We start from the raw sequence: 56754 nt of genomic DNA on the forward strand, positions 1-56754 counted from the left end.
AAGAACTATTCGGTATTAGCTCCGATTTCTCGGAGTTATCCCAATCCTTGGGGCAGGTTCCTTACGTGTTACTCACCCGTCCGCCGCTCATTCCCTTCACTTCCCTCCGAAGAGTTCCGTGAGCTTCCTGCGCTCGACTTGCATGTATTAGGCACGCCGCCAGCGTTCGTCCTGAGCCAGGATCAAACTCTCCATAAAGTGTTTGACTTGCTCGTTGTGTGACCGAAGTCACGTTGACGAAGCTTGCGCTTCATTCATTGTTTGTATCCGAAGATACGTTTTTTGCCTCATCGTTCAGTTTTCAAAGTTCGTCATCGTTTGTTTTGAAAAATGGTGGGCCTAAGTGGACTCGAACCACCGACCTCACGCTTATCAGGCGTGCGCTCTAACCAGCTGAGCTATAGGCCCGTCAAAAGCAAACAAAATATGGTGCACCCTGAGAGATTCGAACTCCCGACCCCTTGATTCGTAGTCAAGTACTCTATCCAGCTGAGCTAAGGGTGCGCTATGGTGCGGTCGAGAGGACTTGAACCTCCACAGTGTTGCCACCACTAGGCCCTCAACCTAGCGCGTCTACCATTCCGCCACGACCGCAAATATAAAGTTTAAAATTAAAATGGTGTGTCATGCAGGATTCGAACCTGCGACCCTCTGATTAAAAGTCAGATGCTCTACCAACTGAGCTAATGACACGAAAAACTGGGCTGGAAGGGATCGAACCTTCGCATGCTGGAATCAAAATCCAGTGCCTTACCACTTGGCCACAGCCCAAAAATGGCGGTCCTGACGGGATTCGAACCCGCGATCTCCTGCGTGACAGGCAGGCATGTTAACCGCTACACCACAGGACCACATTTTTGTGAAACTAAGTATGAAATTAAAAATGGTGGAGGATGACGGGATCGAACCGCCGACCCTCTGCTTGTAAGGCAGATGCTCTCCCAGCTGAGCTAATCCTCCAAAATGGTGACCCGTACGGGAATCGAACCCGTGATACCGCCGTGAAAGGGCGGTGTCTTAACCGCTTGACCAACGGGCCATTCAAAAACTGATAACTATTCTCAAGTAACAAATTCACATAAGAGGTCTGGCGGAGATGGAGGGATTCGAACCCTCGCACCAGTTTCCCGGCCTACACCCTTAGCAGGGGCGCCCCTTATAGCCACTTGGGTACATCTCCAAAGATAATGGCTCCGCAAGTAGGATTTGAACCTACGACCTACCGGTTAACAGCCGGTTGCTCTACCACTGAGCTATTGCGGAACGTGACGTTCGCTTCAGAACACTTTTCTATATTAGCAACTTTCTTTCTCTTCGTCAATGCTTTTTTAAAAAAGTTTTTAGTGACGAGAAGTTGTTTAGTTGCTGTCGTTTTGACGACTTCTATAATTTATCATGCTCCGAAATGAACGTCAACTACTTTTGTAAAAAATCTTTCCACGACATTGTCCGCAACGGTATCGTTCCGGATTCATCTTTCTTTTCCTTCTATATAACGTCCCACATTTCTCGCATTCATACAGGTGATTCTTTTTTTCATTTTCTTTTAAACGGGGACTGTATCGTAACCCGCCGTACCGCTGTAGCCACTCTTTAAAGTCATGATCTTGATGGCGATGACCCTTTCCGAGCAGATGCAAATGATAGTGGCACAACTCATGAATGACGATGCCACGAAAGATTTTGTGATCCACAAGATAGCTCCGATTAAAATCCAGATGGTGATCCGTCAGAAAATAACGTCCGCCTGTCGTCCGTAATCGCTCATTAAAAACCGCTTTATGCCGAAACGGTAAAGCAAACACGTCGAGCGAAAGCTGCTCGACGTATTGCTGTAATTGTTCATTCGTCATGACGGACTGACCATCGTCAGACCGATGCGTCCGCGTTCCGGTTCGACACTCGTCACCCATACGGTCACGATGTCTCCCACCGCGATGACGTCCAGCGGGTGTTTGACCCGTTTTTTACTGAGCTTCGAGATGTGAACAAGTCCACTCTCTTTCACGCCGATGTCGACGAAGGCACCAAAGTCGAGTACGTTTCGAACTGTTCCTTGGAACTCCATGCCGACTTGGATCATATCGAGTGACAAGACGTCTTGACGGAGCAACGGTTTATCGAGCGCTTCCCGGGGATCCCGCTCCGGACGTTGCAAGGCTTCGATGATATCACGTAAAGTCGGTTCCCCCACCCCAAGCAATTGCGCCGTCTCGGTTACAGACAACTCATCCAGCTTCGAGCGTAATGCTTCTGTCCCGACCGTTTGTAACGATAAGCCCAATTGCTTGAACAACGCTTCGACCGTCTTGTACTGCTCCGGGTGAATCGGTGTCCGGTCCAGCGGATGACTGCCTTCCGGAATCCGTAAGAATCCGGCTGCCTGTTCGTACGCTTTTGCTCCCAGGCGCGGAACCTTCAGCAGTTCCTTCCGTGATTCGAAAGCCCCCAGTTCCGAGCGACGTTCGACGATTTTCTTCGCCGTCGCTTTCGTAATGCCGGCAACATAACCGAGTAATGACTCGGAAGCCGTGTTGACGTCGACTCCGACTTGGTTGACGACCGTCTCGACAACAAAGTCGAGTGTCTCTTTCAGCTTCGTCTGCGTGACATCATGTTGGTACTGCCCGACACCAACGGATTGCGGATCGACTTTTACCAATTCCGCCAACGGATCCTGCAAACGTCGTGCAATCGAAATTGCTGAGCGTTGCTCGACTTGCAAATCCGGAAATTCACTGCGCGCGATTTCCGACGCGGAGTAAATGCTTGCACCCGCCTCGTCGACGATCGTAAAGGCAATCTGCTCATGTCCTTTGATCCAATCGGCAACAAACGATTCCGTCTCACGGGAAGCTGTCCCGTTTCCGATTGCAATCAGTTCGATCCCGTACCGTTTCACGAGATTCGTTAAGACTTGGCGTGCTTCCTGCGCTTTATGTTCCGACATCGTCAGGTAGACGACACCAACTTCTTTCATTTCACCGGTCGGATCAATGACGGCCCACTTGCAACCGGTTCGGTATGCAGGATCGAGACCAAGCATGACTTTCCCTTTCATCGGAGGCTGCATATACAGTTGGCGTAAGTTTTTCCCGAATACTTCAATCGCTTGATTTTCCGCCTTTTCCGTCAACTCATTCCGTAGTTCACGTTCGATTGCCGGGAACACTGATTTCTTGTAGCCCGTTTGAACGGCTTCCTCGACCAAGCGGCGTTTTTGTTCCGCCAACCGGTTAAATGGCCGGAGCAGATACGGAAGAATTTGCTGTTCCTCCAACACAATCTTCACCGAAACGATTTTCAGGGCTTCGGCACGATTGATGGCCAGAATCCGGTGCGGCACGATTTGACGGATCCGTTCACTATATTCGTAATACTGGGCAAACACACGTTTCTCATCAACGGCGTCCTTCTTGATTTTCGTGACGATATCAGCAAACCGATACGCCGTCTTCCGGATATGCTCCCGGACACTTGCTTGTTCGCCCCATTCTTCCGCGATGATGGCCTGTGCCCCGGCAATCGCTTCGCCTTCCCCATGCGCCGCGACATATTGTTTGAATTGGTCCTCATCGTATGCTTTGGGCGAACGCAGAAAGTCAGCGAACGGCGTCAATCCAGCTTCCCGTGCGATTTCTGCTTTTGTTCTCCGTTTTGGACGAAACGGTAAGTACAAGTCTTCAATCTGCTGTAATGTCGTCGCTTCACGCAACGCTTGATTCAATTCTGCTGTCATGACACCTTGTTCTTCGATTTTCCGGAGAACATCTTCTCGTTTTGATTCCAGTTGTGTGATGCTTTTATGGCGGTCGAGGATCGCCTTGATTTCGACCTCATCGAGTTCCCCCGTTTGTTCTTTTCGATACCTGGCGATAAACGGAATCGTTCCTCCGTCTTCCGTCAGCTGTAAAACGGCTTTGACTTGTGCTAGTCGTAAATTCAATTCTGTTGCGATTCTCTTTTCCATCTTCCTCACCTCGTTTTCATTATACCGAAGAATCGACAGGACACAAAAAAAGACTGATGCAGCGCATCAGTCTTTTGAAAATACTTCGTTTGGTTCTACTTTGATTGCTTCGCGTAGCTTTTGAAGCGCGCGGCGCTGAAGACGGGAGACATGCATCTGTGAAATACCGAGTAATTCCCCAGTTTCCTTTTGACTCATGTTCCGGTAATACGCACATTCCAAAATCGAACGTTCCCGATCCGTCAAAACAGCAAAGGCTTTTTCAAGAATCAGCTTTTGGTCAACGGAGTCATAGCCGTTCTCTTGATTGCCGACGAGGTCAAGCAACGTGACTGTACTGCCTTCTTGATCGGCTTCGATCGAACTGTCGACAGAAAGGGCTTGATAACTTTTCCCCATCTCAAGTGTCTCGAGAACTTCCTCTTCCGATACTTCCAGACGAGCTGCAATTTCATCAATGCGTGGTGAACGTTGCAGTTCTGTCGTCAATTCTTCGACGGCTTTTTTGATTTTCGGTCCCAGTTCCTTGATTCGACGCGGCACGTGAACGCTCCACGTCTTATCACGGATGAAACGTTTGATTTCTCCGATGATTGTCGGAACAGCAAACGATTCGAAACTCCGGCCAAACTCTTTATCAAAACGGCGGAGTGCAGCAAGCAATCCGATCATCCCGACTTGAACAAGGTCATCATGGATCGGGCGACCACGCGAGAATTTACGGGCGAGTGCCTCGACGAGGTCTGAATAACGTGCAAGTAATGCCGCATGAACTTCCTCATCTTGGTCATCTTGTTGGTATAGGTCAATTAGTCGAAGGACTTCGTCATCACTGTGATGGCGTTGTTGAGACTTTGCTGGCACTTTGACCCACCTCATCTCTATTCATATATTTTGTCATATGGACAGTGACGCCGTTTGCTTTCTCGATCGTGACTTGATCCATGAGTGCTTCAATCATTAAGATCCCTAGTCCCCCCTCATGCAGAGAGTCTAAGTCGTGTGAATCGGTGATCGGTTCACTTTGGCGTTTGACGCTGTCTTTATCAAATGTCACACCGTTATCTTTGACGATGATTTCAAGACGATCATCCGGGTAGACATTGCATGTCAACGCCATCGATCCATCCTGTTCACCTTCATACGCATGCTGAACCGCGTTGGCACAGGCTTCCGAAACAGCGATTTTAATGTCTTCGATGTCATCGTATGTGTAACCCATTCGGTTCGCGACGCCTGAAACCGTCAAACGGGCGATGGCAACATATTCCGGTTTTGCCGGAAGTGTCATTTCAAGTTGTTCGTTTTTCATTGCGTTCCACCTCGTACACCACTATCAATTGTAATGATGCTAGAAAGACCCGTAATTTCAAACAAACGACGAATGCGTTCAGACACACCGACGAGTGTAAACGATGTTCCGTTTTTCTTTGAAGCTTTTAAGGCGCCGACAAACACGCCAAGACCTGTTGAATCCATATAATGAATCTCATCTAAATGAACGACGACATCATTTGCTTCAACGGCTGGTACGAGTTCTTGACGAAGTTTCGGTGCTGTATACGTATCAATCTCTCCTGCGATATAGAGATGCGTCTGACCATCTAGTTGCTCTGTTTTAATTGTTAAATCCATCTTCAAGTTCCTCCTCAAGGAAAATCTGCTATGTGTTCTCTCTATCTATATAGTTTGAATAATATGGGATAACCCTTCTTAAAGAAAAGGTCACTCTGATGTAATTCCCGCATTCAAACATCTTTAAACCAAAATTTAAAAAAATGTTCAAAAAAAGTCGTATACAGATGTATCGACTCTTCTCGCTGTTATATGTAAGTGCCTAGAAATCAATCAAGCCTAGGCTGATCGCGACGGCACTATTTACTTTCATCATCGTGTCAGGATCTAGGTGCGTGACTTTATCCGTTAGACGGCGTTTGTCGATTGTACGGACCTGCTCAAGTAGGATGACCGAATCACGTTCTAATCCGTGTCGCTCTCGATATACTTCCACATGGGTCGGTAGTTTGGCTTTGTCGATCTGTGCCGTGATCGCAGCCACGATTACAGTTGGGCTGAATCGGTTACCAATATCATTTTGTAGGACAAGGACAGGACGAACGCCTCCTTGTTCCGATCCGACCACAGGTGACAAATTTGCATAAAACACGTCGCCACGTTTGACTATCAAAGCTTACACCCCGCTTACTTGACGTAGGAGCGAGAACTCCGCCTCCGTTTCAATCTGGAACATTTCGCCAACGATTGATAAATTGATCGCTGCCATTTCTTCGTAACCACGTTTCAATTCCTCACGTAGCTGACGTTTGCGTTCTTCGGTCGTATGGTTCGACTTCATCCCAATCGTCTCCTTCGCTACATTTCGCTCAACAAATTGCTTTTCCCGTTGTTGGACCAAGATAATGGCACCTCCAGATTCACTGAAACCTTAACGAACGACTCACTTTCTACTTCAATATATCAGTCAAATTCAGAAAATACAATCAAAATTCAAACAAATAACATTTTTTTGCCATCATATTGATGTCATTTCAAAAACTAAATCCGCGGAACACGCTTCGAAAACTGACAAAGGACTTCATAATTGATCGTCCCCAACCAGTGAGCAGCCTCGTCAATCGGTGCACCTGCTCCAATCAACGTCACTTCCGTTCCGACCGGGTATTCTTCCGGCAACCGGATCATCAGGCGATCCATACAGACACGGCCGACGATTTCACAGGGATATCCATTGACGATCAACGAGTACCCTTGAAATTTACGTGACCACCCGTCGGCGTATCCGATCGGGACCGTTCCGATCCATTCATCCGTCGGTGCCGTATAGGTCGCTCCGTAGCTGATCGTTTGCCCCGGTTCAACTTGCTTCACTTGCAGAAGACGGCTTTTTAATGAGAAAGCCGGTTTTAAGAACTCATAGTAAGCACTCATTTCGTCAGACGGCAACGCTCCATATAACGCAATGCCGACACGGACGATGTTGTATGGCGCTTGACCCGCCAGTCGAATCGCGCCGGCTGAATTGGCAGCATGAATGTAACGGATACCCGGCACACGCTCGACGAATTGCAGGAAGCGGGTTTGCTGTTGGTCAAACAAACGGCTCGTCAATTCGTCTGCGGTCGCGAAATGCGTATAAATCCCTTCAAGTTCCAGCAAATCAGAATCCAGTTCAGCAAGCAGTTCGTCCAGTTCCTGAAGCGTCTGTAAGCCGAGCCGCCCCATTCCGCTGTCGACTTTGATATGGATGCGTAAATGATCGATTTCAGTCAGATGTCGTTTGGCTTCCCGCAGCCAGTCGGCTGAAAAGACAGGCACTGCGACATCATAGTTTGAGGCGACGGGCGCATGTTCAGGAAGCAAGGCTTCGAGCATGAGAATCGGCGCCTGAATCCCCGCTTCCCGTAATTCGATGGCCTCTTCCAGTAAAGCGACGGCAATCATGTCCGCCCCGTTCGCCAAAGCGATTTCCGCCACCGTCACGGCACCATGCCCGTATCCGTCCGCCTTGACGACAGCCATCATCGACTGGTCACCGAGGCGCGTCTTGATTTCACGCACGTTATGCGCGATGGCTTCCCGGTCAATTTCTATCCACGTTGGTCGATACATCTGAACTCCTCTTTTCTAGTAAGACTTGTGCAGCCGCATATTGATCGGAATGGGTGATCGAGAGATGAATGATGCCCTCAAACGGTCCCGTCATGACCGGACGGCCGGATGCTTCATTCAACACTTCGAGATCGAGCCATGATACGTCAGATCCGATCCCGGTTCCGAGGGCCTTGACGAATGCTTCTTTCGCGGCGAATCGTCCCGCCAAATATTCGAGGCTCCGGACGCCGGACAACGTTTCAAACCGTTCCTGCTCCCGTTTGGTCAAAACCCGTTGTACAATCCGCGGCTGACGTAACAGTGTCTGTTGCATCCGTTCGAGCTCAACCAGATCCAGTCCTATTCCAAAAATCATTTCTGACGCCTCCACAGTTCTATTCTTCGCTGTCTTCATATAGAATGAAGGGGAAGCGAGGTGTTGTCATGTTTAGTCGAACGGAAAACCTACAAACGTTCACACGTTCTTATCCGGTCGTTTCGTTGTTCATTTTAATCCAAGTCGCTCTGTTTGTCATCGAACAGTTGAATGCCTTTTTCAACTTGGGCTTCTCACCGCTCAATTATGGTTCAGCCATCAATCTGTTCATCGCCAACGGTGAATGGTGGCGGGTCGTCACAGCAACGTTCCTGCACTATGACTTCTGGCATATTGCCTTCAACACGTTTGCCTTGGTCATCTTCGCCCCTGCCTTGGAGCGGATGATCGGTCATGCGAAATTCGCATCGTTTTATCTTCTCGTCGGTACGCTCGCCAACGTCTTGACGTACTTCACGAAAATCAACGAACCCTTTTATGGTCAAGCCGGGGCGTCCGGAGCGATTTTAGGATTGCTCGGATTTTATGTCTATCTCGGTCGTTTTAAACGGACAGTGATCTCAGCGGATGACGCACGCCTTGTCTACATCTTCAGTGCCATCACCGCCATCTTCACGTTGCTCGGATCAAACGTATCCGTATTTGGTCACCTGTATGGATTCGTCCTCGGATTCCTTGCCGGTTTCGTATTTGGAAAAAGTGCCACTCCGTTCACGCGTCCGTTTAATGTCGGCAAGCGGTCGGCAGCAAGCGGTCGGGTCGTCTATACGAGCGGTTCGGGTCAGACGGGACGCATCATCTTTTATGTCATCGTCGCCTTCGCCGTCTTCGGTCTGCTTGCACGTTTCATTTAATAGACTTAATACGCCTCTACAAAAAAAGCGAGCTGCCCTGATCTCCGTTAGTCGGAATTCAGGGCAGCTCGTTCTTTTTTCATTTCTTATTTCCGTAACGATTCCGCCAAGTCTTTTACATCATCAATCAGATTGTGGATCGTTTCTTGGTTGTCCGTGTACAGCGCACGAAGCTCTTCAAAACGTCCTTTTGGATCTTGTTTGACGGCAGAAAGTTGTGTCCCGGCTCCACCAAACGCCCGTTTGACTGCGGCGAGTTGTGTTTGACGCGTGTCTTTATGAAGCATCGATAACGTTGCTCCGATCAGCGCTCCGCCGACTGTTGCTGCTAAAAAGTAATTCTTCTTCATCTGTTATTCCCCCTAGACTGGTCTTAATGTAACTTAAAGCGGTTGTAAAAGCTGGTACCGTTTCATGACTGGAGAAGGCGCAAACGACTTCCCTGCTTCTTCAGCATACTGGTCGACCGTCAGTCGTTCAACTGATTTCGCATATCGTGTCGCATCCCCGTCATTGCCGAACTGAATCAGCAACACCAAATCGTCTCCACGCTCGACGCGGGCAATCCGGACAGCCTGAAAGCTGTCATATTCAGCGCCAAGGACTTTCGGATTCGACATGACCTGATGGACGAACAAGTCGCCGCTGTTTCGATCGGCCGGAACCGACCAATAGAACAAGCTGCCTTGTTCTTGAAAATTACCGCGCGTCTCAAGCAATGTATAGGTGTTTCCACTTTGGAAAGGTGATTTCCCATCTGTCTCGATAAACAACAGGGCTTCTCCGCTTCCGCTTGCCGCACGAATGTGTGGATCACGCGCACGAATTTGATCAACAAAACTACCGCTACCGAATGTGATGGAAAGTTTAGATGGCATCACAGGCCTCCGCGAGTTCGAAGTCTTTGCCGGTCAGACCGCCTGCATCATGTGTCGTAACCGCCAGCGTAACTTTTTTATAATCGATGATGATGCGGGGGTGATGATTCAGGTGCTCAGCAACCGAACCTACCTCCTGTACAAAATCCAGTGCTGCCGGAAACGAATCCAATGTATAGACACGGACGATTTCGTCATCGACCACGCGCCATTCAGACAATCCTTCCAGGCGTTCTTCCACTTCATACTCATTCAACCTTTTCATGCCATATTCCTCCTCCACAATTATTTTCGTCCTATACCTTATACCCTACTTTTACGCTTTCTTATACCTCCCCCCTCCGATTTCTTCCTTTTGTCTTCCGGCGCAGATAGAGTACAATGTGAAAGAGAACACTATCTTCCATACAGAAAGGGGCAGACGCTCATGCGCGCGCTTATTGTCATCGATTATACGTTCGACTTCGTCGCTGACGAAGGGAAATTGACGTGCGGGAAACCCGGCCAAGCCATCGAAGGTCGCATCGCCTCGTTAATGGACGAGTTTTCGTCCGCAGACTACGTCGTCATCGCAAACGACATCCATGAAGAAGGAGATACCTTCCATCCGGAAACGTTACTCTTCCCGCCGCATAACATCCGTGGCACCCACGGCCGGGATCTGTTTGGGCAAGTCGCCGAAATGGCACGGGTCGCGGATCATGTCATCGACAAAACACGTTACAGCGCCTTTGCCGGAACGGATCTGGATTTACGCCTGCGGGAACGTGGAGTTCGTGAAGTTCACCTCGTCGGTGTCTGCACGGACATCTGTGTGTTGCATACAGCCGTCGACGCCTACAATCTAGGATATAAAATCGTGGTCCATGCGGATGCGGTCGCGAGTTTTAATGCGGTCGGACACGACTGGGCTCTTACACATTTCAAACAATCGCTCGGCGCAGACGTCGTCGGCGAATAAGAAGGGATCTGTCTTCATGTTACAACGTAACCTTGCACTTCATACTGACCTCTATCTTCCGCGATGGATGTACATTTATTGGCAGGAAGGGCGTCACAATGAACGTGCTGTTTTTGATGTCTACTACCGGACGAATCCGTTTGAAGGCGGATATGTCGTCTTTGCCGGACTCGAAAACATCATCGAGTACGTCCAGACGCTTCATTTCACGGAAGAAGACATCACGTACCTTCAAAAGATGATCGGTTTCCCGGACGAGTTCAAAGATGAGCTTCGGAACTTCAAGTTCACGGGATCGATCTCAAGCGTCAAGGAAGGCGAAATCGTTTTTCCGAATGAACCGCTCCTTCGCATCGAAGCACGGATTTTCGAAGCCAAGCTGCTGCAGACCGCCATCCTCAACATCGCGAACCATGAATCACTCATCGCGACGAAATATGCCCGGATCCGCCAATCGGCACCGGGTGCGAAGTTCTTAGAAGCTGGAGCACGCCGGGCACAAGGTATTGACGCCGCCTACTTCGGCACACGCGCGTCTTACCTGGCCGGCTTTGACGTGACAAGCCTCGCCTCTGCAGGACGTGACTTCGGAATCCCTTCAGGCGGGACGATGGAGCATGCCGACATCCAGTTCCACGATGACGAATTGACTGCATTCCGGACATTCGCCGCTTATTATCCGGATCAGGCGACACTGCTCGTCGATACGTATGATACGCTCAAAAGCGGTTTACCAAATGCAATCATCGTCGCGAAAGAGCTCGCGGCAAAAGGACATAAATTACGCGGGATCCGGATTGACTCCGGTGACTTGTCTTATCTGTCGAAACGAGCTCGGACAATGCTTGACGAAGCCGGTTTCCCGGAAGTCGACATCGTCTTGTCGGGTGATTTGGACGAGTATGTCATCCAGGATTTACGGATTCAAGGAGCACAGGCGAACACATTCCTCGTCGGTACACGCGGCATCACTGCGTACGAACAACCGGCACTGGGAATGGTCTATAAGTTGGTCGCCCGTGAAGTAAACGGGGAACTTGCTCCTGTCATCAAGGTCTCTTCCTCGAAAGCGAAGACGACGACACCACACATCAAGGAAGTGTACCGGATCGTCGACCGGGTGACGAACAAGTTTAAAGGGGACTACATCACTTTGATGGACGAGGATCCGACCGATCTTGATTCCGTTGATTTGATTGATGTCCGGGACCCGTCATTCCGGAACCGGATCGAAAACTTCAACGTCGAGCGTCTCCTGACACCGATCTTCACGGAAGGCGACATGATTTATACCGTCCCGACGATTGAAGAGAGCCGTCATTTCCACGAACAGCAGATCGGCCGTCTGTGGGAAGAGTATAAACGCCTCCGCCTGCCGGAAGTCTATGCCATCACCTTCAGCGACCGCCTCTGGAAGTTGAAGCTCGATATGATTCGCGACACACGTACAGCAAGCGGTATTAAATAAAAAAAACAGCCCACTTCAACTGAAGTGGGCTGTTTCGTTTGGTGTCGGTGTCATTTGGGCTGTCGCTTGTTCCATTTGTTGACGAAAGTACCACGCGAAACCAAGCGCACCTCCGATGAAGACGATATACGTAATCCGTTGACCAAACTCCGCCAAGGAATCGGCATAAAAAATACTAATCAAGTGGTCGCTTCCACTGATGAGAAGCAGACAGGCAATCAGGAGCGCTATGCGGTAAGCAAGCGTCGGACGATCGGTTGGCTCAGCATGCCAATACATAATGATATGATGGGCAAGTAAAATGATTCCAATGATTCCTAATACTCCTATAAGTGCTTGCGGCATAATGAACGGTCCTCCTGTTTCTGATTTCTAATTTCATTTAAACATAGTTCACCTGAAAATCCTCGTTAAAACTTTCCCATCATCTGTATGGTCACGGTATACTGGAGAAAATCTGCGTACATTCATGCAAGGAGGAGTTTTCGTGAAAACCTTTAAACTGTGCACACTGCGTATCTTGATGGACGAGTCCGGCCGGGATACAACGATTCCGGTCACGATCAAAGACGGATTGACAGTCAGTACCGATCAGACGGCCCAGTGGGTGGCTGAAATCGTCGTCTTAAAACATGATCAACCGATCATCGATGAACTGTTCGCAAAAAATCTGCGGGCCTTGATTGAAATCACAATCTCACGACCGGATAACGATCCGGCTGCCATGATCGTCACACCACTCGAGTGTACACCGTTAAACGAAGGCACCTCTTATTTATTCACCGGAAAAATGGTGATGATGAAAAATGACTTATCCGAATCGATCTTACGCGAAGTCGTCGAAGATCATTTCACAGGGGAAGCATTGATTCAGGAGTATAAAGACCGCCGTTCCAAACGTGGTGCCCATATCACGAGTATCGCCAAGGAAACGTTTAAACAGTACTTACAAGAAAATCCGAAAATCAGTTAAGGACGTTTCGTCCAGTCCAGGATGTGATCGGCAACATTGATCCGGTCGATTTCATACCGGTCGGAAAAACGAATATAGTTGGCACACGCATTTTTAAGCGGTGTCCGGTAACTGAATGTGTCATCAATCGAGGATAAAGCGGCTTTGATCGTGTGTGAGTGACAGACGATCAACAGACGTTTTCCTCGATGTTTTTGTGTCAACTCTTCGACAGCTGCGAAGACACGGGACTGAATTTCCTGTTCGGTCTCAAGACCCGGGACACGGTCAGTATCATTGGCTTGGACAGCTTCATAAATTCCGGCGATCGGCTTGCCCGATGCAAAACCAAATTCGCGTTCGACCAACCGGTCATCCGTTTCCGTCAGCTCGAGTCCTACGGCACGGCCGATGATTTCCGCCGTTTCGACCGCCCGGGACAACGGACTGGAAATCAAGACATCCCATTTCTCCTGTGCGAGATACGTCGCACTCAAGCCGGCTTGCCACCGCCCTGTTTCGTTCAGCGGGATATCTTCCCGCCCCTGAATCCGTTCGTTTAAATTCCAATCGGTCTGACCGTGGCGCACTAAACAAATTTCTGTCATCTCATTCGTCTCCTTCAAAAAGAAATATGACTGATTGTATCATGTTTCTTTACTTAGTGAAGAGTCTCACGAGGTGGCAGGACTAGGACTTGGCAACTGAAGGCTTCAATCCGGTCGAGCAACCGTTCAATTTTGAGCGGGTTTTCCGTCTGCGCAAAACTGGCCAATGAATGGGTTCCGTTCGGAAACGAAAACAACCGGACATCGGCCCCGACATCGGCTCCTTTTTCAATGAAATGCAGCGCCTGCGTAAAGGGAACAATCGGATCTTTTTTTCCGTGCAACAGCATGATCGGCGGTGAATCGGCGGTCAAATGAGTTGCGGGTGAGACACGCGTCATGAGTGCACGCCATTCTTCCCGTCCTCCTCCATAAAATTTGATGTGGGCAATCCAGGTCTGGATGAACTTGAATAATAAGAAGTTCGTTGGTGGATACAAGGCGATGACGCCGCTGATCAGCGGGAGTTGCTCCGCTTTCTGATCACCGATGAACTCCATCGGCGCCAAGGCGGTCGTCAACATCAACGCTGCACCGGCCGAATCCCCCCAAAGGACCATTCGTCCCCGTGCAATCCGCAGATTATCTGCTTCCTGATTTAAAAAACAAAGGGCGTCGCGTACGTCTTCCAAATTATCCGGGAAGTAACTGCCGTCTTCAAACAACCGGTAATCGATACTGCAAACAGCGATGCCAAGCTCTAAAAAACGTTCCACGATCGGTGTAAAACAAAAGAGATCATCACGGCTTCCTCTGACAAACGCTCCACCATGTGCATAAATGGCCACCGGAAACGGTCCTTCACCGACCGGATAGTACAGATCCAGTTTAAGCTCCTTCTCGCCGACCGTTTTATACAAAACGGTCCTTGGAGCCAGTTGGGTTTCCGCAAGCGGAAGCGCCGGTTCCGTCCACCGTAAAAGAGCACCGTAATTGTTCCAGATGCTCGCACCGGCAGCAGCCGTCGTCAAAAGCGCAGCCCCTCCCATCAACCATGCTGTTTCCCGTCTCACCTCATCACCTCCGGGCATACTCACGATTTTTAATCTTATTAGTCTTTTACCCCATTTTTTTAGAAGTCGAACTTCTTCCCGCTCTTGTACTTGACGCTTTGTTTTGGATTCGTTATAGTGAAAAGGTTCAAATCGGAATAATTACGTTTTAATACTTCTTGGAGGTTTTACACATATGAAAAAGTTAATTCCCGCTTTAACGGTCGCGTTCGCGAGCGCCACTTTCCTCGCTGCCTGCGGATCATCTGATTCAGGTTCGAATCAAGATGCCGCCGACCAAAAACTCAACGTCTATACATCAACGTTCGCCACAGCGGCGATCGCCAAAGAAATCGGCGGCGCTGATGTCGATGTGAAGATGATCGTTCCTCCCGGTGCCGATCCCCATTCGTATGAGCCGACCTCTAAACAACTGACAGAAATCGCACAAGGTGATCTGTTCCTCTTGACCGGAACGACGCTTGAGCCGTATTCAGAAAAAATCAAAGCCAGTCTCAAAGGAAACGATGTCCGGTTCATCGAGACAAGTAAAGGCATCGATTTGCTTGAAGCGAGTGCCACGGTACACGTTCATGGAGAGGCAGACGCACACGACGAAGAACATGCTCATGAAGACGAGCACGAAGAAGATGAGCACGCAGAAGAAGGACACGATCATGGCAAGTACGATCCGCACGTCTGGCTTGATCCGAACAATGCGAAAATGATGGCCCAATCGATTTCGACGGCGCTGGCAAAAGAAGTACCGGACAAAAAAGCGACGTTCGAAAAAAATCTGGCTGAATTTGATACGCAGGCAGATGAGCTCGATCAAAACTTACAGCAAGCTGTTGCTGACGGCTCCAAAAAAGAACTGCTCGTGACACATGCCGCTTATGGGTATTTAGCAGAACGCTACGGATTTTCTCAACTGCCGATCGCCGGCATCTCACCGTCTGACGAGCCTTCGCAAAAAGAACTGGCTGCCCTCGTCAAAGAAGCCAAGCTGCACGATTTGAAATATATTGCGTTTGAAGAGACGGTTTCCCCAAAAGTCGCCCGGGTCATCCAACAAGAAATCGGAGCTGAAGCGATCACGATTCATAACTTGGAATCCGTCACAAAAGAACAACAAGACGCTTCTTATTTTGACTTGATGAATGAAAATGTCACGACACTCAAAAAAGCACTGCAGTGAAGTAGTGTTGACATGCATTAAAAGATACGTTACGGTAGAAAACGTATTTCAGACAATTAAATGACTTCTTTTTATCGCGAGAGACGGAGGGACTGGCCCAATGATGTTTCGGCAGCGGACGATTGAATCGTACTGTGCCAAATCCAGCAAGCTACGGCTTGAGAGATAAGAAGAGCGTCTTTTTCAGTAAAGACCTCCTTCTTTCTTGCGAAGGAGTCTTTTTTTGTATATGCAGAAATGGAGTGATTTTATGAACGAGACGATTACACCAAACAAATGGGCCCTTCTACCATTACTTGTCTTTTTGGTCCTCTTTATCGGTGCCGGCATCTTTTATGACGACTTTTATAAGTTCCCGATTCTGATTGCCGCATTGATTGCCTTGATTTTTGCTGCCGTGACGACCAAAGGCAGTATCAATCAAACCGTGGAACGGATTGCGACGGGTGCCGGAAATCCGGACATCATGATCATGGTCTTTATTTTCTTACTCGCCGGTGCGTTTTCCGGAACAGCGGATGCGATCGGCGCCATCGAAGCGACCGTCAACGCTTCGCTGACATTTTTACCGCCGTCTCTCTTAATGAGCGGATTGTTCATCATCGCTGCCTTCATCTCGATGGCAATGGGGACTTCGACCGGTACGATTGCGGCGCTCGCCCCGATCGCACTTGGTATTCATGAAGCGACCGGTGTCAATGTCGCCATCGCGGCTGCCGCCGTCGTTGGGGGCGCGATGTTCGGGGACAACTTGTCGTTTATCTCCGATACGACGATTGCAGCGGTCCGCACGCAAAAAACCAATATGCGTGATAAATTCCGAACGAACTTCCTGATTGTGCTTCCGGCAGCAATTTTGACCGTCATCATTTTGGCATTCGTTTCAGGTACCGGAGATGTCGTCGACGCAAAGGCCTTCGAGTTTTATAAACTGATTCCGTATCTGTCCGTCATCGTCTTGGCCCTGTTCGGTGTCAACGTCATCCTCGTCTTGATCGGCGGAACCGCCTTGACAGGAATCATCGGTATGCTCGACGGCAGCTTCGGTTTAAGTGGATTCGTGCTGTCGATGTCCGAAGGATTAATGGGCATGGCTGAAATTTCGATTTTGACATTACTGATGGGTGGTCTTGTCAGTCTGATCACCTTTAACGGCGGTATCGCCTACCTGAAAGAAACATTGACTCGAAAAATCACGCAACGCCGCGGCGCAGAGTTCAGCATGGCTGCGCTTGTCGGAGCGACAAACCTCGCGACGGCAAACAATACGATTTCGATTCTCGTGGCTGGACCACTCGCAGCGGAGATTGCGGATACGTATGACATCGACCGGAAGAAGTCAGCCAGCATTCTCGACATCTTCTCGTGTGGGGTTCAAGGAATCATCCCATACGGCGCCCAGTTGCTGATTGCGGCGGAGTTGACGAAAACGGCTTCTCCGGAACTGATTCCGTATCTGTTTTATCCATTTTTATTATTCGTGTGCGGATCCCTTGCGATTCTTTTCGGATTCCCGCGCCGGAAAAACACTGCTGTCCGCAAAGAAAATATTTCGTAAAACAAACAAGTCCGGCCGCCTGCAGCGCGACCGGACTTGTTTTTGATTATTTTTTCTTCTGTTCTTGACGGTTAAGAATGAAATACGCGATGGCTGGAAGCGGGAACTGAACAAGCCCTGCGCCACCCCATACCCACGGGTTACGCCCGGTTTTACGGGCGCCAAGGAACAGGAAGGCCGCTTGAGCGCCTAACAGCGTCGCCAGTCCGGCCCACACTCCTTTTGGTACGTTTTTAACGGATCGTGCCATGATTTTACACCTCACTTCATGTATGGATATACCCACTTTGTTCGCTCTCTAACAGCTTACCTCCTGCTTTGAGCGTCTAAACAGACGTGATTCTGAGTTCATGCTAAACTAAACGAGCAATTCCATATTCTAGTTTCATTGAAGGAGGAGTATATACATGCAATACGCAAAACTTTCAAATGGTGTCACGATTCCACAGATCGGATTCGGAGTCTGGCAAGTCGACGAAGAGACGGAAGCACCGGCTGCCGTCGCAGAAGCGATTCGTGTCGGTTACCGTCATATTGATACGGCTGCCGTGTACAAAAACGAACGTGGTGTCGCCAAAGGAATCAAAGAAAGCGGCGTGAACCGTGAAGATCTCTTCTTAACGTCTAAAGTATGGAACGATGATATTCGTGCCGGACGCACTAAAGAAGCTTTCGCTGAGTCACTCGAACGATTAGAGACCGATTATCTGGACCTCTATTTGATTCACTGGCCGGTCGAAGGGTACATTGAAGCATGGAAAGCAATGGTTGAGCTTTACGAAGCTGGAAAAATCAAAGCGATTGGTGTTTCGAACTTCAAGGAACATCACCTCGATACACTGGCTGAAGAAGGATTGATGACACCGATGATCAACCAGGTGGAACTTCATCCGCAACTTCCGCAACATGAACTGCATGAATATCTACAGGACCACAGCATCCAAGTCGAGGCGTGGAGCCCGCTCATGCAAGGGAAATTCCTTGAAATCAATGACTTTAAGGAAATTGCCGAAAAACACGGTAAATCTCCTTCACAAGTCGTCTTGCGTTGGCATTTGGATAACGGCATCGTCGCTCTTCCGAAATCGGTCACGCCTGAACGGATTGCGGAAAACTTTGATGTCTTTGATTTCCAACTCGATGCGGATGATCTCGAGAAGATTGATCGTTTGGCAACAGATGTCCGTCTTGGACCAGATCCGGATGAAATCGACTTTTAAGCACTGCCGTTAACATTAGGCTGACGCTTTAGAACGATTGCTTTATGAAGAGGGGTGGCAGACTTATCTGCCACCCCTCTCTTCTCGTTGATCAGGAATCACTCGCTTCACGCAGCTCCTACACGATATCTCGTTTGAGAAACGTGCGTGAAAGAACGCGTGATTCTTTTTTTTGTGTGGTCATTACCGCGCTATACATAATAGACAAGAATCGTCTCTTCTGCTTCTTCTGCCTGACGGAAATAAGCGCGCAAGTCACCGAACTGCTCCCATACCGTATCAAATTCTCCTTGCCGCCCCGCTTCCTGGTAAATCACTTCAAGCGCCTGTCGGTCAAAATTCCGCATCACCTCGGAAGAAATGATTAAGAGCGGTAAAGGAAGGATGCCGACGATCGCCGCATGATCTTCATTGACGATTAATTCTTCCCCGACGATTGCCCGCCCCAGATTGTAATGGGTTTCCTGATCAATGAAGATATCGATTTGACTCATCAATTGGTACAACGGTGTTGTTTCTTCGAGCGCAAACAACTGTTCATGGTCGGGCTGTGTTTCATGGATGAACAAAATCCAGTCCATGATGATGTGCGGATCATCACCAAAAGAATCCCAAACGGCATCTGCGACTCGGACATAATGAACATTTTCCATCCTCCCCCTCCTTCCGACCGTTTTTTTTAGTATTCCCATTTTCTCACCTGTTTAATGATGATTCGTGAAATCCAAAGACAAAAAAAGAGGATCAGATTGCTCTGACCCTCAGTTCATTACATTGCTTTTTCTTTTGTATCGTCATCTTGCCATGCTTCAAGCGTTTCTTTCCCAGGAAGATTCGGAATCGAATCTTTATGGAAACGAGGATCTTGACCGTTTCGACGTTGAACGAGGTAATCATCCAGTGCCAATTTGGCAATTTTCGATAACCGGAAAATCGCATACAGATTGACGATTGCCATCAGTCCCATAAAGATATCGGCCAGTGCCCAGACCAGTCCGGCTGTCTGAACCAACGAACCAAATACGACCATCGCTAAAACAATCACCCGGTAGATCGTCATCAACGTTTTGTTGTCATTGATGAAGCTGATGTTCGACTCACCGTAATAATAGTTTCCGACAATCGAGCTGAATGCAAACAAGAAAATCGCAAGTGCCATGAATCCAGTCGCAAGCGAGCCGACTTGTGAAGCAAGTGCTCCTTGTGCCAAATCGATTCCGGCAACCGGTTCTCCACTCGCATCTTTTGTCGCGACACCACTGACCAAGACGATCATTGCGGTTGCCGAACAGACCAGCAACGTATCGACGAATACCGCAAACGATTGAATCAAACCCTGTTTGACCGGGTGCGATACTTCTGCCGTCGCAGCAGCGTTAGGGGCTGACCCCATCCCTGCTTCGTTTGAGAAGAGACCACGACGGATTCCGTTTAAGACCGCTGCTCCGATCGCTCCACCTGCAAGCGTTTTGAATTCAAGCAATCCTTCTTGGAAAATCAAACCGAAGACGCTTGGTAAAACTTCAAGGTTCGTCACCATGATGTACAGGGCGATTAAAATGTAACCACCCGCCATGATCGGGACGAGAAACGCTGAGACCGTCGCGATACTGCGGACACCACCGAAGATGACAAGTGCCGTCAATACGACAAGTCCGACTGTGATCCATGTCTTATCGATGCCATACTGACTTTGAAGTGACAATGAGATCGTATTCGACTGCACCGAGTTAAAGACAAACCCAAAAGCGATTGTGATCAAGACGCTGAAGACCACTCCGAGCCAACGTTGTCCGAGTGCTTTTTCCATGTAATAGGCCGGACCACCACGCCATGCTTTATCATCGCGCACTTTATAGATCTGCGCCAACGTACTTTCGACGAAGGCAGAGGCCGATCCAATTAAAGCGATCAACCACATCCAGAAGACGGCACCGGGCCCACCCAGCGCGATCGCTGTCGCGACACCGGCAATGTTTCCGGTTCCGACGCGTGCTGCCGTACTGATGGCGAACGCTTGGAACGGCGAAACACCGTCTTTTCCTTTATCTGTTCCTTGGAACAACAGGCGAAGCATTTCCGGAATCATCCGAAATTGGACGAATCCCATCCGAATCGTAAAATAAATGCCTAACCCGACTAATAGAATGATGAGAACGCTCGACCATAATACATCGTTGATATTACTGACTAACTCCATGAATTGTTTTTCCACGTGTCTTCCTCCTCATTAAACGTTCCATCATGTAACCTTTTTTCACATGTGTTCTATGATACGAAAATAATTTCAGAAAATCAAATTCATTTTCTTCTTTTAAGTCGTTCAAGCGCACAAAAAATCACAAAACCTCACATCCAATGTGAGGTTTGACGTAAAAAACAAGCCTCCGCAGAGGGGAGGCTTGTTGAGGATATCTCTCTTATTTAACAATTGAGTACATCAGATGAACAGGTTGAGGTTGGCGTCATCTGTCGCACCAAGATAACTTGCGACACCGCCATAATCGATGTCATCCAACAATTCTTCTTTTTTGATTCCCATGATGTCCATCGACATCGTGCAGGCGATCATCCGAACTCCTGCCGCCTGTGCTTTCGCCATCATCGTCTCAAGCGCATCCACTTGTTTGTCCTTCATGACTTTTTTCATCATTTTTTGACCAGCCCCGCCCATATTCATGTTCGAGAGCGGTAGATCACCGGCATGTTTCGGCATCATCATGCCCATCATCCGTTCCATCGGTGCTTTCTCAACGGATGGTGCGTCCGGTTTCCGAATGACATTCAGTCCCCAGAACGTAAAGAACATCGTCACTTGTTTGCCCATCGCCTGAGCACCTTGCGCGATGACGAACGATGCCAGTGCTTTATCGAGGTCTCCGCTGAAGACGACCATCGTCGCATCGTCCGCTTTCGTGACGTCAGACTGGACCGGCGCGGCCGTTGCCGTTCCTTTTTCAAGCAAGACTTCGACGATTCCCTTGTTCATTTCCGCCGTATGGACGGTATGACCGAGCTTATGTGCCCACGCTTGAACATCCGGCAGGAATCCGGGATCCGATGCTTTGATGAACACTTGATCGCCATCCTGAAGTTGATCCATCTTCGTTTTTAATTCCACAATCGGACCCGGGCATTGGAGACCGCATGTATCCAGTAACGTAATCTGCTCTTTTGTTGCTCGTTTCGGCTCACTTTTCGTAATCGTCACTGCTGTTTCCTCCCGTACTTGGCTTCTCGCTTCACGGTCACGGTTGACCGTTGCCCATGTCTTGTAACCGCCACTTAGATTTTTGACATCAAAACCATGTTGTTTGAGTAACTGACTCGCGACATATCCGCGTAATCCGACTTGGCACGTCACGTAAATCGGTTGATCTTTCGGCAGTTCCTCCAGCGACTGACGTAATGTCGGCAAGGAAATGTTAACGGATCCCGGAATCGAACCGAGTTCATTCTCAGACGGTTCCCGGACGTCCAGCAATAAACCACCGTTCGCGACAATCTGATCAATCTCGTGCCAATGGACGTTTTCACTGTCGCCAAGTACGATATTCGAGGCAATGTAACCGGCCATATTGACGGGATCTTTGGCTGAACTGTATGGAGGAGCGTAGGACAGTTCCAAATCCGGGAGATCGAGAACCGTCAGACCACCTTTGATCGCTGTCGCCAAGACATCGATTCGTTTTTCGACTCCGGTCATCCCGATCGCCTGTGCGCCGAAAATCGTTCCGTCGACCGGATCAAACAACAGCTTCATCGAAATCGGACTGGCGCCCGGATAATATCCGGCGTGCGAACCGGGATGCAGATGAACCGCTTCATACCGGCGTCCGGACTGACGAAGACGTTTTTCATTGACGCCGGTTGAAGCGACCGTCAAATCAAAGACTTTTGCGACTGCCGTGCCAAGTGTTCCTGTATACCGGACGTCTCGCCCATTGATGATATCGGCGACGAGGCGCCCTTGACGGTTGGCCGGCCAAGCAAGCGGAACGTGGACCGGTTCGCCTGTAATATAGTCTTTGACCTCGATCGCATCCCCGATCGCAAAGATTGAAGGATCGGATGTCCGCAGTGTTTCATCGACTTGGATCGTTTGTTTGATTCCGAGCTCAAGTCCGGCATCTGCCGCTAGATTACTTTCCGGCATGACGCCGATCGACAAGATATTCATGTCCGTCTGAATCACTTTTCCACTCGTCAACACGACACGTGTACCGGCCTCTTCGAAGCGGGCCACGCCGTCCGATAAGATCAAGTCGACCCCTTTCGCCCGGAGGTGCTCATGAACGATTGCTGCCATTTCCGGATCCACCGGTGCCATGACTTGGTCCGCCATCTCAATCAGTGTCACTCGTGCCCCACGCTCGACTAAGTTTTCCGCCATCTCAAGACCGATAAATCCTCCGCCGATGACGGTTGCATGAGACGGACGGGCTTCGTCGACATACTGACGCATCTTGTCGGTATCCGGAATGTTCCGTAGCGTAAAGACGTTTTCCGCTTCCTCCAGCCCCGGAATGCCCGGTCGGATTGGTTTTGCTCCCGGTGACAAAATCAACTGGTCGTATGTTTCTTCATATTCTTCTCCGGTATCGACTTTCCGAATGATCAAGGTTTTTTGTTCACGATTGATTTGAATTGCTTCAGACAGATTTCGGACATCCAGATTAAACCGTGCGTTCATTCCTTCCGGAGTCTGAACCAACAGTTTATTTCGGTCTTTAATGATGTCACCGATATAATAGGGTAGACCGCAGTTCGCAAAAGAAATTTCCTTTCCCCGTTCCAACAGGATAATTTCCGCCGTTTCATCCAATCGGCGCAACCGTGCTGCCGCCGTCGCCCCACCAGCTACTCCACCTACAATGATCGTTTTCATTCCGTCTTCCTCCTTGAGTAGAATCCATTATGGTCTATGTGTACCAATATACCCATTCAGGTATACCTTTTCAAGTTATCTGTTCGTTCATTCACAAAGATGTCTTACCTTAAAATGAAAATGTTCCTTTGAGGATAACGGACATTAGTTGCAATTCCATCTAAAATGCTTGAAACTGAGATTACAGTATTTATAAGGGGGATTTAATCATGGACCAGGATCGTAACTCAAAAGACACGAACGATAACAAAGTCACACCGATCAACCAAAACAGTCAGCCGGAAACAAATGAAAACGGGGTAACGGCTGTGCAACAACAATATCTGGAAGAGTTCCAAGCGTTCTTAGTCGAAAAAGGTATCCCGATGGAAGCACGTGAGAATGAAACACACGTCTTCTTCATGACACAGGAAAAAACGCCGGCGGGTGCTGAACCGATGATGATGATCGTCTTCAGTAAAACAGCGACCGACGTTGAACTGTTTGCGCGGACGATTACACACGTACCAGACGGTGTTGAGGATCTTCCAATCTTAAATGCCATCAACGACTTTAACCAAGAATTCAAATACTTCCGCGTTGTCCTCGACAGCGATCGTGACGTCACAATCGCTTCAACGATCGATTTGGATCACGGCTTTAATCCGGCAGCAATTTTCGGACACTCGGTCATGATGTTCCAAGCATCGGATGAAGTCTTCAGCTACCTCACGAAACTGTATGACCAAGTTCAGTAAAATATCACCTTAAAATGGCTTCCGGGATACCTCGGAAGCCATTTTTTTCATCTTTAAGTTCAATTGACAATGAGAATTATTCTCGCTATAGTTAGATTTGTGAAAACGACATCATTTATCGATATTTATTATATTCTGGGGGAATCAATCATGAAAAAACGGTTAAAAGTAGCTTCACTTTTCATTACAGCAGGACTTCTTGCGGCTTGTGGCAACGCGGAAGAAACAACAACGGCTCCGAAAAAAGAAAAAACGGAGCAAACGTCTGAAACAAAAACAGATGCGGGGATCGCAGCGACAACCCTGAAGGATGAACTGACAATCTACAGTTCCATCAAGGCGGAGCTCGACAAAGCAAAAGAAGGTCAAGCCATCGATTGGAAAATGGTCACGACGAGTTATGAATCGAAATTAAAAGGCGGCGTCACGACGGCTGCTCCTGAAATTGAAGAAGTCATCAGTTCCGCATTAGCGGGTGTCGAATCAAAAGAACTGGATGAGAACGTTGCCCGTCAACTCGTGGACAAAGGCATTCAGTCTTACTTCTATAAACTCCAAAAATCGACACAAGCGACAGCAGAAGAAGCCGTTGCTGCCGGTAAAACCGACGAAGCGACTGCTGCATTAAACGATATCAAGGACATGTCCGAGACAGTCTTCATCCCAACTGCAGAAAAGCGTGACGCGAGTTACGGCTTTAAAAATGAAGAAGCGATTGCTCAAGCAATCTCATCCGGCTTAACGGCACAAGAAGAAGCGATCGCTGCAAAAAACGTCGCGGACTTTAACGTCGCGAAACAGTTGACGGATAAATCCATCTACCGTTCGTTCTACCTTGCCGCTCTCGGATACGCTCAAAAAATCGAGGATGGCGTCAAAGCCGGAACGGATGAAAAAGAATTACAGATGGAGCAAGCGGAAGGATACGGTTTCTTACTTGCCATCGAGGAATCACTGGCCGGTGGAGATGAAGAAGCGGTTGCGAAATTAAAAGACCTCTATGACTTCTCAAAAACACAACCAGAGGGTGTCAAGTTCAAAGAAGTGGAAAGCTTATTCGCCAAAGCATTAACGGAAAAGATCGACGGCTACCACGAAGAAACACAAGAAGCACTCGAGAAAAAAGACGTCGATACGGCACGGGTCGAGGCGATGGAAGCAAACATGTTCGTCATCGCAATGAAACCGACACTTGAGAGCCGTCTCGGTAAAGAACAAGCCAGCACGGTCTTGTCGGACGCCAACGCTTGGTATGCCCTTGTCGAAAAAGGCGACCTGAAAGCCGAAACGACAGGTGATAAAATCGTTGACGCCTTAGAGCCACTCAACTAATAATCGATTGGAATCGGAGGAACGCGACATGCAGATCGGAATTACAGGAGGCGCGGGTTTCATTGGATCTGCTCTTGCACTTCGGCTTCACGCCAGCGGTCATACTGTAAGTGTCATCGATGCCTTCACAGATTATTATGACGTCGAACTGAAACTGGAGCGGGCTCATCTTTTGCAACAGAACGGGATTGAGGTGTTTGAAGGAAACGTGCATGAGGATTTACCGACTTGGCTCGGCAGTCACTCCTTTGCCGCTGTATTTCATCTCGCCGCTTTGCCCGGCGTTCCCGGTTCGTTACAGGAACCGCATCGGTACATCGAGGATGATATCGCGATGACGGTGACCGTCCTCGAAGCAGCGCGCACATATGCCATTCCGCATCTGTTCTTCGCTTCTTCTTCCTCCGTCTACGGGGAACAAACGGGTGCCCTGTTGGAACATCAAGCAACCGGACAGGTGATGAGTCCCTATGCCGCAGCCAAGTACAGTGCGGAAACCTTTTGCCAGGCTTATCAGAATCTGTATGGTCTACAAATCGGGATCTTTCGCTTCTTTACTGTCTACGGCCCTGCCGGACGACCTGATATGGCATTGTATCGTTTTATTGAACAGGCGCTACGCGGTCAACCGTTGACCGTTTTCGGTGACCCGATTCGGGATTTCACTTATATCGACGACATCACACGGGGAATGGAGCAAGCCCTGCAAGCACAGGCAACCGGTGTTTTCAATCTTGGTGCCAACCGTCCGGAATCGGTGCGCGACGCTGCGGCGATGCTCGGGGAACGGTTTGACGTGCCGGTGGCATTTGCTCCCGCCCGGGCGGGAGATGTCTCAATGACATGGAGTAACACCGATGCGGCAAGGCAGACGTTCGGTTATGTTCCCTCCGTCACGCTCGCTGATGGAATGGAACGGATGATCACATGGCATCGCGATCGTCTGTGATACGTGGAGCTGCGGGCGTCGTTCTGACGTTGGCAGCTCTTTTTTTACTCGTCCGTTTTGGTCTCGAACTGCCTGTTGTGTATGACTATCTCCAAACCCTGTTGACGTCTTACTGGACAGTGGCCGCTACCGTCACCTACGCTTTCGCTTTTTATTTACGCGCACGCGCTTGGCGGACGGCGGACGAAAAAAATGCGTCTACCGCGGTTTACCTGACGAGTCTGTATCTTGGTCTGGCAATCAATCACCTCTCCCCTGTCAAGGTAGGAGAAGCGGTTCGTCTTCTGACGGCGCGAGCGATTGGCAGTCCGATGAAGCGGACGACGGCGATTTTTGTCGCCCAACGCGGCATCGACCTATCCGTACTCGGTCTTTTTGTCGCTGCCGGGTTATTATTAGGACAGACGATGTGGGTCGCCGGGCTTGTGTTTGCCGGTGGTCTGCTCGCCTTGTTGCTGGTCCGGCGATGGATCAAGACGATCTATCCCTTGATTGGATACGGGGCAGCGGCGTGGCTGTTTGAAGCAGTGGCTGTTTTTTGTCTCTTGCAAGGTGCCGATGCCGACATCGCCTTTCCGCTTGTCCTTATCGCGATGAGTGCCGGAGTCTTGTCCGGAATCGCCCAGTTTACCCCGGGTGGACTCGGAACGTATGAACTTGCGATGGGAACGGTCCTGCAACTTGCGGGTGTGCCCAACCCGTACGAGCTCGCCTTGATGACGCATCTCTTTAAATATGCGTTTGCATTTTTAGCGCCGGTTTATGTGCTCATCCGCCATTTCCCGATTGTTACATTACTGTTCACCCAGTTTAAGAAGCACGATACGAAAGGATGACCTGCATGAAAAGTGCTTCCCGTTTTGAAAAAGTTGCCGCACGGATGTGGAACTTATTGAATGAAGGCAAACCCTTCACACCGATTTTTACGATCGGTGTGTTTCTCAGCTATCTGATTTTGACGCAAGGCTCACTCAGCGGTGTCGGCTTCGGATTCCTGATGACCCTGCCGCTGCTCGTCTTATATTGGAAGTTTGATTTTCCGTTGTTCTTACGGAATTATCTTTGGCTTCCGTTGATCATCTGGTTGTTCATCGAAGGAACGGACACGCGTCTCCTGCCGCTGTTTGCGTATGGAGCCGGTCTTTATTTCTTCTTCACCGTCTTTTTCTGGGGAACGATTTATTATCACCTCCGGATCGGGACCAACTGGCTCAACTTCACACGTTTTTGGAAACTGGTCCTTAAAAACAGTGACTCGACGAGCGGAAATGCCCAAGAACAACTGCCGAAAGTCGGACTTTTACTCGCGTATTGGCAAACCGCTTCAATCGAACAGACACTGGATTGGTCCTATCTTTGGTTTCCGCTTGGGCTGTTCCTATTCGCCTGGATCCTGCATCACTACCTGTTCGACTGGAAGCCAAAACTGCCGACCGAGTCAACCGTCGATGCACCGATTCCGACATCACAAAAAGTCTATGTCCTGATCGTCGACGGCATGCGGAAAGATCGCTACATGGCGGCGAACACGCCGTTTCTCGAGCGTCTCCGCCAAGAAGGAACGGAGTATACGAACATGGAGACCGTCTATCCAGCTCGAACGGTCGTCTGTTTCAGTTCTATGTTCACCGGAGCCCGTCCGGAAGAACACGGTATCCATTCGAACATGGTCTGGAATACGACAGGGGTCAAAACCGATACGGTCTTTGACCGGTTGCGCGACGTCGGGAAAACCGGTAAGATTCTTGGAATCGCTCATCTCGTCGATGCTTTCGGTGCCAAAGACGTTCATACCGTGACAGCCGTCATGCATAATGATGTCGCGGACCGCAACATCATCGATCGCGCCAAACAAATCGTCCAGCAAGAAGATCCGGACTTACTGGCGATTCAATTGATCGGCACCGATCAGACCGGTCACAGCCGCGGCACCCTGTATTCCGAATACGTCCAGAAAATCGAAGAGGCCGATGCCTTACTGGCTGAATTTTGCGAAGAACTGGACCGGCTCGGTAAGCTCGACGATGCAACACTGATTGTCATGGCGGATCACGGACAAGCCGACGGGATCGGCGGTCATGGTCATCTCGATGAAGGAGAACGGTTTGTTCCGTTTTGGATGTACGGTAAACACGTCCATGCCGGTCTGAAAGTTGATACACACCGGCATATCCTGTCACTTGGACCAACGATTACGAAGTTGCTTGGTGCTGCTATCCCGCACGACAGCCGCGGTGTCTTACTGACGGAAGCCTTTAAGGAGGAATCCTCATGAAAAAAATCGTCGTCTTTCTTCCGGCCCACAATGAAGAAGTCTCCTTGCCGCTTGTCTTAAAACGCATTCCGGCTGAAATCGATGGACTGCCTGTCGAAACGATCGTCATCGACGACGGATCCACTGATGCGACGTCCGAGATTGCCCGGCAACACGGAGCCCATGTCTATCGTTTTCCTAAAAATCGCGGGCTCGGAGCTGCCGTTCGGGAAGGACTGCTCCGGTCCTATGCCCATGGTGCGACCGTCGCCGTCATGATTGACGCCGATAACGAATACCCGGCGGATCAGATTCCCGACGTCGTCCGACCGATTCTTCTCGACGAGGCCGACTATGTGTTTGGTTCCCGTTTTCTCGGAACCGTCGACGGGATGCGTTTGTACCGGTATATCGGCAATCATGTCTTTACCTGGTTACAGTGCATCTTATTAAAACGTCGGATTCACGATGGACAAAGCGGCATGCGGGCCTTTTCCCGTGCGGCGTGTAAACACGCGGAAATCATCCACGACTATAACTATGCCCAAGTGCTGACACTGAATCTTGTTCGAAAAGGGTTCCGGCTGCAGGAAGTCCCGATTCGTTACCGTGTGCGGGAAGCCGGAAAGTCCTTTATTCGCTTTAACTATATCCAGCGCGTCCTCCCTGCGATTTACCGGGAATGGCGTCGCCCGATCGTCCCACTGTCGTCTGAAGAACGTTTTGAACGAAAGGAGCATCTCGGATGAGAAAACCGCTTTTCATCACCGTCATCGCCTTCTTGTTCCTGCTCACTACACCGTTGCCGGCATTCGCCTACAGCTACGGGGATCCAGGAAAAGAAGCTTTTGCGGAAGCTTACAAACAGTTTGAGGAACAGCTTGACCAAAACGATTACACGTTAGCCAAAGAAACCATCGATGCCTACGATAAGGAATTTACGCTCTACTTCCCGGAAGCAAAAGAAAAAATCGATGCGTCGTTAGAAAAGGAAGATGCCGATGCTGCCAAGCAAGCCTACCGGGTCGCTTTGCGTCAAAACATCGAACGTCGTCTGCACTTTGCACAGGAACAATTCGATGATTTCGGACAGGCCAAGTTGTTGCTCGCTAAAGCACGCGGCACGTACGATGTGCTCGCTCCTTACGTCAAAGAAAGTGAGGGTGCAAAGACAAGTGATTCATTGTATACTGCTTTTGATGATTCACTTGCGGCGCTTGGAAACCCCGGTTTGTTTGGAGTCGGGAAAAAAGCAAGCGATCGAAAAACATTTGATCAAAACATTAAACAGATTGAAGATACCGTCACCCCGCTGTTCGTTTTGCCGGGTGAAGAGAAGACCGGTGTCTTTGATGAAGAAGACTCGATTTTCGGTCAATCCTTTGGGACAGACGACATTTGGAAAACGGTCGCCATCAGTCTTGTCATCATCTTAATCGTCATCGTCATCATCGGTCAGCGTAAGAAACGACGCGCTCAATAAGGAGGAAGACACATGGATTTTCAGGCGTTTTTAATCACCCTTCGCGAATGTCTCGAAGCCGTCTTGATCGTCGGCTTGATTCTCGGTTATCTCGATCGGCTCAATGCACCACAATATAAAAAATGGGTCTACGCCGGTGTTGGACTTGCCTTACTCGCGAGTTTAGGTGTCGCCTTCTTGTTCCAAGTCGTCTTTACGAGTTTCGCAAGCTTCGGCAGCGACACGTATTTACGTCTCGGGATCATGATCATCTCTGTTTTCCTCTTAACCCACATGGTGCTTTGGATGGGCAAAGAGGCAAAGGAAAATCAGCAGGCCTCGCAAGCGAAAGTCGCTGCCGCGGTCTCGACCGGCAGTGCGATTACGATGATCGTTCATTCGTTCCTCGTTATCGTCCGGGAAGGGATCGAAACGGTCTTCTTCTTCGCCGCGATTTCGGGTGGTGAAATCGAGAAGGTTCTGACCAGCTACGGTGCTGTCTCCGGTCTTCTGCTTGCCTTGATCTTCGGCTACTTATTCGTTTCCGGAACGATGAAGATTCCCGTCAAACGCTTTTTCCAAGTGACCGGCGTCTTGATCTTGTTCATCGCTGCCGGCATGCTCGTCCAAACGATTGGCCGATTCCAGGATCTTGGATTGCTCGGCAGTCTGTTGACGAATGCAGACGGTACACCGGCCGCCCTTTATAACATCGTGGCTTTCATGCCGGAACACTATATCGATCAGATTCAATATTTACGTGATACGGGCAATACGACATTGATCAGCGGTCAAATCGGAACGTTCATGGGGGCGATGTTCGGCTACAGCCATAATCCGTCCATCGAACAAGTTTTCGCTTGGTGGGGATACTTCGCTTTCGCCGGCTTCATGTTGATGCGTCAAAATCGCGTGCCAAAAACCGTCAAGAAACTGAAGGAGGTCTCGTGACGGTTCGAAGCGGTCATCCACAACAACGTGGACGATCGCTTTTTTTCATGGTTGTCGTTCTGATCTTCGTGTGCACCGCCGGACGCCTTTATCTGGTCAGCCCGTTTGTCGCAAGCTACGATATCGCCAACTTCACGTTAGCGGTCGGACAGTATGACTTGGCGAATTTACAGCCACATTTCCCCGGGTATCCGTTTTTCATCTTACTAGCGACCGGCCTCGCACGACTCGGGCTTGAACCTGTCCGTGCCCTTGGAATCGTCTCGATGCTTGGCTTCACGAGCGGACTGGTTCCGCTGTACCTGCTGTTCAAACGCCGACGATACGATGCGGTTCGTCTGCTGGCTGCTTTTACGGTCGTGTCGACGGCTTCCCTTGTCGTCTTGTCCGCAACCGGGATGTCGGATGGTCTAGCCCTTGGTGTTCTTTGTTGGTTCGTCTGGAGTGTCGAACGCGCACGGCAGGATCAGTTTCGTCTTTTGCCGTACCTCTTGTTTGGTCTGTTGATGGCGACCCGGTTATCCTATGCACCGTTTGGAATCGTCCTCTTATTTTTACTGTGGCAAGCACGGCGTGATGCGTGGCAAGTCGTGTCAGAGATGGCGGTTCTGCTCCTCGCCCAACTCGCCTGGCTGTTACCGGTCGCCTTCTCTGTCGGTGGACCGGCTTCCTTTGCCCAGTTGTCACTCAGCTTCGTGACGGGTCATTTCTCGGACTGGGGAGGCACGGCGCAAACGGATGACGCCACCCTGCTGGAACGACTGGGGTTGACAATCAAACAAATGATTTGGCATGGTCTTGGATTTGCTACTTGGATTGGTCTCGGATCGGGACTGTTCTTGTTTTGCCAACGTTTCCGTTCCCTCCCTCTCTGGTGGAGTGTTACCGGAACCGGTTATTTTCTCTGGGTCTGGTTTGCCCAAAACATCGATAAACCGCGGCATATCTTACCACTCGTCTTACTGCTTATGATTTTACTCGTCCGCCGTCTGTCGGTCCGTTGGCTCGTTCCGTTTTTATGTATTCAATTGCTGATTGGAAGTATCGCCTTGTATCAACAAGCGACTAGTAAACCGGCTACGATTCAGCTGGCGGAAGCCATTACCGGTTTACCGGCGTCCGCGACCATCTTTACGGATGAAGAAGAACGTCAGTTTTTGATGGCACGTCCTGACGCTACGATTGTCCCGATTGGATCCGTCAGCAAATGGCGGGCGGAACCAAAATCACAGGAAGTCTACCTGACCGGCCGACTGCTCGAACGGTTACGGGCGGCAGATGTACCAATCGAAGTGACGGAAGTTTTCCGCTTTACGAGTGATCCCCGGTTCGAACCGGAAGATGCGGAAGCGCGGTTGTACCGGATGATCTTACGATAAGGAGCGGATTTGGATGAATATCATCGGAACCGGCAACACGGCAACGATTCAACAAGAAACTGCGACGACTGTTCGAAAGCAGTTTCACGCACATGTTCCGCATGCAGCGGTCCAGCAGGAATTTCAAAATCATCTGTCCATCCAGAACCACTTTCCGATGACACCTCGTGTCTATAATCAAGTTGATCATTCCATTCGCATGGAGTACTTGAAAGGGGAATCGCTCGGAGATTTGATGAAATGTCATCCCGTTCGGATTCTCCGCTACATGACGACCATGGTCGCCTTACAAAGGTATCTTCATACGTTATCCGTCGACGGATTACCCCTTCTTCAAAAACGATATCCTGCTCACACTGCACTTGTAGCGGGACATACTTTATGTCATGGTGATTTTCACCCGTATAATCTGTTGCTGGTCAAAGAAGACGTCTATGTCATCGATTGGATGGATGCCTCCATCGGCAATCCACTGATGGACGTCGCCCGTACTTTTTTATTGTTCCGTTATGGGGGAAGAAGCTCTTTACGAAATCCGGCAGAACGCGTTTCCCGCTTCGTTCTCAGTCATTTGTACCGTGTCTGTTACTTTAAGCACATCAGAAAAGTCATCGGATTTAAGGCTTGTTTGAGGTTGTGTGCGGTTTCCCGCTTGAAAGAACAGATTACACCTGTCGAATCCGTTCTGTTACAACGTTTTTTAAAGTGATTAATCCGGTCGAATCATAAATCATCGCCACCTAATTAAGCTGAACATAAAAAATCACTCGCTTCACGCGTTTTCCTGTAGGAGTCGCGTGAAGCGAGTGATTTTTTTGAATCCAGGTTCTTAGTGTATCGATCTTACCAGCTTAACAAAACATCGTGGAGAAGCAGACAAGACGAAGACTCCTGCGGGAAAAATAGAAAGCGAAGTCTTGTCTGCGTATCAACGAATCTTGAACCGAATTCGAAGTACTTGCTTCGTCATTCAAGTTGCATACGGTCGTTCCATATAATCAAATTGTCCGCCACTGATTTCAATCGTCTTGACCGGGACGAATCCAAGACGCCGATACAGGCGTTGCGCACCAGCATTCGTCTGATCCGCATTTAACGTAAACGCCCGTAATCCACGCCGCTCCCCTTCGTCCGCCGCTGCCTGCAACAGCTCAGACCCAATTCCTTTTCCACCATATGCCGCATCCACCGACAATGTATCCAGATAAAAGACGTTTCCTTCCGTCTCTTGATCGATCTGCACCTCTTGTCCTGTCCATTCGAGCAGTTGACGTTTAATCGGTTCATCCAATTGTGCCGCATCCACTCCTGCGTATGCGATGACGATGCCGACGACACGTCCGTCGAGTTCCTTGACGAGAATGTTCTCGTGACTTAACCGGTTTCCCGTTTGCGTGACAAACAGCGCGAGCCGCTCCAAAATCAATTCCTTCTCCTGTGTTCCGGTCAGGGTCTCGGCAATTTCATGAATCGCCTGTTCAATCAACGGTGCGATTTGATCCGCGTCATTGGCAGTTGCTTGTCTAATCATTTATGTGTCCCCTTTCTTCTACTCTCTTTTATCGTAAAACAAAATCCCTCCTGATGTCAGGAGGGATTTGTTCATTTCAGTTCAGCTACCGGAATCGGTGCAACGATCGGTTCGCGTGTCATGACCGAGACGACACGTCCCGCAATCGCGACTGCGAGCAACGTATACAACGTTAGACTCAACGGCAGATAGACGAGTGAGATGACGAGGACGATGGCATCAAGACCAAATAAAATCGTCCCGATTGATAAGCCGGTCAGTTTACTGAGACCCATCGACAACAAATCGTCTCCTCCTGTTGCCCCGCCACTTTTCAGAACGAGACCGAGACCATAGCCGGTCACGATTCCACTGGCGACAGCAGCAATCAGTGTTGCCGGCCATGCCTGTTCCGGAAAATGAAACAGATCCAGTCGGTACCACATTTCGTAAAACAGCGACAATGCGCCTGCCGATACGAGTGCTTCACTGACAAAACGTTTTCCTTTAAAATATAACGCTCCGATAAAAAACGGAATGTCGAGTACGATCATCGAAATCGATGGATTAATATCAAAAAAGTAACGTCCGAGTAAAGACAGACCGATAAATCCGCCTTCTGCCAATCCAAATTGTTCATTCAAGGTGTAATAGCCAAACGCCATAATGAGCGTTCCGGCCAAGATGGTTATAATTCGTTTCATGTGTTGTTGTCCTCTCCCGTATCTTCCATGGGAGAGGGTGTAGTTGTCCCGTTTGGGTATTCATCTATTTTCGCTCTCCCTGATTTTTTTCAAGCCAATACCTTCCTGTTCAATGAAGATTGGCACTGCTAAAAATCAGGTAAGCTGAATAGATGATCGATCCTCTCGGTATCCATCGGTTTCCACCCTTTCGTTTTGTTGTCTTCTTCATTATAACCTGAACTTCAGAAACTAAAACAGTTTTACACGTTTTTAACAGAAACGATACAGATGAACGGATACTTCGATCCCGATACCCAATTTTGCTCACTCATTCACAATTTAGACATTATTATGCTCAATGGTGAACAAAGTACTTGAAAACAACATTGTGAAGTAATACACTAAGGATATCAAATGAATGTGATTTTTATCACAAACAAAAACGAAAAGGGGACTTTACTCATGAAAGTAGCAGTCATCGGTTGTACACACGCAGGAACAGCAGCAGTTAAAGAGTTGGCTTCACAACACGAACAACTGGATATCACCGTTTACGAACGAAACGATAACGTCTCATTCCTTTCTTGCGGCATCGCGCTTCATGTCGGTGGCGTCGTCGAGCATGCGGAGTCGCTGTTTTATTCTTCACCGGATGAACTGACTGAACTCGGTGCCGAGATGCGCTTAAAACATGATGTCCTGGAAATCGACAGCACGAACCAAACGATTCTTGCAAAAAATCTTTTAACGGGTGAAACCGTTCAGGATACGTACGATAAATTGATTATGACGACTGGTTCATGGCCGATCATCCCGATGCTTCCCGGGATTGAACTGAATCAAATTGAACTCTGCAAAAACTATCACCACGCGCAAACCATCATCAAAAAAGCAACGGATGCCCAGCGGATTACTGTTGTCGGTGCCGGTTATATCGGTGCTGAATTGGTTGAAGCATTCGAAGCATACGGCAAAGATGTCACGTTCATCGACAGTGCCGACCGGATTTTAAATAAATACTTGGATCGTTCATTCACGGATATCATTGAAAGTGAATTGACAGACCGCGGGATTCACCTCGAGTTGAACCAGACCGTTCAAAGCTTTACCGGCGTGGACGGTAATGTCACACAAGTCGTCACAGACAAAGGAACGTTTGAGACGGATCTCGTCATTCTCTGTGTCGGTTTCCGACCAAGTACGGAATTGTTAAAAGGACAAATCGACATGTTACCGAACGGAGCGATCATCGTCGACGACTATATGCGGACCAGTAATCCGAACATCTTTGCTGCCGGTGACAGCTGTGCCGTCTACTACAATCCGGCCCGGACACACGCGTATATTCCGCTCGCGACAAATGCTGTCCGAATGGGAACACTCGTCGGGAAAAACTTACTCGCTCCGACGATCCGCTACCAAGGCACACAAGGAACGTCCGGTCTCCGGTTGTATGACTTGAACATTGCTTCGACCGGTCTGACAGAAGATGCTGCCCCGTTCTTCGGTTTAGAAGTGACAAGTACGACGGTTCAAGATGCTTACCGTCCCGAGTTCATGCCGACAGCTGAAAACGTCCAGTTGAAACTTGTCTACGAAACTGCGACACACCGACTCGTCGGTGCGCAAATCATCTCAAAAGTTGACCTCACTCAGGCGATGAACACCTTGTCAGTGGCGATTCAAAATGAGATGACGCTTGAAGAACTGGCTTTCGTCGACTTCTTCTTCCAACCGCACTACAACAAACCGTGGAACTTACTGAATCAAGCCGCTTTACAAGGAATGAAAGAACTGACATCGGAACGCGTCTGATCGGTCATCCACCCTATCTTTAATCAAAATCGGAGTTCACATCTGTGGACTTCGATTTTTTTATTTGTCCTTTGTCCGCCTCCGGTTATTTGTTGCTACAGCCTTACTGAGCGTCCTTTTCGACTTGACAAAAACTTCACTTGATTAATCAATTGACGTTTAGACGTGAAGTGACAGGGAACATACTTCTTATGCAAATCAAACCACTACCTAGGAGGAATCAATTCATGTCCCAGTCTAACAATCCACTTACACAATATTTTAATGATGACTTCCCAAAACAATATCAGGATGCACCGGCTGTCCAGGCAAAAATGGAGCCAATCCCTGATTGTGGCGAAGAAAGTTATAAAGGTTCCGGTAAATTGATCGGGAAAAAAGCCTTGATCACAGGGGGCGATTCTGGAATCGGTCGTGCTGCTGCCATTGCTTATGCACGTGAAGGTGCAGATGTTTTCCTCAACTATCTACCGGAAGAACAACAGGACGCTGAAGAAGTTAAAGCACTTGTTGAAGCTGCCGGTCAAAAAGCGTACTTACTGGCGGGCGACCTCAGTGATGAAACGTTCTGTCAACAACTCGTCAAAGAAGCACACGAATCACTTGGCGGAATCGATATTTTGGCACTTGTCGCCGGCAAACAGCAAGCCGTCGAGGACATCATGGACCTGTCGACGGAACAACTTCGCAAAACATATGAAATCAATGTTTTTTCTCTGTTCTGGGTCGTTAAAGCTGCCCTCCCGTTGTTAAAAGAAGGGGCTTCGATTATCACGACGACTTCGGTTCAAGGCTACAACCCAAGTGCGAACCTGCTCGATTACGCGTCAACAAAATTTGCCATCAACGGTTTTACACGGGGACTTGCGAAACAAGTCGCGCCAAAAGGCATCCGCGTCAATTCTGTTGCACCGGGTCCAATCTGGACGCCGTTGCAAATCTCAGGTGGTCAACCAAGCGAAAACATTCCGGAATTCGGACAAGAAACACCGCTTAAACGGAGTGGTCAACCGGTCGAACTTTCGAGCGTCTATGTCTTCCTCGCTTCAGATGATGCCAGTTATGTCACGGCACAAATTTATGGTGTCACAGGCGGAATTGAACTCGCTTAATTGAATACTAGAGTAAAAAGCGGTTTTGATGGCGACATCAAAATCGCTTTTTTTGGTATCAGTTGCTTCTCCCCGTCCGATTTAGTCTAATGAAGATATACATACCACTAGGAGATGATTCATGTGACAGAAAAAGAAAAGATGATTCAAGGTCAGCTGTATTTAGCCGGGGATGCGGAGCTCGTGGCGGACCGGAAACGGGCGCAGATGCTTTGTCATCAATTTAACCAACTCAGCATCGAAGAGCTGCCTGCCCGAAAATCTCTCCTGCAACAACTTTTACGGACCGAACAAACGGATTTTTACATCGAACCGTCTTTTAAATGTGATTATGGCTACAACATCACGCTTGGTGCCCGGTTTTATGCCAATTACGATTGTGTCCTGCTCGATATTTGTCCGATTACGATCGGCGACAACTGTATGCTCGCTCCGGGCGTTCACATTTATACAGCGACGCATCCGTTAGATCCTGTCGAACGCAACAGCGGTTATGAATTCGGGAAGCCGGTTGTCATCGGGGACAACGTCTGGATCGGTGGACGTGCCGTCATCACTCCCGGTGTGACGATCGGGGACAATGCCGTCATCGCGGCCGGAAGTGTCGTCGTCAAAGATGTCGCCCCAAACACTGTCGTCGGCGGCAATCCTGCCCGTTTCATCAAATCGATTTGATTTCTCATCAAATTTTAATCTAATCCTCAGTCTCCTCTCACTTGCGGGCGCTATTCTAAGAATAAGAAAAGCAGCTACCACTACTGAGGAGGAAATCATCATGACAAACGAAAAACGTACGGATAAGCCAAAAAAGAATTTTGTAAAACGCGGTCTCGCTTCAATCGCCATCACAGGAACCGTTTTGACGGGGGCGGGCGCCTTCTTACTTTTCACCGGTCCGGGACATTCTCTCGTCAATTCAACGGTCACGACTTCAGAACAAGTTGAACAAAAAGTTGAAGCAGCTTCCACAAAAGTTTCAAGCAACGTCAAGCAGTCGCTTCCGAGCGCATTCCGGGATGATGATCAAGACATAGAAGGAACGTTAAAAGAAGTATCCGACACATCGGTGACACTGACGCAAAATGGTTCGGATCAATCGTATTCGTTTGCCTCATCTGCTGAAATCGAACAAGCTGCGGCCGGCGATTGGATTAAACTTGAACTCAATCAGGACGGTCTTGTCCGGGAACTCGAACGGGAAGATGATCGGAACGATGACCGGGATGGTCGAGAGGACGATTCATCCGACGATGACCGCAATGAAGTCACCGGTGTCGTCAAAGAGCTGTCCAATGAACAAATCGTCTTGACTCAAAATGGTTCGGATCAAACGTACCGCTTCAGCGATCGGGCAGAGATCGACCAAGCGCAAGCCGGTGATACCGTCAAACTTGAACTGACAGCAGCCGGTCTCGTCCGGGAGCTCGACCGTGAAGATGCAAGTGATCGGGACGACCGGAACGATGACCGCCAAGAAGACGATGCAACGGAAGACCAAGACATCCGTGGTGCATTGGTTCGTGTGACGGACACACAAGTCGTCATTGAACAAAACGGTAAAAACGTGACGTTTGAACGGGCACAAAACATGGAACAGGATAATGATGTACAGGTTGGTTCACAAGTCGAACTTGAGTTGAACGGATCGAAGCAAGTGACAGAAATCGACGAACAGTCGTAAGGAGGAAGTCTATGGCACCGACCATCTTAATCGTCGAGGACGATTCGAAAATCGCCCGCCTACTTGAATTGGAATTAAACCACGCTGGATACGCGACGCAGGTCGCCTTCAACGGTAAAGATGGCTTAGTAGCTGCTGAGAACGACATCGATCTCGTCTTACTTGACGTGATGATGCCGGAGCTCAGCGGCTTCGAGGTGCTTCGACGGCTTCGCGGAAAAGGTAATCCGGTTCCCGTCATCTTATTGACGGCACGAGGCGAAGTGTATGACAAGGTTGCCGGTCTTGATCTCGGTGCCAATGATTATGTGACGAAACCGTTTGAAATCGAAGAATTGTTGGCCCGGATCCGGGCCTTACTCCGCTTGACGACACGTGCCGCCGTCGAAACCAATCAGCTTCATTATGCCGATGTCTTGCTGGATTTGGACCGGCATGAAGCGTTTCGCAACGACGTCCCGCTTGATCTGACGCCACGCGAATTCGATTTGTTGTCCTATCTGATGGAAAACAAGGAACACGTCTTGACCCGTGAGCAAATCCTCAATCGGGTTTGGGGGTATGACTACTTCGGCGAAACGAATATCGTCGATGTCTACATTCGGTATTTACGCAAAAAAATGGACCGCAGCCAGTCTCCCCTCATTCAGACGGTTCGCGGCATCGGCTATGTCTTAAGGGAGGAGAAAGGATGAAGTTACGAACCAAACTGGCGTTATCGGTGACGTTGTTCACGACACTCTTGTTGCTCTTATCTTTTTTAGTCGTCACCTATGTCGTACGCGATCATTTGATTGAATCCCGTTTCACCCAACTCGAGCAAGCCGAGGAGCTGATGGAAGATGATTCCTCGACCCGAGCCTTGTTGACGTTGCATGAAGATTCCGTCGTCCTGTCCCGTGACGACGGACGCTGGGTCATCGCGAACGATGAAGAGGATGATGATTCCGCCACCGTCAACGGCGATGTGCGGGCACGCGATCTCCCCGGCATTCCGACGACACGGGACGAACCGTTCAAATCCGGCAATTGGTTTGGCATCGTTCATGAGGATCAAGCCTATCTGTTTGAAGACGACACCGTCGATGATACGATTTCGACCTTGATCTTCGCCTTCTCGATCGTCTTGATCATCGCGGTCATCATCGCCTTCCTCAGCAGTTTCTTCATCGCCTATCAAACGTTACGTCCGCTTCGTCAACTCAGTCAGACGATGGAACGGATTTCCGACTCCGGCACACTCGAGACCGTTCCGGAACAGCAAAATGATGAAATCGGACAGCTCGGAAAAGTCTTTAACCGGATGATCGGACGTGTCGATCAAACAATGGAACAGCAACGGCAGTTCGTCGCCGATGTCTCGCATGAGATGAAGACGCCGCTGACCGTCATCGAAGGGTATGCAAAACTGCTGAAGCGTTGGGGTAAGACGAACCCTGATGTCCTCGAAGAATCCATCAGTAATATCCTGAATGAAACGCACACGATGCGGAGTGGACTGATTGAACCGATGCTTGAATTATCCCGTCTCGGATATGGCGAGACGACGACAGAGACGATCGACCTAAAGCAGCTCGGCACAGAAGTTGCGGACCGGATGCATCATGCCTACAATGTCCTGATTCCGGTGGACGCCACCGGTACCGTCACAGCCAATCATGAAGCACTTGTCCGGATTTTGACGATTTTCATCGATAATGCGATCAAATACGCCAAAGATCCGGAAATCCGACTTCGACCGGACCGGCTCGAAGTTCTCGATCACGGAACCAGCTTATCGGCGGAGCAGCGCGCCCGTCTGTTCGATCGGTTTTACCGGCTCGACGAAGCACGCGACCGGTCCGGCAGCGGGCTGGGTCTTTCCATCGCTGCCGCGTTGGCGGAACATCATCATCTGTCCGTCGGCAGTGAAGCCCGTCCCGGTGGCGGAAGTTGCTTTTTCATCACGTTCGGCTGACACCTGAAACGAAACCTTCCATCGTCTTTTAGCGTACACTAGAGACAGTAGTCAGATGATGAAGGAAGGTTATGAACGATGGATAAAAAACGTTGGGGAGGCTTAGCCGTCGCCGGAGCATTTTTACTCTCAAAAGGTAAAGTCCTGCTTGCTCTCTTAAAGTTCTCTAAATTCGGCGGGACGTTAATCTCATTCGGCATTTCGTTATTGTTTTACGCACAAATTTTCGGTGTCTGGTTTGGCGTCGGTTTGCTTTACCTCTTATTCATTCATGAGATGGGTCATTTAGCGGCTGCCAAACGACTTGGCTTTAAAACGGGACCGGCGATTTTTGTGCCGTTCATGGGGGCTGTCATCGGGATTAAGGATACATTCCGGACGCCGAAACAAGAAGCGATTTTAGCTTACGGGGGTCCGCTCGCCGGACTGTTCTCCCTCATCCCGCTTTTGATCGGATACGCCGTGACCGGAAATGATTTTTGGCTCGTCATTTTCCACTTGGGTGCTTTGTTGAACCTGTTCAACTTGCTGCCGGTCAGTCCGCTGGACGGCGGACGAATTTTAGCCGGTCTGCCGATTGTCGTCTGGGTCGCCGGTCTTGCTGCCTTGATTGCATACGGCATCACGCATTTCAGCATCATCTTGTTATTGATCGCATTCCTCGGCGGCAGTGCCGTTTGGAAACGATACCGGTTCGCGAAACAATATGAGGACAATAAATCCGTCCTGATGTTTTACCGGGCAGCCCGAAGCCGTGTGCTTCAGGCGAAACTCGAGCAGGAGCAGCTGGCGGCAGCAGAGACCGTTCCATCGACAAGCGACGAAGCCGTCGATGCCGATGACACACCGGTTGCGACGTATGATCCGATTGCTTGGTCACTCCGTCAAGATCTCCAAGATTTACGCAGTGCCAGCCCGGAAGATGCCAAAAAAGATGCGGACGACATGTTGCGTTATCAATATGACTCCGCCAATGACTATGATGCGTTATTACGCCGGTTGGACCAGCGGATCGAACCGTTGATCGAAGCGGAAAAGTCGGTCGAGTACCATCAGATGCCGAAAAAACAACAGACGATTACGCTGTTTGCCTACTTGGCACTTGGTGCGATTCTCTTTATCGCCTTTGAATATTCCAAAGGATATCTTCCGACCCCGTCTTAACCCATAAGCAGAAAAAAGGCATTCCGCTGTTCACCTGCGGGATGCCTTTTGTGATGAGAACATCTCATTTTGCACATTGCCTGGATGGATTGCTTGCATCCGTCCGGAGAAGCGACTAATCTGAATGAAAATCAATCCACCTGTTTTTAAAAAAAGGAGGCTCTCCTGATGATGAATAAAAATACGGCTCGATTGGGAGAAGCACCCATCAATAAACTCCTGATCGGTCTGTCACTTCCGGCAATGATCGGTATGCTCGTGACTGCGCTTTACAATATCGTCGACACGATTTTTGTTGCGCAAGGCATCGGGACGGCGGCTGTTGCTGCCGTCGGAATTGCGTTTCCCGTCCAACTCGTCTTGATGGCAATCTCCAACTCCGTTGGGATCGGCGGGGCAGCGATTGCTTCCCAACGGCTCGGTCAGAAAAATCTTGACGGGGCCAGCCGGGCGTATGCGAATGTTTTAATGGTCGTCTTCGTCGTCAGTATGCTCGCCATCGTGGCAGCGTTCATTTTTGTTGAACCGTTATTGCGCGTATTCGGGGCGACACCGGAAATCATGCCGTACAGCATTGATTTCTTACGTGTCCTGCTGCTCGGTTCCCCGTTCTTCATGCTGACAATGGCCTCGAGTGCCATGTTGCGGGCGGAAGGCCGTGCAAGCTACCAGATGCGTGTCATGCTGACGACGGTCGCGATCAACATTGTCTTAACTCCGTTGTTCATTTTCGGACTCGATTGGGGAATTCAAGGAGCGGCACTCGGAACGGTCGTCGCTCAAATCGTCGGTTCAATCCTGATTTTCCGGTTCTTTTTCACGAAAGCCAAAAAAACGAGTTTAGTACTTAATCGGGAAGCGTTCCGTTTTGATCCGAAACTCGTTGTCCGGATGGGACAAATCGGATCTTCCTCCTTCATCATGCAAGTCTCGCAATCCGTTTTGTTCATTACCGTCAACCACATGCTCGTCCGGTACGGCGGGACGACGGAACTGGCGACATTTGCCGTCATCAACAAATTCATGGCGCTCGTCGGGATGCCGATCATGGGAATCGTCCAAGGGATGCAACCGATTGTCGGCTACAATTTCGGTTCAAAACAATTTGACCGGATGTCGCAAGCCATCAAACTGGCGATTCGTTATGGTTTGACGTTATCCATCACGCTCTGGCTGTTGATTCAACTGTTCCCTCGTTTCTGGGTCGGGATGTTTACCGAAGACGCCACCTTACTGGATGATGGTTCCACGGCGATGCGGATTCTGTTTGCGATCTCATTTGTCTACGGCATTCAGATGATCATCAACGGGATGTATCAATCACTGGCAAAGGCGCGGATCGCCTTGTTCCTGTCTTTGTCACGGCAAACGTTGTATACGATTCCGCTCGTCCTGATTTTGCCGGTCTTCTTCGGAGTCCAGGGGGTCTGGTTCGCCTTTCCGATCGCCGATTTGATGGCCGTCTTGACAGCCATCGTCTTTGCCTACCGGGACCGGATCATGCTCTTTAAACCAAATGAGTACGCCGAACCGGAAACAAAAGCCGCACAGGCCAAATAACCGACAGTCCGTCCTGCCGCTCGGCAGACGGGCTTTTTTCATGAAAAGAAAAGACGAACATGCATTCTAAATCAAAATACGGTATGCTGTTAAAAAAAGGAGTGCTGATATGTCACCTTACACACTGGCGATTGATTTTGAAACGGCCAACCGGAACAGTCGCAGCATCTGTGCCTTCGGATGGTCGGTTTTATCCGAGGGGAAAGTCATCACAAACCAACAAGTTTTGATCAATCCGGAGGAAGACTTTGATGCCGGCAACATTCGTGTCCACGGCATTCGTCCGAGCGACGTCTGGGATGCGCCGGCGCTACCCGAAGCGATGGCAACACACGGCTTATTCGAGCTGATTGAAAACGCGGAACTCATTGTCGCCCACAACGCTTCTTTCGATATGGGCGCACTTCAAAAAGCGATTCAAAAATATGATTTGTATCAAATGCCGTCTTTTCAGTATGGCTGTACGGTCAAGTTGTCACGGAAACTCTACCCCTGGTTGCCGAACCACAAGTTAAATACGATGGCAGAATTTTTGGGGGTTTCCTTTAAACACCACGATGCGAAAGAAGATGCCTATATCTGTGCCTTGTTGCTGCAGGATATGTTGGACCGGACGAACATCGAACATCCGGTCGAACTGCACCGTTTTTGTGGTGTCCGGATGGGTGAAGTCGCTTATTAATTCCCTTCATCTGAAAAAGGAGCAGCTCAGAATGTGAGCCGCTCCTTTTCTATCTGTTTGTTGCTTATTTCGTTGTTTGTTTGATTGGGAACCAGCCCGGACGGCTTGTGATTCCTTGCCATAAAGCATCCGGTACAACAAGTTCTGCTTGTGCCGACGGATCAAGTTCAGTCCGAATCGAAGCCGTGTCGCCTGCTTCAACTTTTTCGACCCATTTCGGTTCCATGATCAGTTCACGACCAAGCGCGACGAGTGGAACCACTTCAAGCGAACGCTCGACTTCTTCCGGTGTGTGGAGTGATCCGACACCGATGACCGGAACGTGTTGTCCAACACGTTCTTGCACCAAACTGATCGGCGAACGTGTTTCGTTTTGATCACGAATCGATCCTGCAAAGAAGTCCATGACGGAAACGTGCAAGTAGTCGAGGTCTTTTTTCGCAAGAGCGTCGACGAGTTGCATCGTATCATCGAGAGTGATTCCCGGGTTTTCGACTTCTTCCGGTGAGAAGCGGTAACCGACGATGAACGACGGGTCTTGTTTTGCGACTGCTTCGACCGCATCAACGACCGCAAGCGGGAACGCAAGACGTTTTTCGAGACTGCCGCCCCATTTGTCGTCACGACGGTTTGAGTGTGGCGAGACGAACTGTTGAATTAAGTACGTGTTCGCACCGTGAATCTCTACTCCATCAAATCCAGCTTCCATCGCCCGGCGTGTTGCTTGACCAAACGCTTCGATGATTGCGTCGACTTCTTCTGCCTCGAGGGCGCGTGGTGTCATTGCACCTTCACGTTCTGGAGCTACTGCGCTCGCACTGACAGTTTGTCCGCCGACGAGTTCCGGCGGCGCCATACGACCCGCGTGGAAAATCTGCAGAATTGCTTTTGCGCCTTGATCTTGAATCGTTGTTGCAAGACGCTTTAAGCTTGGTACCAATTCGTCGCGCTCTGCTCCGAACTCATTCGGGAATCCTTGCCCGTCAGCTGTGACGTTGGCACAGGCCGTGATGACTGCACCAACCCCACCCGAACGTTCTGCGTAATAAGCAAGTTCTGCTTCCGACACTTCACCGTTTTCTTCTGCCGCGTAGTTTGTCATCGGCGCCATCATAATCCGGTTTTTTAATGTTACTCCGTTTGGAAGTGTAAACGTATCAAACATCTTTTCATTAGCCATTGAAGCATATCCTCCTCTGAAATCTTAACTTGAATATCGTCAGTATACGCCCGTGTTCCGTCAAATGACCAATGATGTGCCTAGCCGATGTTCGGTCCGCTTAATGGACTTTGATTTTTCGTTTTGTCCGTCCGCCCGGCCACCACCAGTTCCAGTGTCCAAACAGCTTCATCAGTGCCGGGACTAAAAACATCCGAATGATAGTCGCATCAATGAAAATCGCCAAGGCAATCCCGACGCCCAGCTGCTTGATCGGGCTCACCCCGGTGAAGGCGAAGGCACCCGTGACGACGATCATGATCAAGGCGGCCGATGTAATGATTTTACTGGTCTTCGCGAGACCCATCTCTGTCGCAATATCATTGTCGCCTGTTTCCTCATAGTATTCTTCCATCCGTGAAACAAGGAATACTTCGTAGTCCATCGACAGCCCAAACACAAGTGAAAAGATGAAGACCGGCGTCAAAATGCCGATTGTCTCTGCCGGGAAGACCCAGCCCGATTCAAACAAGATGACGAGCAAACCAAACGTTGCGCCAAGGCTGAGCAGGTTCATCAAGATGGCTTTGATCGGAATCAGAATGGATCGGAAGGCAAACAATAAAATGATGAATGTCGCAAGCAGGACGAGTCCCAAAGCAAGCGGCATCTTCGAATAAATTTCATCGTAGATTTCCTGGTTAAACGCAGCCGGTCCTCCGACTTGGTACCCTTGCTCCCGAATTTCACGGACCCATTCTTGTGACGCCTTGTCACCGGGATCTCCCGTCAAATTCACATTCACCCGGGCAATCCCGTTCTCAAACGCAATCAAGGAGGCCAGTTGTTGTTTCCCCTGCTCCGTTGCTGCGACCTGCGTGACCTCGAGTCCGTTCGCTTCAGCGAGCGAGCTTGCGGAAACCACTCCCCGGACGCCTTCGTCCGCTTCGAGGCGTGTCGTCAGTGCCTCGAGTTGCTCCAGCCCCTGTTCCGTCTGAAAATCAGCTTTCAGTAAAACGATGGCATCCATGCCATCATCCCCGAAGGTTTTTTCCCATGCTTCAAATGCCAGACGTGATTCATAGTCTTCCGGTAAGGCGCTCGCTTGCGGAATGTTCAGTTCCAGATCGCGCAGCGGAATTAAGCACGGCAACAGCAACAGTAAAGAAAATAACGTGATCGCAACGGGACGCTTCATGACGAAACGCGCCAGCTTGCGCCATCGGACTTCGCCTTGCTCTGAGTCGGCTTTAAAAATCCGGCCTTTTTCCAGCCCGGAACCCAGCAGTGCAAGCAAAGCCGGCAGTAACGTGACGGCGCTGATGACTGCTCCGAGCACTGATACCAACGTGCCGATGGCGACTGCTTGAAAGACGTCGACGTCAATTACGAGCAGTCCGGCTAAACCGACGAACACACAAATCCCGGAGAATAAAATCGATCGTCCGGCTGTTGCGACTGACACTTCAGCCGCTGCTGTAATCGACCGTCCGGCTGTCCGTTCTTCCCGAAAACGATTGACGTACAGCAAGGAAAAATCGATGCCGAGTGCCAGTGAAATCATCGCCACGGCATTCAAGACAAAAATCGATAACTCTTGTTGACCCGCAATGAAATACAAGGTCCCTGCCCCGAAAATGAAGGTCACGAGTCCCATGATGAGCGGCAGGACGGCAGCCAGAGGTGTGCCAAAGACGAGGAGTAACACGAGCATGGCAGCCGGCACACCAATCAACTCGGCCCGTACCAAATCGTTTTTCGATGCTGTATTCAAGTCGTCGACAATCAACGGCTCACCCGTCAATCGAATCGTACTGCCTTCCTGCGGATCGAGTTTGTCTTGAACCGCCTTCACCCAAGACGGTTCGATGTCGGGTATCCCGACCGACACGTATCCCTTGCCGTCCTTCAAAGCTTCCGGATTTTCCTCGCTTCCGACGACTTGTCCGACTCCCTCAATCGTCCGAAACGCGCTGACATGACGGTTCATCTCTTGTTCGATGATTTCGTCGTCCCCTTCAAACAAGACGATGATTTGATGCGGATCCTGCTTAAATTCTTGTTCCAAGATCCGTTCGACCTGCTGAAACTCGCCGTCCCGGGTGAAGCCGTTCCCTTTTAATTGGTCCGGAAGCTGCACCGCAAAATAACCAAGGACAATCAAAAGAATCAACCACAGCAAACTGATCGTTTTTCGAAATCGGACTACGTATTGACCAAATCGTTCCATCTGTCATCCCCCTCTTTTCGTATACAAGAAACACATCCTTCGCCTGATAGGACAAAGGATGTGCTTACGTCTTTTGAAAAATCTGCAGCCACGTCGTGCCGAAATTGGAAGAGGTTGAAACGATGGCAAGACGTTGTGCCGCTCCGTCCAACAATACCGTCTTAAGTAAAACGGAGGACTGACAACCATCAAACTTAAACTTCAATTTATCTTCTTCATATAAATAAAAGCGTGTCGCATCGGTAATCGAAAATAGATTCTGATGGCGATCTACAAGCAGATATTCTTCATACTCCGAGAAAGGAATGACGTGTTCCTCCTCGGTCATAGCGTCCCAAATCACATAACGCGTTTGGGTCATATCATACGAAATGATTGTTGCCGGAGCAATCAAACGTTCAAATGCGAACTCCGGATCGTACCCGCGTTCAATGAGACGTCCAAATAAAGGGGCTTCGGCATAGTCTGAAAATGTTCCTTGCTCGGTTTCAAAACAATAACGGACAACATCCGTTTCGGCTGAATACATAAAAATTTCTTCACCTTGCCAATAATACAGATTACTGAACCAAGCATCCGAAAAGAGTGCCGGCCGTTTCATATATTGAAGACGTCCGTCTTCTAAATCCAACAAACCAAAGGTCGATGTTTCGTTAAAAACGATGAATACCCGATGTCCTTCTGGTTCAAAATACCAGGTGAACGGAACATATGCACACGCTGTTTCCCATCGTATTCTTAAGTCTGCGTCACACTTTGTAAATCCGTACTGATCCCGATATAAAATCAGATCATCACCGAACCGGTCAAAAAGAGATACAGACTCATGGAGCAACAGCTCAGCAGCTGGTTTATACATACGCATCACTTCCTACTTCCTACGGTATCAACCTTCTCTGTTTCTAGCTACTGTCGATGCGCTCTGCGAGCACCTCCTGTATACTGAAGTTATACGAAAAGGAGGAATATTTACGATGAAACCCCTACAACTGTCAGCAGAAACAGCTGTTGAACTTTCGAAACGTCTCAATGTGCCGCTCGAACAATTGATGCACATGCCGCGACACATTTTGATTCAAAAACTGGTTGAGCTTGAAAGTGAACAGTCGGATGCTGCATCAAAAGATGACACGCCGCCGTCAGCAGATTAATTCTTTTCAAAATGCCCTTCTTTTATGCGCTATTCGCTAAAAGAAGGGCATTCGTTTCATCCATCCGACCCGATGGATCAGGCCTGCGGATTGTATTTGGACTTTCCATAACGGAATACATTGACGATCGCTTTCCCGTCGCTCGGATAACCATTCGGATGGTCAATCGGGAACAATGAGAAAAAGATGAAGTAAAACGAGAAGTACGCAAATTGGTACGTAAAAATCGATGTCTCGAACACACCGGCGTAAATCAGACCGTTTACAATCAGAATACTCGCCAGATTGAATAATGCCCCTCCAGCATAGACCATGATGTTCGTAAATTTATTTTCATGACGCAGTGCCTCATATTGACACCAGCCGTCCCAGAAATAGACACGGTTTAACCGAATCGGTCCCACCCGTAACAAGGATTTCCCGGATCCGATATTGATCTCCATATTCCCGCCAAACAGACGGGCAAAAAAGTAATGACCCATTTCGTGAATTAACGTAACAATCGGTAACAGCAAAAAGAACGAAAAGAAAAATTTCCAAATATCGTTGAAGCCAAACATAGATTACATCCTCTCAAAAACCAGCACTCTAAATACTACTTATAGTATGTTCCCGAAAGGTTTGAATTAAAACAGAAAAGGCTCAAAATCATTAAGTCATTCTGATGACACCGCAACAGGACTGTCATCCGGATGGATTCGATGTATGTCCACGCCAAAAAATCGAAGTCCACGTTCGTGAACTCCGATTTCTCCAAATACGCCTCTTTTAAAAGAAACACCAAACCATCATTATTTGTTTTTATTGCGTCGTTTGCTCGCTGCATATAACAAACCAAGAATCGTCAATGCGGCTCCGCCTGCTACCGCGTACTTTTTATAGTCTGCCTTACGCTCTGCAATCACGGTCGTCGATAAGGCCTTGACGACGATTTCTTTTTCTTCATGAAGACGGGGTGCGTGGATTTTTACTGCTCCTTCTTCAACGAGAACTTCAAACTCACCGCTCGGTAACTCGATTGTCACATCGTGCTCTGTCGCGTTGTGATACACACGTTGCCGTTCGACATATCCTTCATACGTCCGCTTCAATTCATACGCAATGATGCCTTCTCCTTCTTCCAGGAAACGAAGATGTTTCCGGATCATCGCCGTGTTTTCGAGGCGGAACATCGGATATTGACGGCGTAACGCAATCAATCCTTTGACATATTCGACGCTGTAACGGAACTCGTCAGCCCGTTCGTAATCCAGTTGATTCACGACTTCACCTGCGTTAAAACTGTCCCGAATCCCATCTTTCGTCCGGAAGAATTCTTGTCCCGCATGTAGAAAGGGAATTCCCTGCCCGGTCAAAATGATGGCATTCGCAAGCATTTGTCGTTTCCGGCGGATTTCATCCGTATCTTCCGGACGCGACACGGATAACTTATCCCAGATCGTTAAATCGTCATGTGCTTCGACATAAGACACGACCTGATTTGGTTCATCCGCAAATCCTTGCGATGAAACGTTCCCGGCGATTCCCCGTTTAACCTCATTCGTCCGTTCAAACGCTCCACTGATGAAACCACGATCGGTCGGGGTTTGGACATCTCCCTTGACGCCGTCCCGCAACCCATTGTTGAAGTGTGCGATACCCGGCATCTGCGGTGCATTAAAGTAATTGGCTTTATCCTCGAGTGGCAACGGTGTATCGAGATCCCATCCTTCTCCGATGATTAAAATCGATGGATCAATCCGGTCAAGCGCATGACGGACTTGGTTCATCGTCTCCACGTCGTGTAACCCCATCAAATCAAACCGGAATCCGTCGAGGTGGTATTCTTTTGCCCAGTACGTCACGCAATCGAGAATGAACTTACGCATCATCAGTCGTTCTGACGCGGTATCATTTCCGCAAAAACTGCCGTTCGACAGCGTACCGTCTGCTTCGTGGCGGTAAAAATAACCGGGCACGAATTGTCCGAGCGGTGCCGTTTCCGCGTCATAGACATGATTAAAGACGACATCCATCACGACACGGATTCCCCGGTCGTGCAGCGCCTGAATCAACGCTTTGAGCTCTAAAATCCGTACAGCCGGATCATCGGCATTCGACGCGTATGATCCTTCCGGCGCAAAGTAATTGACCGGGTCATAGCCCCAGTTGTAGTTATCCGGATCTTGAGGCGCCGTTTCATTCACCGAACCAAAATCATAGATCGGCAGAAGCTGGACGTGCGTCACACCTAAATCAGACAGATAATCAAGACCTGTCAATCCGCCGGACGGTGTCCGTGTTCCGGCTTCCGTCAGACCACGGAAAGTTCCACGCTCGATGACCCCACTCGCCGGATGGCTCGTCGCATCTCGCACGTGTAATTCATAGATGACCGCTTCTTGTGACGAGTGGAACATCGGACGCTCTTCAATCCAACGCTCCGGTTGAATCGTCGATGGATCAATCAATGCCCCCCGCTTGCCATTCGTCCCGACGGCTTTGGCGTATGGATCCACCGCTTCGATTTTCTGTCCAGCGATGCTGGCTTGAAACGTATAAAAGTACCCTTCATACACAGCACGATCCAGTGTGACGACAAATGTCCCCTGCTGATCTGCTGTCATTTCGAGTTCTTCGACTTTCCTCGCTCGTAATGTTCGGTACAATCGAATGGCGACACGTTCGGCTGTCGGTGCCCATAACCGAACTTGTATCGTCGTCTCATCAAACGTCGCTCCTAAATCCGATCCTTTATAGGCATACCGCTCATCCAGCTCTTCTGGTGTGAGCGTCAACATATCTGCTGTTTGTTTCAAAGCCATGCACCCCTTTCATTTCATGGTTTTCATTATAGCAAAATTTCAGAACCGTGAACGTTTCGACTGTTCACCTTTCTCGTTCTTTTCTTTCCACTTCGTTGAGAAGTCAGGGCATTTTCGGACAAATATGCTAAAATGATGAAGGAACGAAAGGAGAGATTTTAAATGGCAGCAAAAGATAATTCATTCGACATCGTGTCACAGATCAACATCGAGGAAGTTAAAAACGCAATGCAGGTTGCGTTAAAGGAAATCACGAACCGATTTGACTTCAAAGGTTCAAAAAGTGATATGAAATTGGAGAAAGAGGACTTGATCCTCATTTCTGATGACGACTTCAAACTGGACCAAGTCAAAGACGTATTGACGGCAAAACTGATCAAACGTGAAGTCCCGACAAAAAACCTGCAATATGAAAAGGTCGAGCAGGCGGCTGGTAACACAGTGCGTCAACGCGTCATCCTGAAAAGCGGAATCGACCGTGATGATGCGAAAAAAATCAACACGGCCGTCAAGGAATCGAAACTCAAAGTAAAAACACAGATTCAAGATGATCAAATCCGTGTCACGGCAAAATCACGCGACGACCTGCAACAAGTCATGCAAATCGTACGTGAATTGCCACTATCCGTCGACGTTCAGTTCATCAATTTCCGTTAAGCACAAAAAAATCCCTTTCTCCGGTCGGAGGAAGGGACTTTTTTATCGTCATTGCGCTGTATAGCCGCCATCGAGCACAACGGCTTGACCTGTGACGCCCGCCGCTTTATCACTCGCCAAGAAAATCGCGTAGTCGGCAATTTCTTTTACTTGAAGTAAACGGTGTTGCGGGACGAGCGGATAAATGACTTCTTCCAGCACACGGTCCAGCGGGACATTCCGTGTTTCAGCAAGCGAAGACAATTGTTTTTGAACGAGTGGTGTATCGACATACCCCGGGCAAATCGCATTGACGGTAATACCGGATGTCGCCCCTTCAAGGGCTGCAACTTTCGTCAAACCGATGACGCCGTGTTTCGCACTGTTGTACGCAGCTTTACCGGCAAAGCCGATGAGTCCGTTGATCGATGACATGTTCAAAATACGGCCGAATCCTTGTTCTTTCATGATCGGGAAAACATATTTTGTATACAGGAACGGTGCCCGTAACATGATGCTTTGCAATAAATCGAATTTTTCAGTCGAGAATTCTTCAATCGGTGAGACGTGCTGCATACCGGCATTGTTGATGACGATATCAATCCGTCCGTAATGCGACATCGTCTGTTCGATGCTCGACTTGATGGCCGCCTCACTCGTGACGTCTCCTGCTACTGCAAAAGCTTCGAACCCTTTTCCTTGAAGTGTTTCCGCCGCTTGTTTTGCCGCCACTTCCTGTAAATCGACGATGACGACTTTCGCACCTTCCTGTGCAAATTCTTCCGCGATTTCAAGACCGATTCCGCTTGCTGCTCCAGTGATTAATGCTACTTTTCCTTCGAGTTGTTTCATGATGATCTGCTCCTTCTTTACTGATTCGTTTCTTTTACTGTACGCTTAGAAAACGAATAATAAAAATGAATACTTGTTATGATATATATAACCTAAAAGAATAGGAGTGGAGCCGATGGATTTCCGCCAATTGGAGTACTTTACAGAAGTAGCACGCTTTAAGAGCTTTACCCGGGCAGCCGATCACCTGCATGTCACACAACCGACTCTCAGTAAGATGGTGCGCCATTTAGAAGAAGAACTCGATATCGAATTGTTTGACCGGAGCAAGCGGCAAATCGTCTTGACCGATGCCGGCGTGACGTTACTCGAAGAAGGCGAAAAGATTTTAAATCAATTGGCGGACCTGCCGTCGCATCTTTATGACGTCATGCATCTGACGAAAGGAACCATCCGGATCGGTGTCCCGCCATTGATCGGTTCCTTATTTTTCCCCCGCCTGCTCCGACTGTTCCGCGAACGCTATCCGATGATCACGATTGAAATCACGGAAGCCGGCGGACATGCGCTTGAAAAAGCCGTGGTTGCGGGCGAAGTTGATTTGATTGCGACGGTCTTTCCGGCCGATGAACACTTGACGGTCTTTCCGTTCATCGAGGAAGAACTTCATCTGTTTTTACCGGAACACCATCCGCTCGCTACGCGCACATCGATTGCGCTCGAAGAGGTCGCCGAAATGCCGTTTGTTCTATTCAACGAAACGTTTTCGCTTCATGATGTCGTTTTGCAGGCATGTGACGCAGCCGGTTTTCATCCGACCGTCAATCATGTCAGTTCCCAGTGGGACTTCCTTTGTCTCCTTGTCGCGGAAGGAAATGCCGTCACGCTGCTTCCGCGCTCTCTTGCGAAACAGATGACGATCAACGGGGTCAAAACCATTCCACTGGATACACGTGTCCCTTGGCAACTCGGTGTTGCGGTTCCGACGGGACGTTACCAATCGTACGTGACGCGCGAATGGATCCGATTCGTTCAAGAAATCCATTCTAAAAATGAATGATATGTATAAAAACCATGTATTTGTAGCATGAATATTCTTCCTTTAAGATAAGTTGTATCGTTCACAACAGAAAGGAAGTTATTACTCATGGCAACAAACTTAGATACACGACATGAAGTAGGTCTTAAAAAATTAAACGAGTTCACGGATGTCAATTCGGCGCAGTCGACACATGAAAAAATTGCTGAATCATTAAAAGATATCGCACCCGCTGTCGGTGAATGGATCACGGATTTTGCTTACGGTGAAGTTTACAGCCGGAACGGACTTGTTAACCGCGACCGGGCAATCGTCACGATTGCGTCCCTTGTCACCCAAGGGACGGAACCACAGCTTGCCCTTCATATCAATACCGGTCTGACAGCTGGATTAACAGGCAACGAGATCGTTGAAGCCATCATGCACCTCGTTCCCTACACAGGATTCCCACGTGTCCTGAATGCACTCGAAGTCGCCAAAGTCGTCTTTGCCGAACGTGGCGTTACCGTTGATCCGGCTTAATTAAAAGAGGATGAGCCGCATGCGACGCAGGGTATACTCTTAGTACAAGGGAGCGATGCCACATGCAGTATGCACTCATCACGGATTTGCACAGTTCATTGCCCGACACCCGGGCTGTCCTAAAAGACATTCAGACGACCGCGCCAAAAGCGGTCGTTTTTTCACTCGGCGATGTCCATGAATGTCATATCGGAAAAAAACGTGCGAAACGGTATGTGTTTGAAGAAATCGAACATGTCGTGACACTTGATCCGGATTTTTTGAAGCTGGTTTTTTTTGAAACCTTACTCGGAAATCAGGAAGAGCGGTTGTTTTCCTTGATTCCGGTCGGAGTGTCGCGTGTTCTCGACCAACTCCGCTTATCCGATCGGACAAAACAACTGGCGTCCGCCCGCTTCATCCACGGCGACCAGCTGAAATGGAGTTACGACTTAACGCCCGACACATCCGAATATCCGGACCGGCTGTTGTTTTTTGGACACAGTCATGTCCGGGGATTGTTCAAAGACGGAAAACGATTGGTCATCCATCCCGGCATTCCGATTTCGATCAAGCGTGGACGTTACGCGATCAACGTCGGACCCGTTCTCGTCGAACGTGAATGGTTGCTCTATGATACGACTGCCGAGACGATCACATTCCATCGGGTCCGCTAACCAAACAACCCCCCGCCTCCATTCACTGTACCGTGAGGAGACGGGGGGTTCTGCGTTTTCATATGTTTTACAAGTAACGGACGAGTGACGCACGGACTAAATCGACTTGTGTGAACTCCGTTTTATCCGCAAACTGGTTCACGACACGACGGACTTCACCTTGGCGACGGACGAAGCTAGTCGGCACCGGTGTTTTCCGGACGATTTGCTCATACAACGTCGTCAATTGATGATCATCGATGACCGTCGTCATTTGATCGAGGAATAACAAGACATGCAGGCGGTTCAAGTAATCCCACGGCTTGTCTTCCGAGCGGAATTCATTACGTGCCAACCATTTCTTCAGACCAATCGCATCGATTTGGTTTAATGTTTCTTTTGTGCGTGGTGCTTTCCAAAGTGCCAACAGCTCACCTAGTTTTTTACGTGTCTGTTTTTTCACCATGAAGAATTCGAAATTTCCTTTTGTTTCGAGTGCATCACCGCTGATCGGCGCAATTTGATCCGCTCCGGGTGCTGTCACGAAATCAAATACGAAATCGACCGATTCTCCCGGAAGCCATGCTGCGACTTTTCCATGGAAGTCTGCAATGAAAGCAACTGATGCTGCCAAATCTTCCTGGTTCATTTGTGTAGAAGCGTGCTGCAACCGTTCCATTGTCTCTTTGTTCATATAATAACCCCATCTTTAATCTGATTTACTTACATTTCTTCTGGAGCACCTACACCAAGCAGGCGTAATCCTTCCGTCAATACAATCGTAACCGATTTTACGAGTGCAAGGCGAGATTGTTTTTCTGCGTCGTCTTCTAAAACACGGACTTGTCCGTAATATTTGTTGAAACTTTGTGCTAAGTCAAGCACGTACCGGCTGATGATTGAAGGCTCGCGACGTGTAAACGCACGGTCAATCACGGTCGAGAACTGGTTCAGCATCGACACGACGCCCCATGAGTAATCGTCCGCACTTCCGGCAAACGCTGAACCGTCGTATTCACCTTTACGCAATAATGAATTTGCCCGTGCATTCGTATATTG

60 protein-coding genes, 10 tRNA genes, 1 rRNA gene and 1 riboswitch (1 of these 72 only partly in view) are annotated in these 56754 nt (G+C 49.1%); of the genes, 31 read left to right on the forward strand and 40 right to left on the reverse strand.

The genetic code is table 11. The features are described from left to right. From KNP87_RS08540 to acpS, 20 genes are all read right to left on the reverse strand, one after another. Nucleotides 1-198, reverse strand: a 16S ribosomal RNA gene (locus KNP87_RS08540); the annotation flags it as partial. A gap of 133 nt (nt 199-331) precedes the next feature. Beyond that, nucleotides 332-408: transfer RNA gene (locus KNP87_RS08545), tRNA-Ile, on the reverse strand. A gap of 19 nt (nt 409-427) precedes the next feature. Further along, nucleotides 428-504: transfer RNA gene (locus tag KNP87_RS08550), tRNA-Arg, on the reverse strand. Nucleotides 505-508: 4 nt separating this feature from the next. Then, nucleotides 509-594 (reverse strand) — tRNA-Leu (locus KNP87_RS08555). 23 nt (nt 595-617) lie between these two features. Next, nucleotides 618-693, reverse strand: a tRNA-Lys gene (locus KNP87_RS08560). A gap of 6 nt (nt 694-699) precedes the next feature. Continuing rightward, nucleotides 700-771: transfer RNA gene (locus KNP87_RS08565), tRNA-Gln, on the reverse strand. A 4-nt stretch (nt 772-775) separates the two neighbouring features. Beyond that, nucleotides 776-851: transfer RNA gene (locus KNP87_RS08570), tRNA-Asp, on the reverse strand. 33 nt (nt 852-884) lie between these two features. Beyond that, nucleotides 885-960 (reverse strand) — tRNA-Val (locus KNP87_RS08575). 4 nt (nt 961-964) lie between these two features. Next, nucleotides 965-1039: transfer RNA gene (locus KNP87_RS08580), tRNA-Glu, on the reverse strand. Nucleotides 1040-1088: 49 nt separating this feature from the next. Further along, a tRNA-Ser gene (locus KNP87_RS08585) sits at nt 1089-1180 on the reverse strand. A gap of 8 nt (nt 1181-1188) precedes the next feature. Next, nucleotides 1189-1263 (reverse strand) — tRNA-Asn (locus tag KNP87_RS08590). Between the two features lie 149 nt (nt 1264-1412). Beyond that, nucleotides 1413-1853: a SprT family protein gene (locus tag KNP87_RS08595; protein ID WP_119923509.1), complete on the reverse strand. Its 441-nt coding sequence runs from the start codon at nt 1851-1853 to the stop codon at nt 1413-1415. Then, nucleotides 1850-3970, reverse strand: coding sequence for a Tex family protein (locus KNP87_RS08600; protein ID WP_214721453.1), 2121 nt, complete (start codon nt 3968-3970; stop codon nt 1850-1852). The genes KNP87_RS08595 and KNP87_RS08600 overlap by 4 nt, the downstream gene beginning before the upstream one ends. A 66-nt stretch (nt 3971-4036) precedes the next feature. Continuing rightward, nucleotides 4037-4834, reverse strand: coding sequence for an RNA polymerase sigma factor SigB (gene sigB / locus KNP87_RS08605; RefSeq protein ID WP_012371666.1), 798 nt, complete (start codon nt 4832-4834; stop codon nt 4037-4039). Continuing rightward, entirely contained in the window at nt 4800-5282 is a 483-nt protein-coding gene (rsbW, locus tag KNP87_RS08610; RefSeq protein WP_026831807.1) for an anti-sigma B factor RsbW, read from the reverse strand. The genes sigB and rsbW overlap by 35 nt, the downstream gene beginning before the upstream one ends. Further along, the gene (locus KNP87_RS08615; protein ID WP_026827246.1) at nt 5279-5605 is read right to left on the reverse strand and encodes an STAS domain-containing protein; all 327 of its coding nucleotides are present in this window, start codon (nt 5603-5605) and stop codon (nt 5279-5281) included. The genes rsbW and KNP87_RS08615 overlap by 4 nt, the downstream gene beginning before the upstream one ends. A gap of 202 nt (nt 5606-5807) precedes the next feature. After that, nucleotides 5808-6158: a type II toxin-antitoxin system PemK/MazF family toxin gene (locus tag KNP87_RS08620; protein ID WP_014971520.1), complete on the reverse strand. Its 351-nt coding sequence runs from the start codon at nt 6156-6158 to the stop codon at nt 5808-5810. A gap of 3 nt (nt 6159-6161) precedes the next feature. Beyond that, complete coding sequence (locus KNP87_RS08625; RefSeq protein ID WP_012371670.1) at nt 6162-6386, reverse strand: hypothetical protein; 225 nt, start codon at nt 6384-6386, stop codon at nt 6162-6164. A gap of 140 nt (nt 6387-6526) precedes the next feature. Next, nucleotides 6527-7600 (reverse strand): alanine racemase, encoded by a 1074-nt coding sequence (gene alr / locus KNP87_RS08630; protein ID WP_028105501.1) that lies wholly within the window; start codon nt 7598-7600, stop codon nt 6527-6529. Then, nucleotides 7572-7958, reverse strand: coding sequence for a holo-ACP synthase (gene acpS, locus KNP87_RS08635; RefSeq protein WP_119923506.1), 387 nt, complete (start codon nt 7956-7958; stop codon nt 7572-7574). The genes alr and acpS overlap by 29 nt, the downstream gene beginning before the upstream one ends. Nucleotides 7959-8026: 68 nt before the next feature. Between acpS and KNP87_RS08640 the strand changes: the two genes are divergently transcribed. Then, nucleotides 8027-8773: a rhomboid family intramembrane serine protease gene (locus KNP87_RS08640; protein ID WP_214721454.1), complete on the forward strand. Its 747-nt coding sequence runs from the start codon at nt 8027-8029 to the stop codon at nt 8771-8773. Nucleotides 8774-8859: 86 nt separating this feature from the next. Here KNP87_RS08640 and KNP87_RS08645 read toward each other — a convergent pair whose 3' ends face one another. Genes KNP87_RS08645 through KNP87_RS08655 form a run of 3 tightly spaced genes read right to left on the reverse strand, consistent with a single transcriptional unit; the run spans nt 8860 to nt 9916 of the window. After that, nucleotides 8860-9123: a hypothetical protein gene (locus KNP87_RS08645; RefSeq protein WP_026831803.1), complete on the reverse strand. Its 264-nt coding sequence runs from the start codon at nt 9121-9123 to the stop codon at nt 8860-8862. Between the two features lie 33 nt (nt 9124-9156). Then, nucleotides 9157-9651, reverse strand: a complete 495-nt coding sequence (locus KNP87_RS08650; RefSeq protein WP_026831802.1) for a hypothetical protein — start codon at nt 9649-9651, stop codon at nt 9157-9159. Continuing rightward, a complete protein-coding gene (locus tag KNP87_RS08655; protein WP_026831801.1) occupies nt 9641-9916 on the reverse strand; it encodes a 4a-hydroxytetrahydrobiopterin dehydratase in 276 nt (91 codons plus the stop codon). The genes KNP87_RS08650 and KNP87_RS08655 overlap by 11 nt, the downstream gene beginning before the upstream one ends. 162 nt (nt 9917-10078) lie before the next feature. Between KNP87_RS08655 and KNP87_RS08660 the strand changes: the two genes are divergently transcribed. Together KNP87_RS08660 and KNP87_RS08665 are read left to right on the forward strand one after the other, a co-directional pair. Further along, a complete protein-coding gene (locus KNP87_RS08660; RefSeq protein WP_028105499.1) occupies nt 10079-10612 on the forward strand; it encodes a cysteine hydrolase family protein in 534 nt (177 codons plus the stop codon). Between the two features lie 16 nt (nt 10613-10628). Next, complete coding sequence (locus KNP87_RS08665) at nt 10629-12080, forward strand: nicotinate phosphoribosyltransferase (RefSeq protein ID WP_214721455.1); 1452 nt, start codon at nt 10629-10631, stop codon at nt 12078-12080. A gap of 15 nt (nt 12081-12095) precedes the next feature. Here KNP87_RS08665 and KNP87_RS08670 read toward each other — a convergent pair whose 3' ends face one another. Further along, a complete protein-coding gene (locus tag KNP87_RS08670) occupies nt 12096-12425 on the reverse strand; it encodes a hypothetical protein (RefSeq protein ID WP_026831798.1) in 330 nt (109 codons plus the stop codon). Between the two features lie 142 nt (nt 12426-12567). Between KNP87_RS08670 and KNP87_RS08675 the strand changes: the two genes are divergently transcribed. Next, on the forward strand, nt 12568-13053 hold the full coding sequence (locus tag KNP87_RS08675; protein WP_026831797.1) for a YwpF family protein: 486 nt from the start codon (nt 12568-12570) through the stop codon (nt 13051-13053). Here KNP87_RS08675 and KNP87_RS08680 read toward each other — a convergent pair. Both KNP87_RS08680 and KNP87_RS08685 read right to left on the reverse strand, forming a co-directional pair. Beyond that, a complete protein-coding gene (locus tag KNP87_RS08680; protein WP_026831796.1) occupies nt 13050-13640 on the reverse strand; it encodes a histidine phosphatase family protein in 591 nt (196 codons plus the stop codon). The two genes, KNP87_RS08675 and KNP87_RS08680, sit on opposite strands and share 4 nt — an antisense overlap. A gap of 53 nt (nt 13641-13693) precedes the next feature. Further along, on the reverse strand, nt 13694-14653 hold the full coding sequence (locus KNP87_RS08685; RefSeq protein WP_214721456.1) for an alpha/beta fold hydrolase: 960 nt from the start codon (nt 14651-14653) through the stop codon (nt 13694-13696). Nucleotides 14654-14828: 175 nt separating this feature from the next. Between KNP87_RS08685 and KNP87_RS08690 the strand changes: the two genes are divergently transcribed. Next, entirely contained in the window at nt 14829-15830 is a 1002-nt protein-coding gene (locus KNP87_RS08690) for a metal ABC transporter solute-binding protein, Zn/Mn family (RefSeq protein WP_214721457.1), read from the forward strand. 68 nt (nt 15831-15898) lie between these two features. Further along, nucleotides 15899-16002: riboswitch (SAM riboswitch) on the forward strand. 78 nt (nt 16003-16080) lie between these two features. Then, on the forward strand, nt 16081-17388 hold the full coding sequence (locus KNP87_RS08695; RefSeq protein WP_214721538.1) for a Na+/H+ antiporter NhaC family protein: 1308 nt from the start codon (nt 16081-16083) through the stop codon (nt 17386-17388). A 46-nt stretch (nt 17389-17434) separates the two neighbouring features. On the opposite strand, the gene KNP87_RS08700 is transcribed toward KNP87_RS08695, so the two are convergent. Continuing rightward, on the reverse strand, nt 17435-17638 hold the full coding sequence (locus KNP87_RS08700) for a hypothetical protein (protein ID WP_214721458.1): 204 nt from the start codon (nt 17636-17638) through the stop codon (nt 17435-17437). A 157-nt stretch (nt 17639-17795) separates the two neighbouring features. On the opposite strand from KNP87_RS08700, the gene KNP87_RS08705 reads away from it, so the two are divergent. Further along, nucleotides 17796-18608, forward strand: coding sequence for an aldo/keto reductase (locus KNP87_RS08705; RefSeq protein ID WP_026831792.1), 813 nt, complete (start codon nt 17796-17798; stop codon nt 18606-18608). A gap of 191 nt (nt 18609-18799) precedes the next feature. On the opposite strand, the gene KNP87_RS08710 is transcribed toward KNP87_RS08705, so the two are convergent. The 3 genes from KNP87_RS08710 to KNP87_RS08720 form a co-directional block, all read right to left on the reverse strand. After that, the gene (locus tag KNP87_RS08710; protein WP_026831791.1) at nt 18800-19261 is read right to left on the reverse strand and encodes a hypothetical protein; all 462 of its coding nucleotides are present in this window, start codon (nt 19259-19261) and stop codon (nt 18800-18802) included. Nucleotides 19262-19377: 116 nt separating this feature from the next. Next, entirely contained in the window at nt 19378-20823 is a 1446-nt protein-coding gene (locus KNP87_RS08715) for an alanine/glycine:cation symporter family protein (RefSeq protein WP_214721459.1), read from the reverse strand. A gap of 225 nt (nt 20824-21048) precedes the next feature. Beyond that, on the reverse strand, nt 21049-23496 hold the full coding sequence (locus tag KNP87_RS08720) for a CoA-disulfide reductase (RefSeq protein WP_119923501.1): 2448 nt from the start codon (nt 23494-23496) through the stop codon (nt 21049-21051). Between the two features lie 209 nt (nt 23497-23705). Between KNP87_RS08720 and KNP87_RS08725 the strand changes: the two genes are divergently transcribed. From KNP87_RS08725 to KNP87_RS08770, 10 genes are all read left to right on the forward strand, one after another. Further along, nucleotides 23706-24233, forward strand: a complete 528-nt coding sequence (locus KNP87_RS08725) for a type III secretion system chaperone family protein (RefSeq protein ID WP_026831788.1) — start codon at nt 23706-23708, stop codon at nt 24231-24233. A gap of 150 nt (nt 24234-24383) precedes the next feature. After that, entirely contained in the window at nt 24384-25565 is a 1182-nt protein-coding gene (locus KNP87_RS08730; RefSeq protein WP_026831787.1) for a hypothetical protein, read from the forward strand. A gap of 28 nt (nt 25566-25593) precedes the next feature. Next, nucleotides 25594-26514, forward strand: a complete 921-nt coding sequence (locus KNP87_RS08735; protein ID WP_026831786.1) for an NAD-dependent epimerase/dehydratase family protein — start codon at nt 25594-25596, stop codon at nt 26512-26514. Then, the gene (locus KNP87_RS08740; protein ID WP_353049362.1) at nt 26511-27350 is read left to right on the forward strand and encodes a lysylphosphatidylglycerol synthase domain-containing protein; all 840 of its coding nucleotides are present in this window, start codon (nt 26511-26513) and stop codon (nt 27348-27350) included. Before KNP87_RS08735 ends, KNP87_RS08740 begins: the two co-directional genes overlap by 4 nt. 5 nt (nt 27351-27355) lie before the next feature. Continuing rightward, nucleotides 27356-28789, forward strand: coding sequence for an alkaline phosphatase family protein (locus tag KNP87_RS08745; RefSeq protein ID WP_214721461.1), 1434 nt, complete (start codon nt 27356-27358; stop codon nt 28787-28789). After that, nucleotides 28786-29517 (forward strand): glycosyltransferase family 2 protein, encoded by a 732-nt coding sequence (locus KNP87_RS08750; RefSeq protein ID WP_214721462.1) that lies wholly within the window; start codon nt 28786-28788, stop codon nt 29515-29517. Before KNP87_RS08745 ends, KNP87_RS08750 begins: the two co-directional genes overlap by 4 nt. Further along, nucleotides 29514-30251: a hypothetical protein gene (locus KNP87_RS08755; RefSeq protein WP_119923496.1), complete on the forward strand. Its 738-nt coding sequence runs from the start codon at nt 29514-29516 to the stop codon at nt 30249-30251. The genes KNP87_RS08750 and KNP87_RS08755 overlap by 4 nt, the downstream gene beginning before the upstream one ends. Before the next feature lie 12 nt (nt 30252-30263). Next, entirely contained in the window at nt 30264-31181 is a 918-nt protein-coding gene (locus tag KNP87_RS08760) for an FTR1 family iron permease (protein ID WP_119923495.1), read from the forward strand. Beyond that, nucleotides 31178-32560: a glycosyltransferase family 39 protein gene (locus KNP87_RS08765; protein ID WP_214721463.1), complete on the forward strand. Its 1383-nt coding sequence runs from the start codon at nt 31178-31180 to the stop codon at nt 32558-32560. Before KNP87_RS08760 ends, KNP87_RS08765 begins: the two co-directional genes overlap by 4 nt. Nucleotides 32561-32573: 13 nt before the next feature. After that, a complete protein-coding gene (locus KNP87_RS08770) occupies nt 32574-33269 on the forward strand; it encodes a phosphotransferase family protein (protein ID WP_214721464.1) in 696 nt (231 codons plus the stop codon). A gap of 261 nt (nt 33270-33530) precedes the next feature. Here the strand turns inward: KNP87_RS08770 and KNP87_RS08775 are convergent, their stop codons facing one another. Both KNP87_RS08775 and KNP87_RS08780 read right to left on the reverse strand, forming a co-directional pair. After that, nucleotides 33531-34091 (reverse strand): GNAT family N-acetyltransferase, encoded by a 561-nt coding sequence (locus tag KNP87_RS08775; protein ID WP_214721465.1) that lies wholly within the window; start codon nt 34089-34091, stop codon nt 33531-33533. Between the two features lie 71 nt (nt 34092-34162). Then, a complete protein-coding gene (locus tag KNP87_RS08780) occupies nt 34163-34774 on the reverse strand; it encodes a YitT family protein (RefSeq protein ID WP_214721466.1) in 612 nt (203 codons plus the stop codon). 444 nt (nt 34775-35218) lie between these two features. Here KNP87_RS08780 and KNP87_RS08785 point away from each other — a divergent pair, with 444 nt between their 5' ends. From KNP87_RS08785 to KNP87_RS08825, 9 genes are all read left to right on the forward strand, one after another. Further along, a complete protein-coding gene (locus KNP87_RS08785; RefSeq protein ID WP_026831777.1) occupies nt 35219-36571 on the forward strand; it encodes an FAD-dependent oxidoreductase in 1353 nt (450 codons plus the stop codon). Nucleotides 36572-36798: 227 nt separating this feature from the next. Further along, a complete protein-coding gene (locus KNP87_RS08790) occupies nt 36799-37683 on the forward strand; it encodes an SDR family oxidoreductase (protein WP_026831776.1) in 885 nt (294 codons plus the stop codon). A gap of 123 nt (nt 37684-37806) precedes the next feature. Continuing rightward, nucleotides 37807-38358, forward strand: a complete 552-nt coding sequence (locus KNP87_RS08795) for a maltose acetyltransferase domain-containing protein (RefSeq protein WP_026831775.1) — start codon at nt 37807-37809, stop codon at nt 38356-38358. A 100-nt stretch (nt 38359-38458) separates the two neighbouring features. After that, entirely contained in the window at nt 38459-39364 is a 906-nt protein-coding gene (locus KNP87_RS08800) for a hypothetical protein (protein WP_214721467.1), read from the forward strand. Between the two features lie 11 nt (nt 39365-39375). After that, nucleotides 39376-40059, forward strand: a complete 684-nt coding sequence (locus tag KNP87_RS08805) for a response regulator transcription factor (RefSeq protein ID WP_026831773.1) — start codon at nt 39376-39378, stop codon at nt 40057-40059. Beyond that, a complete protein-coding gene (locus tag KNP87_RS08810; protein WP_214721468.1) occupies nt 40056-41321 on the forward strand; it encodes a sensor histidine kinase in 1266 nt (421 codons plus the stop codon). Before KNP87_RS08805 ends, KNP87_RS08810 begins: the two co-directional genes overlap by 4 nt. A 78-nt stretch (nt 41322-41399) precedes the next feature. Next, complete coding sequence (locus tag KNP87_RS08815) at nt 41400-42485, forward strand: site-2 protease family protein (RefSeq protein ID WP_026831771.1); 1086 nt, start codon at nt 41400-41402, stop codon at nt 42483-42485. A gap of 168 nt (nt 42486-42653) precedes the next feature. Then, a complete protein-coding gene (locus KNP87_RS08820) occupies nt 42654-44045 on the forward strand; it encodes an MATE family efflux transporter (RefSeq protein ID WP_026831770.1) in 1392 nt (463 codons plus the stop codon). 109 nt (nt 44046-44154) lie between these two features. Continuing rightward, complete coding sequence (locus tag KNP87_RS08825; RefSeq protein ID WP_026831769.1) at nt 44155-44727, forward strand: 3'-5' exonuclease; 573 nt, start codon at nt 44155-44157, stop codon at nt 44725-44727. Between the two features lie 64 nt (nt 44728-44791). Here the strand turns inward: KNP87_RS08825 and KNP87_RS08830 are convergent, their stop codons facing one another. The 3 genes from KNP87_RS08830 to KNP87_RS08840 all read right to left on the reverse strand — a co-directional run bounded on the left by KNP87_RS08830 (nt 44792) and on the right by KNP87_RS08840 (nt 48975). Beyond that, entirely contained in the window at nt 44792-45907 is a 1116-nt protein-coding gene (locus tag KNP87_RS08830) for an NADH-dependent flavin oxidoreductase (RefSeq protein ID WP_026831768.1), read from the reverse strand. Nucleotides 45908-46007: 100 nt separating this feature from the next. Further along, nucleotides 46008-48116, reverse strand: coding sequence for an MMPL family transporter (locus KNP87_RS08835; RefSeq protein WP_214721469.1), 2109 nt, complete (start codon nt 48114-48116; stop codon nt 46008-46010). A 64-nt stretch (nt 48117-48180) separates the two neighbouring features. Beyond that, entirely contained in the window at nt 48181-48975 is a 795-nt protein-coding gene (locus KNP87_RS08840) for a hypothetical protein (RefSeq protein ID WP_119923483.1), read from the reverse strand. Between the two features lie 115 nt (nt 48976-49090). Here KNP87_RS08840 and KNP87_RS08845 point away from each other — a divergent pair, with 115 nt between their 5' ends. Next, entirely contained in the window at nt 49091-49267 is a 177-nt protein-coding gene (locus KNP87_RS08845) for a YycC family protein (RefSeq protein WP_081775989.1), read from the forward strand. A 77-nt stretch (nt 49268-49344) separates the two neighbouring features. Here KNP87_RS08845 and KNP87_RS08850 read toward each other — a convergent pair whose 3' ends face one another. Together KNP87_RS08850 and pulA are read right to left on the reverse strand one after the other, a co-directional pair. Continuing rightward, nucleotides 49345-49827, reverse strand: a complete 483-nt coding sequence (locus tag KNP87_RS08850) for an RIP metalloprotease (protein WP_026831765.1) — start codon at nt 49825-49827, stop codon at nt 49345-49347. A 231-nt stretch (nt 49828-50058) separates the two neighbouring features. Continuing rightward, on the reverse strand, nt 50059-52071 hold the full coding sequence (gene pulA, locus KNP87_RS08855; RefSeq protein ID WP_214721470.1) for a type I pullulanase: 2013 nt from the start codon (nt 52069-52071) through the stop codon (nt 50059-50061). 162 nt (nt 52072-52233) lie between these two features. On the opposite strand from pulA, the gene KNP87_RS08860 reads away from it, so the two are divergent. Beyond that, entirely contained in the window at nt 52234-52728 is a 495-nt protein-coding gene (locus KNP87_RS08860; RefSeq protein ID WP_026831763.1) for a YajQ family cyclic di-GMP-binding protein, read from the forward strand. 48 nt (nt 52729-52776) lie between these two features. Here KNP87_RS08860 and KNP87_RS08865 read toward each other — a convergent pair whose 3' ends face one another. Continuing rightward, nucleotides 52777-53559: a 3-hydroxybutyrate dehydrogenase gene (locus KNP87_RS08865; RefSeq protein ID WP_035387557.1), complete on the reverse strand. Its 783-nt coding sequence runs from the start codon at nt 53557-53559 to the stop codon at nt 52777-52779. Between the two features lie 115 nt (nt 53560-53674). On the opposite strand from KNP87_RS08865, the gene KNP87_RS08870 reads away from it, so the two are divergent. The 3 genes from KNP87_RS08870 to KNP87_RS08880 all read left to right on the forward strand — a co-directional run bounded on the left by KNP87_RS08870 (nt 53675) and on the right by KNP87_RS08880 (nt 55716). Further along, complete coding sequence (locus tag KNP87_RS08870; RefSeq protein WP_026831761.1) at nt 53675-54559, forward strand: LysR family transcriptional regulator; 885 nt, start codon at nt 53675-53677, stop codon at nt 54557-54559. A gap of 87 nt (nt 54560-54646) precedes the next feature. Then, a complete protein-coding gene (locus tag KNP87_RS08875; protein WP_026831760.1) occupies nt 54647-55060 on the forward strand; it encodes a carboxymuconolactone decarboxylase family protein in 414 nt (137 codons plus the stop codon). Nucleotides 55061-55122: 62 nt separating this feature from the next. Continuing rightward, the gene (locus KNP87_RS08880) at nt 55123-55716 is read left to right on the forward strand and encodes a metallophosphoesterase family protein (protein WP_214721471.1); all 594 of its coding nucleotides are present in this window, start codon (nt 55123-55125) and stop codon (nt 55714-55716) included. Between the two features lie 67 nt (nt 55717-55783). Here the strand turns inward: KNP87_RS08880 and KNP87_RS08885 are convergent, their stop codons facing one another. Further along, on the reverse strand, nt 55784-56389 hold the full coding sequence (locus tag KNP87_RS08885; RefSeq protein WP_026831758.1) for a hypothetical protein: 606 nt from the start codon (nt 56387-56389) through the stop codon (nt 55784-55786). Nucleotides 56390-56418: 29 nt separating this feature from the next. Continuing rightward, on the reverse strand, nt 56419-56754 hold the 3' end of the coding sequence (gene argS, locus KNP87_RS08890) for an arginine--tRNA ligase (RefSeq protein ID WP_026831757.1). The gene runs 1347 nt beyond the window's last position; 336 of the gene's 1683 nt are visible here — the last part of the coding sequence; the start codon falls outside the window, past its right edge; it ends in the stop codon at nt 56419-56421.

Source organism: Exiguobacterium sp. s192, from assembly GCF_018618795.1.
GTDB lineage: Bacteria > Bacillota > Bacilli > Exiguobacteriales > Exiguobacteriaceae > Exiguobacterium_A > Exiguobacterium_A undae.

Excerpts from the sequence above, each read along its gene's own strand:
- KNP87_RS08595 (WP_119923509.1), bottom strand. The coding sequence starts at position 1,853 with ATGACGAATGAACAATTACAGCAATACGTCGAGCAGCTTTCGCTCGAC.
- KNP87_RS08600 (WP_214721453.1), bottom strand. The coding sequence starts at position 3,970 with ATGGAAAAGAGAATCGCAACAGAATTGAATTTACGACTAGCACAAGTC.
- rsbW (WP_026831807.1), bottom strand. The coding sequence starts at position 5,282 with ATGAAAAACGAACAACTTGAAATGACACTTCCGGCAAAACCGGAATAT.
- KNP87_RS08615 (WP_026827246.1), bottom strand. The coding sequence starts at position 5,605 with ATGGATTTAACAATTAAAACAGAGCAACTAGATGGTCAGACGCATCTC.
- alr (WP_028105501.1), bottom strand. The coding sequence starts at position 7,600 with ATGTATCGACCAACGTGGATAGAAATTGACCGGGAAGCCATCGCGCAT.
- acpS (WP_119923506.1), bottom strand. The coding sequence starts at position 7,958 with ATGATTTTTGGAATAGGACTGGATCTGGTTGAGCTCGAACGGATGCAA.
- KNP87_RS08640 (WP_214721454.1), top strand. The coding sequence starts at position 8,027 with ATGTTTAGTCGAACGGAAAACCTACAAACGTTCACACGTTCTTATCCG.
- KNP87_RS08645 (WP_026831803.1), bottom strand. The coding sequence starts at position 9,123 with ATGAAGAAGAATTACTTTTTAGCAGCAACAGTCGGCGGAGCGCTGATC.
- KNP87_RS08650 (WP_026831802.1), bottom strand. The coding sequence starts at position 9,651 with ATGCCATCTAAACTTTCCATCACATTCGGTAGCGGTAGTTTTGTTGAT.
- KNP87_RS08655 (WP_026831801.1), bottom strand. The coding sequence starts at position 9,916 with ATGAAAAGGTTGAATGAGTATGAAGTGGAAGAACGCCTGGAAGGATTG.
- KNP87_RS08660 (WP_028105499.1), top strand. The coding sequence starts at position 10,079 with ATGCGCGCGCTTATTGTCATCGATTATACGTTCGACTTCGTCGCTGAC.
- KNP87_RS08665 (WP_214721455.1), top strand. The coding sequence starts at position 10,629 with ATGTTACAACGTAACCTTGCACTTCATACTGACCTCTATCTTCCGCGA.
- KNP87_RS08670 (WP_026831798.1), bottom strand. The coding sequence starts at position 12,425 with ATGCCGCAAGCACTTATAGGAGTATTAGGAATCATTGGAATCATTTTA.
- KNP87_RS08680 (WP_026831796.1), bottom strand. The coding sequence starts at position 13,640 with ATGACAGAAATTTGTTTAGTGCGCCACGGTCAGACCGATTGGAATTTA.
- KNP87_RS08690 (WP_214721457.1), top strand. The coding sequence starts at position 14,829 with ATGAAAAAGTTAATTCCCGCTTTAACGGTCGCGTTCGCGAGCGCCACT.
- KNP87_RS08695 (WP_214721538.1), top strand. The coding sequence starts at position 16,081 with ATGAACGAGACGATTACACCAAACAAATGGGCCCTTCTACCATTACTT.
- KNP87_RS08700 (WP_214721458.1), bottom strand. The coding sequence starts at position 17,638 with ATGGCACGATCCGTTAAAAACGTACCAAAAGGAGTGTGGGCCGGACTG.
- KNP87_RS08705 (WP_026831792.1), top strand. The coding sequence starts at position 17,796 with ATGCAATACGCAAAACTTTCAAATGGTGTCACGATTCCACAGATCGGA.
- KNP87_RS08710 (WP_026831791.1), bottom strand. The coding sequence starts at position 19,261 with ATGGAAAATGTTCATTATGTCCGAGTCGCAGATGCCGTTTGGGATTCT.
- KNP87_RS08720 (WP_119923501.1), bottom strand. The coding sequence starts at position 23,496 with ATGAAAACGATCATTGTAGGTGGAGTAGCTGGTGGGGCGACGGCGGCA.
- KNP87_RS08725 (WP_026831788.1), top strand. The coding sequence starts at position 23,706 with ATGGACCAGGATCGTAACTCAAAAGACACGAACGATAACAAAGTCACA.
- KNP87_RS08730 (WP_026831787.1), top strand. The coding sequence starts at position 24,384 with ATGAAAAAACGGTTAAAAGTAGCTTCACTTTTCATTACAGCAGGACTT.
- KNP87_RS08735 (WP_026831786.1), top strand. The coding sequence starts at position 25,594 with ATGCAGATCGGAATTACAGGAGGCGCGGGTTTCATTGGATCTGCTCTT.
- KNP87_RS08745 (WP_214721461.1), top strand. The coding sequence starts at position 27,356 with ATGAAAAGTGCTTCCCGTTTTGAAAAAGTTGCCGCACGGATGTGGAAC.
- KNP87_RS08750 (WP_214721462.1), top strand. The coding sequence starts at position 28,786 with ATGAAAAAAATCGTCGTCTTTCTTCCGGCCCACAATGAAGAAGTCTCC.
- KNP87_RS08755 (WP_119923496.1), top strand. The coding sequence starts at position 29,514 with ATGAGAAAACCGCTTTTCATCACCGTCATCGCCTTCTTGTTCCTGCTC.
- KNP87_RS08760 (WP_119923495.1), top strand. The coding sequence starts at position 30,264 with ATGGATTTTCAGGCGTTTTTAATCACCCTTCGCGAATGTCTCGAAGCC.
- KNP87_RS08770 (WP_214721464.1), top strand. The coding sequence starts at position 32,574 with ATGAATATCATCGGAACCGGCAACACGGCAACGATTCAACAAGAAACT.
- KNP87_RS08775 (WP_214721465.1), bottom strand. The coding sequence starts at position 34,091 with ATGATTAGACAAGCAACTGCCAATGACGCGGATCAAATCGCACCGTTG.
- KNP87_RS08780 (WP_214721466.1), bottom strand. The coding sequence starts at position 34,774 with ATGAAACGAATTATAACCATCTTGGCCGGAACGCTCATTATGGCGTTT.
- KNP87_RS08785 (WP_026831777.1), top strand. The coding sequence starts at position 35,219 with ATGAAAGTAGCAGTCATCGGTTGTACACACGCAGGAACAGCAGCAGTT.
- KNP87_RS08790 (WP_026831776.1), top strand. The coding sequence starts at position 36,799 with ATGTCCCAGTCTAACAATCCACTTACACAATATTTTAATGATGACTTC.
- KNP87_RS08800 (WP_214721467.1), top strand. The coding sequence starts at position 38,459 with ATGACAAACGAAAAACGTACGGATAAGCCAAAAAAGAATTTTGTAAAA.
- KNP87_RS08805 (WP_026831773.1), top strand. The coding sequence starts at position 39,376 with ATGGCACCGACCATCTTAATCGTCGAGGACGATTCGAAAATCGCCCGC.
- KNP87_RS08810 (WP_214721468.1), top strand. The coding sequence starts at position 40,056 with ATGAAGTTACGAACCAAACTGGCGTTATCGGTGACGTTGTTCACGACA.
- KNP87_RS08815 (WP_026831771.1), top strand. The coding sequence starts at position 41,400 with ATGGATAAAAAACGTTGGGGAGGCTTAGCCGTCGCCGGAGCATTTTTA.
- KNP87_RS08820 (WP_026831770.1), top strand. The coding sequence starts at position 42,654 with ATGATGAATAAAAATACGGCTCGATTGGGAGAAGCACCCATCAATAAA.
- KNP87_RS08825 (WP_026831769.1), top strand. The coding sequence starts at position 44,155 with ATGTCACCTTACACACTGGCGATTGATTTTGAAACGGCCAACCGGAAC.
- KNP87_RS08830 (WP_026831768.1), bottom strand. The coding sequence starts at position 45,907 with ATGGCTAATGAAAAGATGTTTGATACGTTTACACTTCCAAACGGAGTA.
- KNP87_RS08835 (WP_214721469.1), bottom strand. The coding sequence starts at position 48,116 with ATGGAACGATTTGGTCAATACGTAGTCCGATTTCGAAAAACGATCAGT.
- KNP87_RS08840 (WP_119923483.1), bottom strand. The coding sequence starts at position 48,975 with ATGTATAAACCAGCTGCTGAGCTGTTGCTCCATGAGTCTGTATCTCTT.
- KNP87_RS08845 (WP_081775989.1), top strand. The coding sequence starts at position 49,091 with ATGAAACCCCTACAACTGTCAGCAGAAACAGCTGTTGAACTTTCGAAA.
- KNP87_RS08850 (WP_026831765.1), bottom strand. The coding sequence starts at position 49,827 with ATGTTTGGCTTCAACGATATTTGGAAATTTTTCTTTTCGTTCTTTTTG.
- pulA (WP_214721470.1), bottom strand. The coding sequence starts at position 52,071 with ATGGCTTTGAAACAAACAGCAGATATGTTGACGCTCACACCAGAAGAG.
- KNP87_RS08860 (WP_026831763.1), top strand. The coding sequence starts at position 52,234 with ATGGCAGCAAAAGATAATTCATTCGACATCGTGTCACAGATCAACATC.
- KNP87_RS08865 (WP_035387557.1), bottom strand. The coding sequence starts at position 53,559 with ATGAAACAACTCGAAGGAAAAGTAGCATTAATCACTGGAGCAGCAAGC.
- KNP87_RS08870 (WP_026831761.1), top strand. The coding sequence starts at position 53,675 with ATGGATTTCCGCCAATTGGAGTACTTTACAGAAGTAGCACGCTTTAAG.
- KNP87_RS08875 (WP_026831760.1), top strand. The coding sequence starts at position 54,647 with ATGGCAACAAACTTAGATACACGACATGAAGTAGGTCTTAAAAAATTA.
- KNP87_RS08880 (WP_214721471.1), top strand. The coding sequence starts at position 55,123 with ATGCAGTATGCACTCATCACGGATTTGCACAGTTCATTGCCCGACACC.
- KNP87_RS08885 (WP_026831758.1), bottom strand. The coding sequence starts at position 56,389 with ATGAACAAAGAGACAATGGAACGGTTGCAGCACGCTTCTACACAAATG.